Origin of the sequence: Bacteroides eggerthii, assembly GCF_025146565.1 — a bacterium.
In the GTDB taxonomy this organism is placed as follows: domain Bacteria; phylum Bacteroidota; class Bacteroidia; order Bacteroidales; family Bacteroidaceae; genus Bacteroides; species Bacteroides eggerthii.
Genome location: NZ_CP102258.1, coordinates 2,305,758 through 2,363,428, shown reverse-complemented (window position 1 = coordinate 2,363,428; position 57,671 = coordinate 2,305,758). Strand labels below are relative to the sequence as shown.

Genomic DNA, 57,671 nt, shown 5'->3' with positions numbered 1-57,671 from the left:
TTCCGGTGCGGCGAAAATGAAAGCAGAGATTCGCAAGAAGCGCGCGAACAGGCATAAAGGAAAGTAAAAAATATTTTTCAAGTGAAAAGGTGTAAGTTCTATCAAACAGAATTTACACCTTTTTCTTTATATCTCTCTATTTTTATCCCGGAAAACCGTTACAAAATTATTCAACTAAAACAGAAATTAGCTATTTTGCGTTAAAAAAGGCTCAAGTCTCAAATAAAGTTAACGGAAAACTTTGTTTTTACGTTTTCGCTATATATTTTTGGCATCACAAACAAACAAATAAAAAAATTTAAAGAAAAGTGATTTTATCACAAGAGCATAAAAAAAAGCATTACTTTTTTTTATCCAAAAGAATTGTAGTGTGCTTTCTTATATCAATAACTTTGACTAACGCATATGCCCAGACGCAACGCGGCAGGAAAGATGATGCAAAAGCAGAAGAAATATCTTTCAAAGACCGCTGGGGAATCAAGACAAATGCAGTGGACTGGTTATTGACTATTCCCAATATTGGTGTGGAGTTCGACTTGGGCAATACCATCCGAAACAAGCGTACAATCAGCGCCAACATAAAATGGAACTGGAATACTTCCCAGACGTACACCCCTTCCCTGATATTTAATGTGTTCGACGCACGCGTGGAATGGAGGCAGTATTTCCGTACCCGCCAACGCGGCGGCGTCACCAAAGACGCCGGATTATACACCCGACTGAAAGAAACGGTGTTCACCACCCAGCGCAAGAATCCGCGACAAGAGCGTGCTTACTACTGGGGAGTATACGTCAACGCCTCCAGCTATAACCTGAAAATCGGCAAAGAAGGTAAACAAGGCAATGCTTACGGCGCCGGCATCAGCGTTGGTTATACCGCCCCGCTCTACGGTTACCGCAATAATTATATCGACTTGGAATTAGGCGGTTCGGCCGGACTTCTGTACACCTCGTATGATGTCTACACCCATGATGCTGAAAGCAACTGTTATCCGCGCATAGCAGACAAATGCAAGGGCGGACACATCGTTCCCTTCCCCTTGATTACCGACCTGCGGGTAGCTTTCGTCTATCGGTTCATGTCTGTGGGAAGCAAGTACAAAGCATCTGTCTACCGCCGGGTACAGATACGCAGCGAGAAGCGTAATGCAATCAATGCCAAAATCAACGCCATGCGCCTGCGCATCGACTCCATTGCCGGTGCCGTCCAAAAACAAGGTTTCAGCCGTCCGGACAGCCTGCTCACCAAAGAAGAGTTGAAACAGTGGCGGTTGATGCAACAGGAGCGCAAGGAACAGGCCCTGAAAGAAGCCGCCGACAAGCTGCGCAAGCACGTAGCGGATTCACTGGGCATACAGCTTAGCGACACCCTTACATCCGAACAGGAGAAAACAATAGACAAGGCACTGAAAGAGTACGAAAAACAATTGAAGCGGAAAGCCGAAGCACAGGATTCCACCAAGCTCGGCAAACATGCCGCCAAAGATGCCAAACAAGCAGCTAAAGAGAAGAAAGGAAAGAAAAAGAAGAAAGAATCCGGAAAAAACAAGAAAAAGGACGGGCAACAGGAACTAAAAGCCACCAAAGAAGATACGGAAGCGAAGCAAGAAGAAGCCGAAGCTCCCGACAAGGAAAAGAAGGAGGACAAAGCATGAAAAACAAGACACTGACATATCTTGGCCTCAGCCTGTTGTGCTGCTTCTGCTCCTGCACTTCGGTAGACCTCTGCCCGGAGGAAGGACACCCGCATATCACCGATATGCGCGTAAGGCTGAACTGGGGGGATACCGACAAAGATGAGATTCCGGCAGAGATGCACATCATAGCAAGCCGTATCATCAATACCTGGCGCACCCGCGGCATCGTGGACACATCCATAGATCCTGCAACAGCCGGCAATATCACACAACAGGAAAGCTCTTCGGACAATCCCCAAACAGAAGAGGGAGACGGCTCCTCTTTCTATCTGCGCGGAGGCGAATACAATATTTTCGTCATCAACGACCAGTGCACAGATGCTGCGGCACCGGCTGACGGCACAGAGCCTTCACCGCTTCCAATCGTCAGCATAAGCAATCTGGACAACTACATTCACGACAACCGGGTGAGCGTGAAAGACCTTTATCTGCAAATAAGCAGCATGGGCGACAAAAAGCCCGACATCGTGGCAGGTAACGACCTGCCGGACTTTAATCCGGACGAGGAATATTTGCAGGAATTGAAATCTCCCATATACTATGCAGTGCAAAAGGATATAGACATCCGGACAGGCGAACCGACCCTCATTGACTTTGACATGCAACGCATCAGCCAGCGCATCAATATCATCCTAAATATCCGCACCGAGGGAGATATAAAAAAAGAAGACCTCTTGCCGCCTATCATTGAACTGTCCGGCGCTTGCGGACACTTCAACATATCCGAAGCCTGCCTGGACACCACCCGCCTCTACCGGATGGTACACCAGGCACAGCCCGACGAGTTTACGCAAACCGGAGAGAACACCTACCGATGCGTGGTGCACTTCCACACCCTGGGCGTCATACCGAGCGCCGCCAAAGGGCATCTCAATGGACCGGGCATCCTGCAGGTTGCCTTGCAGGTGTCTGCCAACCGGCTGGATGCTTCCGGAGCCCCGGTGCTGGACCAAGACGGCAAACCTGTAAAAAACAGCCGCTACATCTACGGAGCCATCAATCCTTATGATGAATTGACTGCGGCGCAGCTTATTGAAGTGCGCGACAGCAAAACCTATCTCCGTTACAGCAAAGATGACGTAAACATCGAAATAACAAGCCCTTTAGTAATAAAGGCCGACCAAATAGTATCCGATGACACCGGAATGGGCTGGCAACCCAACGACCCGACCAATCCGGACGACGACATAATAATAGAGATATAGGAATGCAACGACAGACATATAGGAATAAGATACATAAACGGAAATACCGCCATGCACCCGTCTTACTGTTATGGTGTATGCTGTTGCTTGGTGCCGGTTGCGGAAACCTGTACACCGGTGAGGAGCCACTCTACGACCCCAACAATCCGGGAGGCCAGGGCGACCAGACACAACTGCCCGTCATGGTAGCTTTCAGCGACCCTATATATAATGTGTTGACGCGTGGTTCGGGAGTGCTGGATCCTGAAGATGAAGAAAGTTTCAACAAGCATATATACGACGGAACATTCTTTGTGTACGCATTCCGGCGCGACAACCCCAACGGCATGACCTATGCCCATCGCCGCGCCGAAGACACCGACCGACGTTACTGCCTCATAGACGGCAGCCTGGACGGAATCACCGATGAGGAATGTGCAGCATTGGGAATCACCGCCGAACAAAGTAAAGAGCATGGCAAGCGCGCGGCATACGCAGGAAACGGTTCGTTCGTCAACTGGAAGAGTTCCGGCTATATCCCCTACTACAACCTGCAGGAGGAGTTCGACGCTTTCAATTTCTTTGCCTACTACTACGACAATGCGAAGATAGGCGAAGTGAAACGTGAAGCGGACCGCATCTGCTTCGATGTCACAGTGGACGGCTCGCAGGACTTGATGTGTGCCTCTGCCGCCGACCTAAAGACACTGATAGAGGACGTGGAAAACGGACGCGAAGTGGCTGCCGATTACAGCGAACAGGCTGCCCGGCTGAAACAGCTTCCTGCCGACGAGCGCCAGTTGATGCGCAGTTGTTATTACGGCACCTATACGGCACGCCGCAACATCTGGCCTATCATCCGGATGAAGCACCAACTGTCATACGTCAAGTTGAAGTTCTATCCTGCAAGTCAAAACCCGAAAGAGGTCGTCTACATCACAGGCGTATGGATAGAATGTGTAAACAAAGGCGTGTTCACCGTAGCATCATCGGATCCTGCCAAAGTAGGCGTCTACTTTCCTGCCGACGGAGAGCCGGGCAAACTGCCGTCACGCGATACGGAAGGAAATGAAAAGCCCTGGACCGATGAGAATGGAAAGTCCCTCTACCCCATACAAGTGAAGGAAGAAGATGTGGACAAGGATGTGAGCCGGCGTCCGGCAACAGACGGCGGTGTATTTCTGCTGCCACCGGGCAACAATGCCAAGCTGTTGATAAGTACGGAATATTATCCCAACGAAACTGAAAGCGAACCGTATATCACCACTTTCAGTTACGACCTGAAAGACGCTGTGCACAACAAAGACGAAAACGGCGCTTATCTCTCCAGTGGATTCATGGGCGGACGCGAATACAGCATCAGTGCCTATATATACGGACCGCAAGAGATAAAACTGAACGTGCAGGCTGCCTCGTGGATAAACGGAGGAGACATAGAAATAGGAGAGGAAAAAGAATAAAAACAAACAGAGATTTATATATTTTCTTTTATTAATTAAAATTTTAATGATTATGAAAAAGCAATTTTTCTACGCAGCAATGGCTCTCGCAGTGATGAGCAGTTGTTCAAAAGACAATGATCCGGGTATCGGCAATCCGGAAGAGAACAATGACAAAGCAGTGATCGCATTGGGACTCGATGTACCTACTGTCACAGCCAGCACCAGAGGTACAGGTTCAGTGGGCGACGTTGCCGGTGACCAAAACACATGGAACAGCCAAAAACTGTACATCTACATGGTGGATAGAAATACCGGATTAGAAGCTGAAGAAGGAGCTGAAAATGCAAAAACCAAGATTCTTGACAATGGTGTTCTTGAGTTCAGAGCACCCAAAGCTGACGCCAAAGACAAAGGCGCCATCAGAATCTATAAAACCTATACAGAAGATAGTGACAACGGTGTAATTCAATATAAATATTACCCGACCAACGGTCAATATACATTCTATGGCTACCATATTGATGATGCAAAAAATGCAAATCCAAGCATTACAGCAACAGAAAAGAAAGTAACAGGCGTTACAATCGATGGTACTCAAGACTTATTGGCAGCTAAAACCATAGATATGGCCGAAAATGATGCCACTGCCGCTGATCCTGAAAGTTTCTATAAAGACATTGCTACTTCATTGGGAAGTGAATGGACTGAATTAATGAAATATCAATTCGGTGCCCGTACAGCCCGTAAAGGTATTGTTCCTGTCTTGAAATTCGAGCACCAATTGGCACGCTTGAAATTCTTTGTAAGAGCCGGTAGCGAAAGTGCAGCAGGTTATGAATGGCAAACAAGTCAATGGGTAGAACGCAAAAGTAGCGATGCTGCTGACAAACCTCTTGGTATGCAAGTCACTAAGATCACTCTAAAAGACATGGCAAATGTTGTTGATATGGATCTTACCGTTCCTTCTTCTACAAGAAACGGAACCGGTGTTGCTGATTTTGTAGTATGTAGCAAAGATGCTGCTGCTAACCACAAGCTGGACCCAACAAAAGGTTTGATAAATTCGGTAGTACCTAAGTATCCTTATGGAGATGCAAATATTCCGGAGTCAGATCCTGATACCAAAGGCACTCAAGTAGGTGAGCCTGTAATGTTCTTCCCCATCGACGACCCTGACAACGGAAATATTACATTATCCATAGACCTCAAACAATATGTAGAAGATACCAAAGACGAAGCAACTGGTACGATTACATACAAAGAAGTTGAAAAGGCAGATAACAAGTTAATCATTGATCAGACTAAGATTTCAGGAGCAACAAAAAAATTCATGCCCGGTGCTTCCTACAACGTATACATTACAATCTACGGTCTCGAGAAGATTGAAGTTACTGCAGTTTTGACCGCATGGGAAAACGGTGGCGATATCGATGCTGACATCGAAGACGGTAAATAATAACCGGCTTCCCTACGGAAGATAACTTCCGAAACAATCCAAAGACCAACGGGAGGTACAAAAAGTACTAACCGTTGGTATTTGAAATACCCAAGCATGTAGAAGAAGTTTCGCACGTTGAAACCAATAGTCTCCTTGGAGAAACAAGAGACAATTAACGATATGTTTAACAATTACTCATTACAAAAATATGAAAAAGAACTTATGGCTTCTGGCAGCCGTCCTTTGCATGGCAGCATGTTCGCAAAACGAGGAAATCATTGCAGAACAGCCCACCACCGAGGACGACTTTGAGAGTCCCGACGGACAAGTAGTTATCCAGTTGGGTGGAGGTGAATTAAATGCCTCAGCCTCCACTACGGTGACACGTGCACCTATTACCGATGCGAACTTTATAGGAACCAATGTAGGCGTATTCGCTTTGGCCGTCAACAATGGCACCGATGTAGCCGCAACAGACTGGAGTACAGCCGCAGGCGCTCTCCTGAACAATATTCAGGGAGTAATCGCTGTTCAGACCAATTCACCCGGTTCTGAAGCAGATGCCAAGAAAATCTCCCTTTACAGAGACGGAACCTCGGGAGCCGTCTACTATTACCCCGTAGACAACAAGTACGACTACACATTCTATGGGTATTCTCCTTATCAAGCAACCGGCGCCACTGTAACCGCCAGCCAGGCCACAGTGAGATTCACATTCAATGGTTCGCAAGACATCATGTGGAACAAAGCCGCCGCACCTAACATTCCGGAGCAATCTATCTTCATCGACGGAAGTACCGACGAAAAGAACAGTTCCGTCCTGACAGGCTACAAAGCCAAATACATCCGGCAACTGAAATATCACCACGACCTGATCACTACCGGTGGAAAAAACGGAGATGATTATAAATGGGTGCCCAACATCAACTTCACCCACTTGCTTACCCAATTCACTTTCCAGGTGATAGCTGCCAAGAAACAATCCGAAGCCGATAAAGAGGCTGCACAAAAATTGAAAGTAAAAAATGTACGCATCAAGAATCATGGCACCAGCGCCACTCTGAACGTGATAGACGGAACGCTCACATGGGCCGGAAACGAATCATTGTCCATGTTGTCAATCGGCACTGATAACGTTGCCACAGGTACATTCACTCCAAGCATAGCAGGAGACGGCGGTGACAAAATCGGTTATCTGATGGCAAAGCCAACCGACGGAACCGCAGCCCTTGAACTGGAAGTTACCATAGAAGCTCCGGACGCAGCCACCAGCGTACCTACCGAACAAACCGTAACCCTCCAAGTGAATACCCCGGGCGGATTCAAGAAAGGCATTATCTACAATGTGCAAATCGGAGTGTATTCAATGCAGGAAGTAATGGTGGACGCCACCCTGACAGAATGGCAAGACTTTGACGGCGGCAATATTGACGCACCGATTGAATAAAACAAGAAACAAGTTTCTAAGATAAGTAATGAGGAAACCAACAAACATATTATTCTATTTTGGCGTTACACTCTCTTTGTTGACAGGATGTAACCAAGAAAACTCCATAGTTCCTCCCCTATCCGGGGAGGAAAACGTGGAGGTTTGTCTGAACGCCTCCGTCAGCACCATAGAAACAACCATCACCCGAAGCGGAATTATCACCGGAACAACATTGGAAGAGAGGGCTCCGGTAGGAGTGTTCGGATTGACAGAACAAGGAGGCAATTTTATAGAGCCCTATCTGAAGAACCTGGAATATCTGAACGTAGGGCCGAGTGGTGCATTGACCATAGCCGATGGCTCCACAGTCAACTACCCTCCGGGACAGGATAAGCTATATCTGTATGCCTACTATCCATACACAACCGATGTTTCGACAGACGGAAACGGAAACGCTTCCATCCCTGTGAACGGGACTAAAGGCAGTGAAGCTGTGACCGACTACCTCTATACCGGCATGATAACCGGCAGCAAAGCCCTTGCCGCAGCCGGCAACAAAGTGTCACTTCCGCTGAAACACGCCTTGGCCATTCTGCGTTTCAACATTTATACCAACACGCAGGAATATACCGTAGACTCACATCCGATACTGAACAGCATCAGTTTCACCACACGCGAAGGACAGGAAGGAACCATGGACTTAGCCACCGGAGTGATTACCTCCAACAACAGCAGTAACCGGACAGCAGTATTCCTTGACTACCAAGCGGAGAACTTAGGTATCATCGCCAATAAAGCCCCTATCGTAAAAGATTACCTGTTGTTTCCCTACGAAGCTGCAGAGAATAGCGCCATCCGTAAACTGACACTGAACGTCTCTATGCCGGAGGAAACGGAAAATAAAGAAATTGTAGTATTCGACGAAGCAGACAAGGACGAGAACCAGAACAAGGTAATCGTCAGGTTGAAAGCCGGATACATCACCACCATTAACATCAAGTATACGCAAAGCATGGCAGCCAAGGCCAGCGTAAGTGAATGGCAACCAGGTGAAGAACATACCTTTGAATAACAAATAAAATAGATTATGCCGAAATTATTTCATTTTCTCCGCCCGCGACACGCACTGCCGCTACTACTGTTGCTTGGCAGTTTCACCGCCCTGCATGCCCAGCAAATAGCAGTAAAGACCAACGGACTGATGTTTGCCGCCATGATGCCGAACGTAGGCTGCGAATTTGTGGTGGGCGAACGGAGCAGTATAGACATCTCGGCTTTCGGCGCAGTCAATATCTACGGAAACAAAGCACAGATGATAGGCCTTATGCCCGAATACCGCTATTGGTTCAACGGACGTCCCATGACGCGCGAATTTGTAGGAATATCCGCCCTCGGCACATCCTACGACATTACGTGGGGAGACAACATCTATCAGGGCGACGCAGCCGGCGCAGGAGTCACCTTTGGCTATGCACTCAACTTGAGCAAACGCCTCAACGTGGAGTTTCATGGCGGATTCGGTGCCGTATATTTCAAGCAAAAACAATACTACAAAAACGACAATCTTGAGGACTACACCAACGGAACAGCGCAAGCCAACGCCACCGGCTACAAACTGCTGCCCATCAAAATCGGTGTCTCCATTTCTTATATCTTCAAATAAAAAGAACAACACGCCATGAGAAATTTCATCAGAACATTAGCTGTCTGCATTGCTGTGATTTCGACTTCCATACCAATCATGGCGCAACAAATCTCTATCGTATCCGGCAAAGTGCTGAACCTGCCCGAAGGCGAAAAGAAGCCAAGACCTTTCCCCATGGGAGAGACAGTACGCATCTTTGCATTCAACACTGTGGCATCGGCGCGCGATGCCCTGAAAGCGCTGGAAACCGGCGGAGGAGGTACTTTACTCTTCGATGCCGATGCCGTAGCGGGAGCCGACGGATACTATGAAATACGCGTTGCCGAAAACGGTGCGCTGATCTTCAACGTGCAAATGAAAAATGAACTGCGCGAAGTGAACTATAAACAAGAAATAAATGCCAATATTGACGGTGGCATCGCCCTTGACGAAGTGGAAGTGGTAGCGGAGAACCCTAATCCGCAACCCCGTCCCGTAGCAGGAAAGATAATAGGAAACAAACTGATTGTAAATAACTCGGTAGCGATTCCGAGCAATTACGGCGCTCCCAACCGCCGCCTCATCATGCAGCCCTATATCATGGACTGCACCACAGAAGAAGTTGTAAGCTACATGGTCCCCACCGTCATGGACGGACCGGAATACGGACTGACACAAGACCGCCGCATGGCTTATGATATAAAGAATGACAAACTGGCCCCCTATATCAACACCCGCCGGCAACTGGATGCCACACGTTTCAATCTGGACATCAACGACTCGGTACCCGTCCCCGACCCCCGGCGCATATACAGCGTTTTATCCAAAGTGATTATTGCAGACTACACCCACTCCACTTACGAAGCCGAATGGAAAATGACTACCTGCAAAATAAAACGCCCTTTGCAGTTTCTGGAGTTTTCATTTCCCGATTTCGAACTGGATCCCGACAAATACAAAGAAACACCCCGGCGCGAACGAAGAAATACGGCAGGAAACATCTCACTGACATTTCTCGTAGGCAAAGCGGAACTGGATCCGGAAGATTCCACCAACATAGTGCAAATGAACAAACTGCAGGAGGACCTGATGAACATCGTGAATGGTGAAGGAACCACCCTGAAAGAATTTAAAATCACCGGTGTGTCATCTCCCGAAGGACGTTATGCCAGCAATCTGGCCCTCGCCAAACAGCGAACCAACTTTGCACTACACAAAATCACATCCGTAATACCGCCCGCCAAATGGAGCCGGGTGTACAAACATCCCACAGAAACCCGCGTAGCAACCTGGAATGAAGTGGCCGACCTGCTGGAACAGGACAGCCTGACAGCCGAAGCGCAGGAGATAAGGGAGATTACCGAAAAATACAAGAACCCCGATGCGCAATTTGCCGCCGTATCACGCCTACCCTACTACGCCACTGCCATCAAAGAACGATTGCCTCAACTCCGCACAGTGCAGTATGAATACAAACATGAAATCTTCCGCGAACTGAATCCGGATGAGATATTGGACAAATATCTGCATGACCCGCAATATGCCGACGGCAAAAAGTCGTTCACACGATACGAGTACTGGCATCTGTTCCAAATGATAAAAGAACCGAAAGAAGCGGAAAAACTTTACCGGCGTGCATACAGGGAAACAATGGCATACGATGCAAAAGGAAAAGAAAAGCCATGGATACTGGCAGCAAACAACCTTGCGGTAGCCCTTCTGCGCAGAGATACTTTCGATGTGGAGATACTGAAGCCCCTGATAGACCTCAAACGGAAAGTCAATATGGTAGACTCCTTCAATGACGGCATCAGCGTCACAAAAACCGAAGTCAATCCTGAGACAATCGTTGCCAATCAACTTGCCATGTACATACGCGCCTATAACTTTGAAGATGCCAGTATCCTTGCCGATAAGCTTCCTGACACCGAGCGCTTTCAAATGATAAAGGCATTTGCCAACTGCCTCGGCGGATATTATGATTATCGGGGCGCCGCCACCGTAAAAGAGGGCGAGGAACGTAAAAAAGTGTTCAAGCTGGTAAAAGAGTCGTCACCGCTGAACAATATTGTAATGTGCATGGCAATGGAAACAGACAGTTACAACAAAGAAGCCGAGAAAGCCCTGGCGGAACTTCCTGAAACACCCATGACGAACTATATGAAGTTAGTGATTTACATCCGGGAAAAGAAGTTGTATGAATGGAGCTATGACAATGCCTTGGATTTTGATGAAGCCTGCAAGAAACTGGAAGCAATCATCAAACAGGACAAGAAATACTATAAAACAGCCATGAACGACGGTGAAATCAGTAAAGAATTTATGGAGTATTACGACCAAGGCGACTGGAAACTTTATTAATCTGAATATAGAGAATTGAAAATATGAAGAAACTACTGATTATACTGATTGTATGGAACATTGCAATGCCAACAGCCTTTGCCCGGCAGCAAGGAAGCAGTATTCCGCCCCGGACTGTACTTTCCAAAGATACAATCAACCCCGGATTCGACGCTACGCAACAGATTTTCCAGAAGCGCTACCAACATCCGGATGCAGTCCCCTTTGATACCCTGTGGAAAAATAATGTATATATCTCATTGTTCGGCGGTATGGACAAGATGATTCCACGAGGAAACGCCGACTTCAACACAGGCCCCGTAGGCGGCATTGCAGCCAACTGGCAGTTCGCACCCGCACATATTTTGCGCGCTTCACTGTCAGCAGGCAATTTTTCACGAAAAATAGACAACGAAACATTAGTGCGCTTCGGATTGCAGGCAGACTATCTACTGAATGTGTCGTCCTATGTCAACGGTTACAACCCCGGACGTATCTTTGAGTTCCTGACCGTAGCGGGAATCGGCTACCAACTATCCTCACTGGCAGGCAGAATGGAGCACGTAGCCGACTTGCATTTAGGATTTCAACTGAAACTGCATCCCACCGCACATGTGGATTTTTATCTGGAACCTCGCTTCACTATCATGAGCGACGGCATAGATCATTCTTTCCAGAAAAACTGGCATAAATATGACATGACCTACGGCGCAGTGGTAGGAATGAACTATCGCTTCAAGGCATGGAAACCCTTTGGCAAAATACCCATACTGGAAGGTGATCATTTCTTAGACAACACCTTTGTCAGTATCGCTGCCGGCGGACAGTTTCAGGGCTCCCGCCTGACAAGCGAAATAGGACTGGTGAATTCTATCGGACCGCATATCAGCCTGTCAGTCGGAAAATGGCTGATACCGGCATTCGGCCTACGGCTATCAGCGTTTAAATCATCCGATACCTGGCATAAAAAAGTGATCGCCCCCTCTGCAAGTGCCGCAGGCGAAGAATTCTACGAGATGTCGGCATACGCAGGCAGCCGTTTGGAAGGTATGCTGGATGCCACTTATTTCTTTAACGGAAGACAACTCGATCCTAAGTTTTCCATTAACGTGTTAGCCGGCGGTGAACTGGGATACATTCAGAAAGAAAACGGTTATCGTCCCGCAAAAGGCGGATACACAGGCTTCACAGGCGGTTTGCAACTGAAATACCGTCTGTTCGGTGATGTCTCCGTATTTTTGGAACCACGTGCCAGTATGGCATCATATTCCTTAAAAACCAATGAAAAAGAAGAGGGGCGGTACGTTGCCAGAAAGTTCACAGACAATCTGTACAGCATCAATGTGGGTATTGAAATCAAACGTGCCAATGAAGAAAACCGCATGGCCCGTTCTCTGAATCGCGACTTGTTCAAACCTTCTTTTTTCGCAAGCGGAGTAATCGGCTTTGCAACTCCCATACAGATGAAACGATATGAACCGAAACGCAACTTTAACTATCAGGCCATGATAGCAGCAGGACGCACTTTCACTCCCCTATCTTCACTCCGCTTTGGAGCAGACTTCGGACCTTTCTCCGCAGAGTTAAAAGGTAAGGCAATAGAATATAACATGGCAAGCGGAAGCCTTGACTATATGCTGAACCTTACCAATCTAATGACAGGATATGACCCTGAACGCAAATACGATGTGCAGCTGTTTGCCGGAATTGTGGCATCCATGAGATTAAAACAGGACAACCGTTTCTTTATCGGCGGAGAAGCGGGACTGCAAACTTCCTACCAAGTGAGTCGCCGCTTCAAAGTATTTCTTGAGCCCAAAATCCGCTTTTACGGTAAAGAACTGCTGATGCAAGACAACGTACAGGGAAGAGATGTCATGATGTCGTTACATGCCGGAACGAGCTTCTCTTTCTAATAAAAGATTAGGCTTTATATCCAACTTTACAGGCTTAATCATATTCTCCGGTTTCAGAATAGTATCCAAATCTTCTTTGGAAAGAATGTTATGCTCCAATACCAGCTCATAAACGCCCTTTCCCGTTTCAAGAGCTTCCTTGGCTATTCGGGTAGAGTTCTTATAACCAATCACCGGATTAAGGGCGGTAACCACACCGATGCTGTCGTGCACATATCTGCGACACACATCTTCATTGGCAGTGATACCATCGATGCAAAGAGTACGCAAAGTGTCGAACCCGTTCATCAACAAATCGGCAGACTCAAAACAACATTGTGCCATAACAGGTTCCATTGCATTCAATTCCATCTGTGCCGCTTCACCACTCATAGCCACGCAGAGGTCATTGCCTATTACCTTATAGTCAATCTGATTCATCACTTCCGGAATAACCGGATTTACCTTGCCCGGCATAATAGAAGATCCCGGTTGCATGGCAGGAAGATTTATTTCTCCCAATCCGCAGCGCGGTCCGGATGCAAGCAGACGAAGATCATTGCATATCTTATTCATCTTCACCGCAACTCTCCTCATAGCCGAAGAATATCCTACAAGACAGGAGGTGTCCGAAGTAGCTCCCACCAAATCATCAGATAATTTAATATCCCAGCCTGTAAGCTCCTTCAAAGCCTTCACGCATTTTTCAGCATATTCCGGCTCTGCCGTAATACCGGTGCCGATGGCGGTAGCCCCCATATTGACAGTAAGAAACTCTTCCGCCGCAAAGTTCAGGTTCTTTATTTCATCATGCAGGATGCTGGCAAATCCATTAAACGTTTGTCCGAGAGTCATCGGAACAGCATCTTCCAACTGCGTACGTCCCATTTTAATGATATGCTTAAACTCTTCCGCCTTACGCCGGAATGCATCAATCAGTTCTTCAAAATGCTTCATCAGTTTGAGGTGAGTATAATACATACCTATATGTATAGCAGTAGGATAAGCATCATTCGTTGATTGTGAACGATTTACGTGGTCGTTCGGCGAACAGTACTGATATTCACCACGTTTATGCCCCAATAATTCAAGAGCGCGATTGGCTATCACTTCGTTGGCGTTCATATTGGTAGTGGTTCCGGCTCCACCCTGAATCATATCCACCGGGAACTGTTCATGATGCTTACCTTCAAGTATTTCTTTACAAGCCTTCAAAATGGCGTCCACTTGTTTCTCGGTAAGCAAACCAAGCTCATAATTAGCAATAGCTGCTCCCATCTTGGTGATAGCGAGAGCGTTGATGAATAAAGGATACTCGTTCAGATGAAATTTACTAATCCGAAAGTTCTCAATACCTCTAAGGGTTTGCACTCCATACATGGCATTTTCCGGTATTTCCCGACTGCCAATCAAATCACTCTCAATGCGAGTTTTCTTCAATGCTTCTTCTTTCATAATATATATACATTTATTAACTATTTACACAAATAGTCATCAAAGGATAACCAAATATACAATAAAATGTTTTGTAAACACAAAGCTTTAATATCAGGTTAACAAACTTTAAATACAAGAAAGTATTAAGCATATTAGCGAACTTATCATATTAAATTGATACATATGAATTAATCCACAATGAATAGGAAATTTAGTTAATAAACATTTTATTTAGAAAATATAAAATAACAAACACAACACATTGACCCCCTTTTTTTGTTATATAAAAGATATTTTCAGAAATTAGCCAACATAAAAAACGGAATAACCTTTATATCTGATCTTTAAACAAGAAATATATGATATTACAACTATTGTTTGTGCTGACCGCTATTATCATAGGCGCACGTTTAGGAGGCATAGGCCTCGGAGTGATGGGTGGTGTGGGTTTAGGTATACTAACCTTTGTATTTGGCTTGCAACCTACGGCACCGCCAATAGATGTAATGTTAATGATTGCCGCCGTTATTTCCGCAGCTTCCTGCATGCAAGCAGCCGGCGGACTTGATTATATGGTGAAGTTAGCGGAAAAGCTATTACGGAAAAATCCGTCTCACGTAACGATCCTCAGCCCTATCGTAACCTATTTATTTACTTTTGTAGCAGGAACCGGACATGTTGCCTATTCCATTCTTCCTGTCATAGCCGAAGTTGCCATTGAAACCAAAATCAGGCCCGAACGCCCGTTGGGCATTGCAGTTATCGCTTCGCAGCAGGCCATTACAGCAAGCCCTATTTCGGCAGCAACAGTTGCTCTGCTTGGCCTACTGACCGGATTCGATATTACTTTATTCGATATATTGAAAATAACGATTCCTGCTACAATCCTCGGCGTTCTGGTAGGTGCACTGTGTTCCATGCGCGTAGGAAAAGAGCTGGTTGATGATCCTGAGTATCAGAAGCGTATGGCTGAGGGATACTTTGATGGCAGAAAAATAAAGATTGATGATGTAAAGAACAAGCGCCATGCCATGCTTTCCGTAATTATTTTCATCCTCGCTACCGCCTTCATTGTCCTTTTCGGTTCATTTGAAGGTATGCGTCCTTCTTTCCTTGCCGGTGGAGAGACAGTCACCTTGGGCATGTCTTCCATTATAGAAATCATTATGCTTTCGGCTGCAGCCATTATTCTATTAGTGACCAAAACAGATGGAATCAAAGCGACACAAGGTTCTGTTTTCCCGGCCGGGATGCAGGCTGTAATCGCTATTTTTGGCATTGCTTGGATGGGCGATACATTCCTGAACGGTAATATGGCACAACTTACCGCCTCCATTGAAGGTGTTGTGCGCCAAATGCCCTGGTTGTTCGGCATCGCTTTGTTTGTCATGTCCATCCTGTTATATAGCCAGGCAGCTACGGTACGCGCCTTAGTGCCACTCGGCATTGCTTTGGGAATATCGCCCTATATGCTGATAGCCATGTTCCCCGCCGTCAACGGATATTTCTTCATTCCCAACTATCCTACCGTAGTGGCAGCCATCAACTTTGACCGTACAGGAACAACCCGGATCGGCAAATACATACTCAATCATTCTTTTATGATGCCAGGTATTGTTTCCACTGTGGTTGCAATTGCTTTGGGGTTATTATTCATACAAATATTCTGATATATTATACTTCAACCTATTTTTTAATTTAAACAAATTATGTTATGAAAAAATTAGAAAGACTCAGTATGGTAGCCGCTATGCTACTGTTTTCCGCAATGATGACTTTTGCGCAACAAAAGCCTAATATTCATATCCTTGCCACCGGTGGAACAATTGCCGGAACAGGAACGTCTGCTACTGCCACAAATTATACTGCCGGACAAGTAGCTATCGGTACCCTGCTTGACGCTGTGCCTGAACTGAAAAATATAGCTAACGTAACAGGAGAGCAAATCGTAAAAATCGGTTCACAAGATATGAACGATGATGTCTGGCTAACTCTTGCAAAGAAGATTAACCAGCTTCTGAAACGCTCTGACATTGACGGTATCGTGATTACCCATGGAACCGATACAATGGAAGAAACAGCCTATTTCCTCAACCTGACAGTAAAGAGCGATAAACCGGTTGTTTTAGTCGGAGCCATGCGCCCATCCACCGCCCTCAGTGCCGACGGGCCTCTTAACTTATATAATGCCGTTGTTGTGGCCGGAGCAAAAGAGTCCAAAGGAAAAGGCGTTTTAGTGGCAATGAACGGAAGCGTACTCGGTGCTGCAAGCGTACTGAAAATGAATACCGTTGACGTACAAACATTTCAAGCCCCCAATGACGGCGCACTTGGCTATGTCTTGAATGGCAAGGTCACATATAATATGTCATCCGCAAAGAAACATACTACTCAATCCGTATTCGATGTTACCAACTTGAACTCACTCCCCAAAGTAGGTATCGTTTACAGTTATTCAAACATCGAAGCCGATATCGTCGCCCCAATGTTAGATAACGGATATAAAGGTATTATCCATGCAGGAGTAGGCAACGGAAATATTCATAAGAATATATTTCCCATACTAATAGATGCACGCAAGAAAGGTATACTTGTGGTCCGTTCATCAAGAGTGCCGACAGGCCCGACCTCTCTCGATGCAGAAGTAGACGATGCGCAATATCAGTTTATCGCATCACAGGAGTTAAATCCTCAGAAGTCACGTGTTTTGCTAATGCTTGCGCTAACCAAGACCAATGACTGGAAACAGATTCAGGAATATTTTAATGAATACTAAAAAACGGTGGCAATGATAAAAAAACTGACATTTATACTCCTGGCAGCAAGCTGCATGCAAAGCATGTATTCTCAAAATACAGAAAAAAACGAGAAGTTCCTTGAGAATAAAACGCTGTTTGAAGAACTCACCAACGTAAAGAAAAAACAGGATAAGTTCAACTTATTCCTCAACATGCAAGGCAGTTTCGATGCCAATTTCCGCAATGGTTTTGAAGAAGGGGCTTTCAAAATGAGACAACTCCGCATTGAAGCCAAAGGAAATCTCAACAACTGGCTCTCATACCGGTACCGGCAACGGCTAAACCGATCAAATGACAGCAGTGGAAATATAGACAATCTTCCTACCTCTATCGATATTGCCGGAATTGGCGTAAAGTTAGGAAAGGGGTTCTCTATCTTTGCCGGCAAGCAATGTACTGCATACGGTGGCATTGAATTCGATCTGAATCCTATCGAAATATACGAATATAGCGATATGATTGAGAACATGAGCAACTTCATGACCGGTTTGAACATCGGTTACGATATTAACGCCCATCAGCAGCTGAACCTTCAAATATTGGACAGCCGCAACGGTTCTTTCAACAAGACATATGGTGTTGAAAACGCCGAAGATGAACTCCCAACAATAGAATCGGGCAAACTTCCACTGGTGTATACTTTGAACTGGAACGGAAATTTCAATGACATCTTCAAGACGCGCTGGTCTGCTTCTATCATGAACGAAGCAAAAGACAAGTACCTCTATTATTATGCGTTCGGTAATGAACTAAACTTAGATAAGTTCAATATGTTCCTCGATTTCATGTACTCCAAAGAAAGTATCGACCGCAAAGGCATCATGACAGGAATAACAGGCAGCATGGAAGGGCACAATGCTTCCAACATCGGATACTTTTCAATGGTAACTAAATTGAATTACCGTTTTCTACCTAAATGGAATGTCTTCGTAAAAGGGATGTACGAAACAGCATCTCTCACCAAACAACAGGAAAATTTAGAAAAAGGGAAATACCGTACCGCATGGGGCTACTTTGCCGGTGTAGAGTTCTACCCTATGGATACCAACCTGCATTTCTTCCTCACTTACGTAGGCCGTACTTATGATTTTACAGCCCGCGCTAAATCACTTGGACAAGAAAACTACTCTACGAACAGAGTATCAGTAGGATTCATATACCAATTACCGATGTTTTAATGTCTTATAGAACCTACGTTTACCCGAACCCACAAGTTTCTATGATGATTTTATGAAAAAGAAAACTCCGGAATATTCAAATAGATATTCCGGAGTTTTTGAGGTTCCTGGCGGATTCGAACCGCCGTACACGGTTTTGCAGACCGCTGACTAAGCCACTCATCCAAGGAACCAGTCTTTCTCGTTTGCGGATGCAAAGGTAGTACATTTTTTGGAACTACCAACTATCCGCAGCATTTTTTCTTTGTTTCTTTTCTTTCTTCACTACACTCCGAACGTTTCTTCTCATATAAATTCTTTAATTCACAGCCAGTTGCACAATTTGCACAAGGATTACGTTTTTCCTTCACTCCACGAAAAAAAGAATAAATACTCTGCCCTATACGGACAATACACAGTAATAAAATAAGGGCTACTGCCCAATTCTGCCAATTATTCATCCAAACATTCCTCCTATCTGATAAATAGCAAAGACCACTACCCATGCAAGCACAGTGGTGTACACTGCTGTAAACAATGCCCACTTCCAACTTCCTGATTCTCCTTTAATGGCAGCCAGTGTAGCGATACATGGAAAATAAATCAGTACAAACACCATATAGCAAAAAGCCACCAAAGGAGTAATCGGGATACGTTCACCCAAACTCACCGCATCAGCTTCGGCGTCATCTGCATACAGTACGCCAAGTGTACTTACCACCAATTCCTTAGCTCCTACACCAGAAAGAATACCAATGCCCAGCTTCCAATCGAAGCCCAACGGTTTTATCACCGGCTCCATGGCCTTACCTATCCTACCGATATAAGAATTTTCCTGTTGTTCGGCCACATCTGTATATGCGTCATGGTTCGGATAGTATCCTAAAGCCCATATAACAATGGAAGCTATCATAATGATTCCCCCCATTTTACGTAAATACTGCGCACCTTTCTCCCAAGTATGGCGGAAAATAGACTTGGATGTGGGTATGCGGTAAGGGGGAAGCTCCATAACAAACGGCGTATCGTCTCCCTTCACCAGAAAACGACAGAAAAGCCGCGCCATAACTACCGCCAGCAAAATACCGATAGCATAAATTACCAATAATACCAGACTGGCATTATTGGGAAAGAACGCCCCCACCAACAGCAAATAAATAGGCAAACGGGCACTACATGACATCAACGGATTGATGAGCATGGTTACCAGCCGACTTTTACGGTTCTCAATGGTTCGTGAAGCCATAATGGCCGGCACATTGCAACCAAATCCCATAATCAAAGGAATGAAAGACTTACCATGCAACCCCATTTTATGCATTATCTTATCCATAATAAAAGCTGCACGCGCCATATATCCGGAATCTTCCATTAAAGAAATGAAAAAATACAAAATCAAAATATTCGGCAGGAAGACGATAACCCCGCCTACACCACCAATGATACCGTCAACCAGTAAGTCTTTCAGCGGACCTTCTGACATGTTATTCCTCACCCAATCGCCCAGTACCCCTACCAGCCATTCAATACCCTGCATAGGATAGTCCCCCAGTATAAATGTTCCTTCAAACATCAGATACAGGAACAGAAAAAAAATAGGGTACCCCCATACGCGATGCGTCACAATCGAGTCTATCACACGCGTGGTACGTGCCGTATCTTCATGATTGTCAACATAGGTTTCACGAAGTGCACCGGAAATAAAACCGTATTTAGCATCCGTAATGGCCTGCTCGCTATCCTCGTTTATCGCATTGCGAAGGCGTTGCTCTTCACGATTACGAACTTCAATAATATCTTTTCCATTAGGAAACTCCTGTACTATTTTCTCCAAGTCACCGTCATTTTCCAGCAACTTGATAGCCAAAAAACGAGTAGAATATTTATACCGTATGTTTTCATTGACGCTGATAACGCGCTTCACCTCCTCAATGCTCCGTTCCAGTTCAGGCCCATGATTGATATGAATATGGCGGTAAAAGCCAACCGGATGTTCCTTCTCCTCCTTGTGAGTCCCAAAATCATGATCGGGCACATATTCCTTGTGCCAATTGCGCAGGTCATTCAGTATTTCAGCACGCACTTTCCCTTTCTTATCCAAGAAGTCTCCGCCTTCGTAAATACCGATAATAACATGAAAAAGCTGTTCAATCCCCTTCCCGGTTCGGCTAATAGTAGGCAGCATCGGCACGCCGAACAATTGTCCAAGCTTTACGTAATCCAACGTATTACCACTCGCTTCCAGTTCATCGTACATATTGAGCGCAATAACCATACGTACATTCATGTCAATCAGCTGGGTAGTAAGATACAGATTACGTTCCAAATTGGAAGAATCCACTACGTTGATTATAATATCCGGCGTTTCATTGATAATGTGGTGACGAACATAAATTTCTTCAGGAGAATATGCAGAAAGAGAATAGGTTCCCGGCAAGTCTACAATGCGGAAGTGATAGCCCTGAAAGTCGAAATAGCCTTCTTTGGCATCTACGGTTACACCGCTATAATTCCCTACATGCTCGTGCGAACCCGAAGCAATATTAAAAAGAGACGTCTTGCCACAATTGGGATTTCCCACCAAAGCCACATTAATAGTACGACGTTTGCCCAAAGCGATACGTTTCAGTTCTTCTTCACTCAGACGCATATCCTCGCTCATCCCCTCGTGATAATCAAGATGTACCGCATCCCGGAGCATTTCCTGTTCGCCAACAATCTCAATCATTTCAGCTTCCTGATGCCGCAATGATATTTCATATCCCATTACCTTGTACTTAACAGGATCCTTCAAAGGGGCATTCAGCAGTACCTCCACCGTTTTTCCCTTGACAAATCCCATTTCTACGATTCGCTTACGGAAACCACCATGTCCCAGTACTTTAACAATTACACCTTTTTCACCGGTTTTCAATTCGGACAAACGCATAGTCTTCTGTCTTTCTTTATTTTTGCCGCAAAGATAAAAGATAAGTTCATACAGCGCAAATAATTTAGAATGTTTTTAAATAAGAAGAGGCTTAAGGAAATAAACGCGTAGTACATACATCACTCCGAGCGATGTTTCCATACGGAAATAATAAAATTCAATAAGAAACATGTATATTTGCCCCCATGGAACAGGAAAGAGTAGCACAATACATCAATCAGAAACGGCTTTTTATGCCAACGGACAAAGTAATCATAGCCTTGAGTGGCGGAGCCGACTCCGTTGCGCTGTTATGTTTGTTGCAAACGTTGGGGTACAACTGCGAAGCCGCACACTGCAATTTCCACCTCCGCGGCAAAGAGTCTGACAGAGACGAGGCATTTGTCTGTCAACTATGTGCAAAGCGGCAAGTTCCATTACATATCGTCCATTTTAATACTGTACGTACAGCCGAAGAACGACATATCTCCATTGAAATGGCAGCGCGGGAACTACGTTACGAATGGTTTGAAGAAATACGCCGAAAAAGCGGTGCCAATGTCATTGCCGTAGCTCATCACCGGGATGACAGCGTAGAAACTCTTCTGCTAAACTTAATCCGCGGCACAGGAATTAACGGCTTAAGGGGAATACGCCCCAAGAACGGGCACATCGTACGCCCTCTCCTTTGTCTGGACCGCAAAGAAATTATTAATTACCTGAACCGCACAGGACAGGACTATGTAACAGACAGCACCAATCTGCAAGATGAATATACCCGTAATAAAATACGGCTTAACCTGCTCCCCATGATGCAGGAAATCAATCCTTCCGTCAAAGAAAGTATTTTCAATACAGCCGAACATCTAAGCGAAGTATCCATCATATATAAGAAAAGCATAGAAGAAGCAACAAAGCGGGTGCAAACAACAGAGGGAATATGCATTGACGCTCTGATGCAAGAAACTGCTCCCGAAACATTATTGTTTGAAATATTATATCCGCTCGGTTTCAATGCTGCTCAAATCAGAGATATATACCGGGCGTTGGAAGGACAACCGGGAAAAACCTTTTCTTCGGAACACTGGCGCGTTGTGAAAGATCGTAAGTACCTTTTAATTGAAGCGTATCAACAGGTTGAACAACCCTTGCTGGCAATGGAAAAATACTCTCTCACCCCGGACTTCATCATTCCCCGCGATAAAGAAGTCGCCTGTTTTGATGCTGACAAGCTTCTGCATCCCCTTTCCCTACGGCTTTGGCAGCAAGGCGATGTCTTTACCCCATTCGGCATGAAAGGCAGAAAAAAAGTAAGTGACTACATGACCGACCGGAAGTTTTCCCTCCTGCGCAAAGAACAACAATGGGTGTTGTGTTGCGGCAAAGACATTATCTGGTTAGTAGGCGAAAGGACAGACAACCGCTTCCGCATTGATTCCTCCACACAACGCGTGCTCATAATCCACATTATTAAGAAAAAACAGTAACTCCTATTCTCTTTATTCAAAACATGAAAAGACGTTTGTACCTTAAATATAAGTTTCCTTTGTAACTTTCATAAGATAATCCTGTTTTCTTTCTGTCTCTTGAAACAATCGGCAAGCAGAGCGGCAAATGGCGTATCAAATGTACGAGCTTTTTGCGGGCAACCTTTTACACAGGCACAGCAACGGATACACTTTTCCGCATCAGTGTAACACTCATCACCTTTCTTGATGGCACTTGCCGGACAATGCACCGCACAATATCCACAGTGATTGCAAAGTTCTGTATCGACTGCCGGAATACGAGGCATAGGCACACCGCCTTTACGCAGTTTCACCACTTTCCGCAAAAAACGGAATAACGGAAAAAATGCCTGATAAGGACGTTGAATACGGTTGACATCGACAGCATATAATTTATCCATTTCGGCTGCAGTTTCAATCTTTGTCCGTATTTTAGCGCCAAATGTCTCCGCAAATTGCAGATCATCCACATCCGGCCGTCCTACTGCTATGGGATTCTGCTCCGTACTGTATGAATGTTCGCCAACAAACGTTCCTCCTGCAATTACTTTAAACCCTCTTTCCGACGCAAATGCATCCAACTCCACCAACGCCTTTTCATAGGCCCGGTTACCATAAACAACAACCAACACCGCCGGTGCGCCCGAAGTATGAATATCCTTCATCCGTTCCAATGCCAAAGGCGCCACTTTCCCACCGTATACGGGAACAGTAATTACTGCTAAAGTATTTTCCGGTATTTCCAGCTTTCCTGCCGGATGCAAAGTCAGATCCGTTTTCATTATTTCAGAAACACCTGTACCTCGAACAATTGCCTCGCCCACTTGTTTAGAGGTATGGGTAGGCGAAAAAGTAACTAAATGAACTCCGCATATATTCATAAATCTATTTCTTGATGATAATGGAACAAAGATAGACTTTTAAAATTAAAAAAAAGACGATTTATTTATGAAACCAAAAATTATTATTACCTTTGCACCGTTGAAACATTCTGTAACTCCTTACTGAGGTGAGGATTGTTAACCAGATTTCCGGTTCAATAATAAATATCCCTATTAAATCATAATTTACAAGGTAGACTTACCAAATAAGTAAAAAACCATTCACACATATACTGTATGTATAATATCATTCAATTAAACGACAAAAATTTGTCGGAATTGCAAGCTATTGCCCAAGAGCTTGGTATCAAAAAAACAGATTCTCTCAAGAAAGAAGAACTTGTCTACAAGATCCTTGACGAGCAAGCTATTGCAGGAGCAACCAAGAAAGTAGCTGCCGACAAATTAAAAGAAGAACGTAAGGGGGACAAACAAAAACGTTCTCGCGTAACAGTCAAGAAAGAAGGAACGGACAAGGTGTTCACAGCCAATAAAAACGGCGAGCTTACAAAAGGAAAAACAGGAGAAACACCTGCCACACAAACTTCTGCACAAACAGTAGAGACAGCTAAAGAGACGGCTGCTTCCTCAACTCCCGCAACAGAGACCGAAGCTCCCAAACGCAAACCGGGACGTCCTCGTAAAGTAAAGCAAGAAGCGGCCCCCGTAACTGAAGTATCCAAGACTGCCCAGACGGAAACTAAAGCAGAAGTTGCAGAACCCCAAAAAGCGGAAATAAAGAAAGCCGAACCGAAAGTAACCCCAGCTGCTCCACAACCGACACCGGATGAAACGCCCGTTTTACCGGAAGTAGAGGACGATTTCATCCCCATCGAGGATCTGCCTACCGAAAAAATAGAATTACCATCGGAACTCATCGGCAAGTTTGAGGCCACCAAAGCAGAAACTCCCGTTCCCGTAGCAGAGCAACCGCAACAACAGCGCCCCCGTCTTCGTCTCCGCGACAACAACACTCCATACAATAACAATCGTAACAATAACAACAGCCAACGTCCTGCACAGCAGCAACGTCCCGCACAACAGCAGAACAGTAATGACAACAATTATGCTGCTCCGGAACGCAAGCCGGTAGCAGAACGTGAAAAGGCATATGAATTCGACGATATACTTACCGGAACCGGCGTATTGGAAATCATGCAGGACGGTTATGGCTTTCTGCGCTCATCCGATTATAACTACCTTTCTTCTCCTGACGACATCTATGTTTCACAATCACAAATCAAGCTGTTCGGCTTAAAGACCGGTGATGTAGTGGAAGGTGTGATCCGTCCTCCAAAGGAAGGTGAAAAATATTTCCCGTTGGTAAAAGTGTCCAAGATTAACGGGCGCGATCCGGCTTTCGTGCGCGACCGCGTACCGTTTGAACATCTCACCCCACTTTTCCCTGACGAAAAGTTCAGACTTTGCAAAGGTGGATATTCCGATTCCATGTCGGCCCGCGTAGTAGACCTTTTTGCCCCTATCGGTAAAGGACAGCGTGCATTAATCGTAGCCCAGCCCAAAACCGGTAAGACTATCTTAATGAAAGATATTGCCAACGCCATTGCAGCCAACCATCCCGAAGTTTACATGATTATGCTGCTGATTGACGAACGTCCGGAAGAAGTTACCGACATGGCACGTACCGTAAATGCAGAAGTTATCGCTTCCACTTTCGACGAGCCTGCAGAACGTCACGTAAAAATAGCAGGCATCGTTTTGGAAAAAGCCAAAAGAATGGTAGAATGTGGACATGACGTTGTTATTTTCCTAGACTCCATTACACGTCTGGCACGAGCTTACAACACTGTTTCTCCCGCCTCCGGTAAAGTCCTCTCCGGTGGTGTAGACGCTAATGCGCTGCACAAACCGAAACGTTTCTTCGGTGCTGCCCGCAACATTGAAGGAGGAGGTTCGCTGACTATTCTTGCAACAGCGCTAATTGATACCGGTTCCAAAATGGATGAAGTCATCTTTGAAGAGTTCAAAGGTACAGGTAACATGGAATTGCAACTCGACCGCAACCTGTCCAACAAGCGCATCTTCCCGGCAGTCAACATCGTTGCCTCCAGCACCCGCCGCGACGACCTGCTGCAAGACAAACAAACGCTGGATCGCATGTGGATTCTCCGTAAGTACCTTGCCGACATGAACCCGATAGAGGCAATGGACTTCGTAAAAGACCGCATGGAAAAGACCAAGGACAATGACGAGTTCTTGATGAGTATGAACAGTTAAACTCTCGCATGAGAAATAGTGATAAGAGATAAGAACAAGTATCTAAAAAAGAGCGGGATAAATTAGATTATTCTGCTCTTTTTTATTTAAATTTGCCACATGTTACTATTTTTCGTGCAATGTAAAGGATAAGAAAGTGAAAGCATACAAAACAAACCTAATCTTAATCTTCTTACTGCTTGGAATATCTCCTTGGGCTTTTTCAGCCTCCGCTGAAATGAGTAGCAAACATCTTCGTCTGGTAAAAGACTTAATGAACAATAATCTTGCCTACTCCCAAGACGCAACAACAACCAACATCATTGAATGGGAAGAGGAAATCGTAGACTCTCTCCGACAAAAGAAAGATTACAGAAATATGTTTCTTATGAAACAAATGGCTGTATATGCTTATTCCCTTCAGGCCAAAATATCAGAAGCATTAAAAAAAGCCGACGCCATGATGGACGAGGCACGGTTAATGAAATACAACATTGGTATTTCTCTCTCTTATCAAGCCTTAGGAGATATCTACCTCAATGCCGGAATGAGACCTGAAGCCGTAGAGGAGTATGAAAAGGCAATGAAAACTTTACAAGCAACTCCTCATGCAGAAAAAATACAAGAAAGAATATTCATCCAATTAGTTCCCACACTCATCAAGCTCAAACGGATGGACGAGGCAAAAGCATACTTAGAGCATATGAGCGAAATTTGCGAAAGCAAATGTCTCAGCCCTTTTCTTCTCTATGCCTACCATGCATACTATTACCTACGCAATAACGACTTGAGTAAAGCCCGGGAGTATATAGATGAAGCCATAAAGATCAACAGCAGAACTCCCTCCCATTTTTACGACAATATCTTGAAATATATGCAGGCCGAATATGCACTGGAAACAGAGGACTATGAAAAGGCGATTCTATTTTTCACAGAACTTGCCAGCAAGTCCAGCAGCATAGACACATATAACAATTACCTGAAAATCCGAAAAAAGATAGCCTATATCTATAAAGAGTTGGGACAATACAAAAAGGCCTGCGAAACATATCAGACCATTAAAACAACCCGCGACTCTATTAATGCCCATAATTACACTTCTCAAATAAATTTACTGCGTACCATATATCAGATAGACCGTCTTGAATTGGATAACCAGACACAAAAAAACCGGATGTTGTTTTACCTGATTATCGGCAGTAGCATCATCCTGACCATAATCATTATCTTTGCTTTCCACATCAAACAGGAGAACAAAAGTTTGGCAGCATCCAGAGAAAAGCTGAACAAGGCACAAAAAAGCGCAGAAAATTCCATTCGTGCCAAAAGCCTGCTCTTATCCAATATGAGTCATGAAATTCGTACTCCCCTGAACGCATTATCCGGTTTTTCCTCTATTCTGACCGACAACAACATAGACGCAGAGATGCGCAAACAATGTAACGACATTATCCAGCAAAATTCAGACCTTCTATTAAAATTAATAGATGATGTGGTGGATCTATCCAGTTTGGAAAGAGGAAAAATGCAATTCCGTTTTGAAATCCATGATGCCGTATCTCTTTGCCAAAATGTTATTGACACCGTAGATAAGATAAAGCAGACTTCCGCTTCCATTGTATTTCAAACTTCTTTAGGAAAGCTGGAATTATACACCGATGAAGCCCGTTTGCAACAACTGCTTATCAACCTGCTTATCAACGCAACCAAATTCACGACGGAAGGCCGCATAACCCTGACCTTGGAAAAGCAGGACGGCATGGCATTATTTGCTGTAACTGATACAGGATGCGGAATTGCTCCTGAAAAGCAAGGCAAGATATTCCATCGTTTTGAAAAACTGGACGAGAATGTGCAGGGAAGCGGATTAGGCTTGTCCATCTGCCAACTGATTGTCGAGCGTTTCGGCGGTGAAATTTGGATTGACACAGAATACAAAGACGGTTCCCGGTTTGTTTTCACCCATCCTATCCCCAACACCACCCCAAATAACAAGGAGGCAGAACTATGAAAAAGCAACTTATCACACTGTTTTTCATCTTACAAATGCTGCCCGGCTGGAGCAACAGCCATGCAACGTCCATAACCGACAGTTTACTGACCGTACTATCCGCACTACCTCACGACACTACCCGGCTGAAAACATTACACCAAATAATATTAACCTCACAAGACACTCCACTGGCACTCAAATATGCACAGCAGCTATACAAAGAGGCGAAATTGCAGAACAACAAGTTATACATCTGCGATGGCGCATACTTCCAGACCCTTTATTATTACAATAATGACGGCGAGCAAGACAGTATCAGCAAATGGGTCAACCTGTTAAAGCCCATAGCCCAAAGTATACAATATTGGAAAGTCTATTTCAACTCACAGAAATTACTCATCAACACCTACGTATACAATAACCAGTATGAATACGCTTTCAACGAAGCATCCAAAATGCTGGAAAAAGCCCAAAGTATAAAGAGTGTGACCGGAGAGGCCTCAGCCTATCAATGCCTGGCAAATATCTACCATGAAACCAACCGCCGGAAAGATGAGGAAAAAGTACTCAGGAAACTTTATGAGCTGTTTCCACAAATCACCCACCCCGGTACACAAATCAATATATTAAGCCAACTCATTACTTTCAGCAAACAAACAAAATGCTATACCGACCTTGAAACATTTTTGGATAAGAGTAAAGAAGTTTTGGATAAAATGGTACATAATAACCCTGCAATATTAAAAAGCATTTCCAATCAATATCTCTACGTAGAGATATATTATACCTATCTATATTTAGAAACCGGCAATCAAAAACTGGCAAAAGAACATTATAAAAAATGCTCCGCATACATCACCCCCAACAGTTTCCTCCCCTATCTGGTTCTTTACCGGAATATGGCAATGGAATATCATCTCACTCTTAAAGAATACGATACGGCGCTTGCTATCGCCGACAGTGCGATTCGCTTTGTGCAGGAAAATGATTTCGACATATCTGACTATGCCAAAGAAACTGGTTATAAAGCCGATATCCTAAAAGAGATGGAGAGATATACCGAAGCGTTGCCACTCTATGAAGAGATTATCCAAATAGAAGATTCGATAAGTGACGCCATTTCCAATCAGCAACTGGAAGAAATTAAAGAGTCATACCATTTAAGCCAACTGATACTGGAGCAAGGACAATTAAAAGGCTACATACAGATTATCATTTTAGTAGCAGTGGCTGTCATACTGATGTTATATATCATGTATACGATACGCATTAACCGGATACGGAAAGAGCTCAAATCCTCCGAGAGGCAGACCAAAGAAGCCACCCGAAAAACAGAGGAGGCCAACGAGCAGAAAAACCGCTTCCTTGCCAACATGAGCCATGCCATTCGCGTACCGCTTCATAGTGTGGTCGGGTTCTCACAGCTCATAACCACCGATACTGACATTAACGAAAAAAGCCGTAAGGAATATTCTGAAATCATACAGCAGAATACGGAGAAACTCATGTCGCTGGTCAACAACGTCTTGGACTTATCCCGACTGGAAGCCGACATGATGAAATATCAACTGACGGACTACGATATTGTCCAACTCTGCAACGATGCCATCTGCTCCGCACAGATGCAAAGAAGCAACCTGCATATCCACTTTCAGAAATCAGTAAACGAATATATCATACACACGGACTGTAACTGGATGATGCAGATTATTACCAGCACACTTACAGGCTTTTCCACTGTTCAGGAAGAGCGTGAAGTCCATTTCAGTCTGGACAGAAATGGAGAAATCCTATGTTTCAAAATAACCAACTCTCCTTTGGCAGACAAGAAATACAACAATCAGGAAACCTCTATACACCATGAAATCAACCGCCTGTTGCTGAAACATTTCAATGGTACTTATCAGATTATTCCCGATGCACCGGCAGGCCCAACAATTCTTTTCACCTATCCTGCCACAAAACCATAATAATATTCTGCCTCTAAAAGAAGGCAGTTACAGGTATTTTTTGTACTTTTGCGCCTCAATAAGAGTAAATTGTAATTTAGTAATTGTAATTAGATAGTATGTTCGATAATTTAAGCGAGAGACTTGAGAGGTCGTTTAAAATTTTGAAGGGTGAAGGTAAAATCACCGAAATCAATGTGGCAGAGACGCTGAAAGACGTGCGTAAAGCACTTCTGGATGCCGACGTAAACTATAAAGTAGCTAAAAATTTCACCGATACCGTTAAAGAAAAGGCTTTGGGACAAAACGTGCTGACAGCGGTAAAGCCCAGCCAATTAATGGTAAAAATCGTACACGATGAGTTAACCCAGCTCATGGGGGGCGAAACTGCGGAAATCAACATTGACTCCAAACCGGCCGTTATTCTGATGTCCGGTCTGCAAGGTTCCGGTAAGACAACTTTCTCCGGAAAATTGGCACGAATGTTGAAAACCAAAAAGAACCGGAAGCCTTTGTTGGTAGCTTGTGACGTTTACCGTCCCGCTGCTATCGAGCAGTTACGCGTGCTGGCCGAACAGATTGAAGTACCTATGTACTCCGAACCGGACAGCAAGAATCCGGTAGCCATTGCCCAGAACGCCATACAGGAAGCTAAAGCCAAAGGATACGACCTCGTAATTGTCGATACAGCCGGTCGTCTGGCCGTAGACGAAGAAATGATGAACGAGATTGCTGCGATAAAAGCCGCTATCAATCCCAACGAAATCTTGTTTGTGGTAGACTCTATGACCGGACAAGATGCTGTAAATACCGCAAAAGAATTCAATGACCGCTTGGACTTCAACGGTGTAGTATTGACTAAGCTGGACGGTGATACCCGCGGTGGTGCCGCCCTTTCCATCCGTTCCGTAGTAAACAAGCCTATCAAATTTGTCGGTACCGGTGAAAAGTTGGATGCTATTGACCAATTCCACCCTGCCCGTATGGCCGACCGTATTCTCGGCATGGGTGATATCGTATCACTGGTAGAGCGTGCACAAGAACAATACGATGAAGAAGAAGCCAAACGTCTGCAAAAGAAAATTGCAAAGAACCAGTTCGACTTCAACGACTTCCTGAACCAAATTGCCCAAATCAAGAAAATGGGTAACCTGAAAGAACTCGCTTCCATGATACCGGGTGTTGGAAAAGCCATTAAAGATATTGACATTGACGACAATGCCTTCAAGAGCATCGAAGCGATTATCTACTCCATGACTCCGGAAGAACGCAGCAACCCGGCTATTCTGAACGGTTCTCGCCGCCAGCGTATTGCCAAAGGTAGCGGTACAAACATTCAAGAAGTGAACCGACTGCTGAAACAGTTCGATCAAACCCGTAAGATGATGAAAATGGTGACCGGCAGTAAAATGGGTAAAATGATGCCGAAACTGAAAAGATAAGAAGGTAAATACCCCGCTGCATATCAATCCCGCTAATTTCATATATTGAATGAAGTTAGCGGGATTTTTGCTTTATTCGGTTATTTACTCTACTTTTGCGGATAATGCTGTATAAATAATAACTAATACAATAATATTGAATATGACACTGATTGACGGAAAAGCAATTTCCGAACAAGTAAAGCAGGAAATTGCAGCGGAAGTAGCTGAAATAGTGGCGCGCGGCGGAAAGCGTCCGCATCTGGCAGCTATCCTTGTGGGGCATGATGGTGGCAGCGAAACCTATGTTGCAGCCAAAGTAAAAGCCTGCGAAATATGCGGATTCAAATCCTCGCTTATTCGTTATGAAGCCGATGTAACGGAAGAAGAGCTGCTGGCGAAAGTGCGCGAATTAAATGAAGATGCAGACATAGACGGCTTTATCGTGCAATTACCCTTGCCGAAACATATCTCGGAACAAAAAGTGATTGAAACCATTGACTACCGTAAAGACGTGGACGGTTTCCACCCTATCAATGTAGGACGCATGTCCATAGGGCTGCCCTGTTATGTTTCCGCAACCCCTAACGGTATTCTCGAATTACTGAAAAGATATAAAATAGAAACTTCCGGAAAAAAATGTGTAGTATTAGGACGCAGTAACATCGTAGGTAAGCCCATGGCTGCTCTTATGATGCAAAAAGCCTATCCGGGCGATGCCACAGTAACCGTTTGCCACAGCCGCAGCAAGGATTTGGTAAAAGAGTGCCAAGAGGCGGACATTATCATCGCAGCTTTGGGACAGCCCAACTTTGTTAAAGCAGAAATGGTAAAAGAGGGTGCGGTTGTCATAGACGTAGGTACCACCCGCGTACCGGACGCAACCAAAAAATCCGGTTTCAAACTGACCGGTGACGTTAAGTTCGACGAGGTTGCTCCAAAGTGTTCATTCATCACTCCTGTGCCCGGTGGCGTGGGACCGATGACAATTGTTTCTTTAATGAAAAACACCCTGTTAGCCGGGAAAAAAGCTATTTACCAATAGACAAAGGTAATGAAAGCGTTCATTGCCTCTATCTTTCTACTGTATAGCGTAGTCCTTTCTGCACAAAAAAGGATTACGCTATTATTTGTAGGAGATTTGATGCAACACCAGGCACAAATAGACGCTGCCCGTACCCCCGACGGAAAATACGATTATTCTTCTTGCTTTGCTCTCGTAAAGGAACAAATCTCCCATGCCGATATTGCAATCGGCAACCTTGAGGTGACTCTCGGCGGAAAGCCCTATCGGGGTTACCCTACTTTCAGTGCACCCGACGAATATCTGCAAGCTATTAAGGATGCCGGATTTGATGTTCTGCTCACAGCGAACAATCATTGTCTGGATCGCGGCAAGAAAGGGCTGGAACGAACGATTGCTCAAATAGACTCCCTTTCCATTCCTTATGCAGGCACTTACCGGAATGTAGCCGAACGCACACAGCGCTATCCTCTTTTTATCCGGAAAAAAGGTTTCTGCATAGCCATACTCAACTACACCTACGGCACTAATGGAATAAAGGCCACTCCGCCCAATATAGTCAATTACATCAATAAAGAAACAATATTAAAGGATATCCACAGTGCCCAGGCCGTACGTCCGGATGCCATTATAGCCTGCATGCACTGGGGAGAAGAATACCAATCACTCCCCAACCGGGAGCAACGCGAACTTGCCGACTGGCTATTGGAACAGGGCGTAATCCATATCATCGGCTCACATCCGCACGTAATCCAACCTATGGAATTGCGCGAGGACGGCAATCAGCAACACGCCGTCGTTTATTCCTTAGGAAACTTCATTTCCAATATGAGCGCGGCAAATACAGACGGCGGACTCATTTTCACCCTGCAACTGGAGAAATACCCTCTGCCCTCTCCTATTCATCCGCTACAAGGCAGATTAAGTTATTCACCCTTGCCCGACTCTTTTATCCCTTCTTTTCCATTCTCCCGAGTCGCACAATGCGGATACACCTTAGTATGGACTGCCCGTCCCACTCTTACCGGAGGAAAAAATTACATTTTATATCCGTCCTACTCTCCCATTGACCAACTGCCACAAGCAGCCCGTAACCGCCTGAATATCTTTACAAAGAACTCCCGAGAGTTCCTGTTCAAGCACAATACAGGAGTTTGCGAGAATAGCAAATAGCTATTTTTTCTTGAAAATATTCACCGAAATATTTGCAATATCAAAGTTTATCCCTATCTTTGCACCGCATTTAAGAAATGCACCAACATGGTGACTGTAGTTCAGTTGGTTAGAGCGTCAGATTGTGGTTCTGAATGTCGAGGGTTCGAGTCCCTTCAGTCACCCAAAAGAAATCCTTAATAGTCAATAGATTATTAAGGATTTTTTTCTTTACAAAGACAAACTTGATCAGATATGAAAATCCTCTGGATAGACCTAAATAGTTCTTATGCCCATTCCTCACTGGCGCTCCCCGCACTACACGCGCAGATAGCAGACGACACTTCCATCGAGTGGGCCTCCGTATCCTCTACAATCAATGAAAACATAGGAACTATTGTAGAGGAAGCCTACCGGCATAAGCCCGACATTCTTGCCGCTACGGCCTGGCTCTTCAACCACGAACAATTACTGCATATCACATCAAGGCTAAAAGCCTTGCTCCCTGAAACCTGCCTCATATTGGGTGGTCCGGAATTTCTCGGAGACAATGAATTCTTTCTACGTAAAAATCCTTTTGTGAACTGCGTATTCAGAGGAGAAGGAGAAGAAGCCTTTCCCCGGTGGCTGTCATGCTGGAACCATCCGGAACAGTGGAATACAATCTCCGGGCTGTGCTTCCTGGATTCTGATGCGCAATACAGAGACAACGGAACAGCCCGGGTTTTGAATTTCTCCGGACTCATTCCACCCGAAAAAAGCCGTTTTTTCAATTGGAGCAAGCCGTTCGTACAACTTGAAACCACACGCGGATGCTTCAATACATGCGCTTTTTGTGTCAGCGGCGGTGAGAAACCCATACGTACCCTCTCCATCGACAGCATCCGCCGGCGACTTCAAATCATCCACGAACATGGCATCAAAAACGTACGCGTACTCGACCGTACATTCAATTATAATGCACGCCGGGCAAAAGAACTGCTCCAACTGTTTTTAGAATTTCCCGACATACGTTTTCACTTAGAGATACATCCGGCTCTTCTTTCCGAAGAATTAAAAGAAGAATTGAGGCGGTTACCTCAAGGACTACTTCACCTTGAAGCAGGAATCCAGAGCTTGCGTGAGCCCGTTCTCAAACAAAGCCGCCGCATGGGTAAATTGTCCGATGCGTTGGCCGGATTGGAATTTCTCTGTTCACTCCCCAATATGGAGACTCATGCCGACCTCATTGCCGGACTTCCACTCTATCATCTCAATGAAATCTTTGAAGATGTATACACCCTTGCCGGATATAATGCGGGAGAAATACAGCTGGAATCGCTTAAGCTACTTCCCGGTACGGAAATGCGCCGACAGGCAGAAACACTTGGCATACATTACTCTCCTTTCCCGCCCTACGAAGTTTTAGAGACAAACGAAATCAGTGTTGGCGAGCTGCAAACAGCCCGCCAACTGTCCCGCCTTTTAGACGGTTTCTATAATATACCTGCCTGGCAAGCCCTAACCCGGGAACTAATATTGAACGACAAGACATTCTTGCATAAGTTCCTCGAATACCTGATACGGATAAATCTCATCGACCAGCCTATGAGCTTGGAAAAACGAGGACTTATACTTTACGAATACTGCAAACAAAACTGCCCAGAATATCAGACGCAAGCCAGCATTGCATGGATAGAAGCCGGCATGTCATTAAAAAAAGCCCCGGCAGAAAAAGCCAAAACCAAACATCAGGTACCACCGGAAAAGTGGGAAGTCATATACGGGCACTACAAAGACAGCCTCAGACTTTGCTTTCTCCCGACCGACGATAGCAGCCAAAGCGGCTATTGGTTTGGATTTGAGTCTGAAATTCAAAGAACTACTCCTGTGTTCAAAGCGAAAACTATTTCACAGCAATCACATCGAGCCACGCACGAATAGCCTTCTCGTCCGTACGATTGAGCAAACGTCCCTCCTTCCAGTTCAAGTCGGGGTAGGTTTTCTTCAATACAGTTGCGCTATTGCCAATCGAACTGCCTCCCGAAGTGGCAAATGGGACTACCGTCTTGCCTTTCAGGCTATGACCTTCTATGAATGTGTTGATAATTCGCGGAGCAAGGTCCCACCAGATAGGATAACCGATAAAAACCACATCATAAGTGCCGATATTTTCTTTTTTACTTTTGATTGCCGGACGCATCTTCGGATCGTTCATTTCAACCGAACTACGCGACCGCTTATTGTTCCAATCAAGATCTGCACTTGTATAAGGCTGTGCAGGAGCTATCGGATAGAGGTCTCCACCCACCGCTGCTCCCAACTTTTCTGCTGCGCGGGCTGTCGTACCGGTTGCCGAGAAATAGGCGACCAATATTTTGCTGTTCGAATGTTTACTGTTCATCTTCTGTTTTTGCTGTGCGCACATTACCGTAGTCATTCCGACTGTCATCAGCAGTGCAAATAGTAATTTATACATAGGAATTATTTTAGTTTATCATATTGTTCATCTGTTACCGGCTCCAGCCACTCATTGGAGGTGTTCTCACCGGAAACCTCGAATGCAAGATGTGCAAACCAGCTGTCGGATGCCGCACCATGCCAATGCTTCACACCTGCGGGAATATGGACAACCGTACCGGGAAGAATCTCCACCGCCGGTTTACCCTCTTCCTGATACCAGCCTCGTCCGGCTACACCGATAAGCATCTGGCCGCCGCCTTTTGTAGCTCTGTGTATGTGCCAGTTGTTGCGGCAACGCGGCTCGAATGTGACATTGGAAATGTTTACCTGCTCTCTCGAAACGGGTGCAAGATAACTGTTGCCAATGAAATACTGCGCGTATGCCGTATTCGGTTCACCTATCGGGAAAATCATCTCACGCTGGAATGCTGCCTTAGCATCCTCTCCGTTTGCATCTTCCGCCCACACATCCTTGGCAAGACGAAAAGCCGCCCATGCCTTTGGCCAACCTGCATAAAACCCGATATGCGTGATAATCTCCGCAATCTCCGTACGGGTGATACCGTTCTTTTTTGCCGACTGCAAATGAAATGTCAGCGAGCTGTCGGTAATGCCCTGACTGATGAGCGATGTAATTGTAACCAGACTGCGGTCGCGCAAGCCGAGTTTATCGGTACGGCTCCACACCTCACCAAAAAGGACATCATCGTTGAGTTCCGCAAATTTTGGGGCGAACTCACCCAACTGGTCGCGCCCTGCGGTTTGTACAATCTTTTTCTGTGCCATGACATTGACTGTAAAAAAAGTGAATACTGAAATTAAAATGATTCGGTTCATAATTCTCTATTAATGTATAATTCATTGTTGCAATTCAGATCTCATCCTTTGTCTCATTTCAAGTGCTCCTTGAAAAAAAGCTCTATCTTATCGAAAGGAATAATGTCCATACGGTCATACAAATCCGTATGCACAGCATCGGGAATAATCATCAGCTCCTTGTTATCCCCCTTCAATTTCTTGAAAGCATCTTCGCTGAAATACCGGGAATGAGCTTTCTCTCCATGGATAAGCAATACGGCGCTACGAATTTCATCACTATAAGCAAGGATTGGCGCATTGATGAAAGCAAGTGCCGAAGTCTGGTTCCACCCCAAACCGGAGTTAATGGAACGGGAATGATAGCCTCGTTTCGTTTTGTAATAATCGTAATAATCTTTCATGAACTGCGGTGCATCTTCGGCCGGTTCAGGATTCATTGTCGTGCAGGGGTAAGTACCCGTACGATAATCTTTTGTGCGTTGCGCATTGAGCTCCCGACGCATCCGGTAGCGTGCATCTGCATTGTCCGCTGCATCGAAATAACCGTTGGCATTGGCGCGGCTGATATCGTACATGGTAGAAGCCACCGTAGCCTTGATACGCGTGTCATTGGCCGCTGCATTGATAGCAAAGCCTCCCCAACCGCAAATGCCGAGTATGCCGATACGCTCCGCATCCACATCGGGACGTGTGGCAAGGTAATCCACTGCTGCCGAAAAGTCCTCCGTATTGATATCGGGTGAAGCCACACTGCGAGGTTGTCCGCTACTCTCACCCGTAAACGACGGGTCGAAAGCAATGGTCAGGAAACCCCGTTCGGCAAGTGTCTGTGCATACAGTCCTGACGATTGTTCTTTCACCGCACCAAACGGACCGCTGACTGCAATGGCCGGGAACTTATCGGCAACAGCGATTTTCGGTACATACAGGTCTGCAGCGAGCGTGATGCCGAAACGATTGACAAAGGTCACTTTACTATGGTCCACTTTGTCGCTCTTCGGAAATGTCTTATCCCATTCTTCCGTAAGTTTCAACTTTTCCATATTCCTGTTATTTTGCATGTTTTGTGCACGACTCTCCATCAGGCCTAAGAGAGAGAGGAAAGCTGCTGTAAAAAAGATTGTCCGTTTCATAACCGATTGATTCTTTTGATTACCAATGTTTTCTTTTCACATTGCAAAGTTACAGGAGATTATAGAAAGGATTGGTAGATGAATTACAGATGTTATAACCTCAATTACAGAAAATCTTGCGGAATAGTTACCGCTCATGCATCCGGGGTGTCTTAACCAAGAAGAGTGCCCGGAAAACAGCAACTTTCTCATCAGTGTGCGGAAATCTTTCAGCACACTGATTCTCTCACCCTCGCCGACACCGGAATTGCCACTGATTTCTTTGGCAACTCTTCCGTCAACATGGCTGCCTGTCCATACTTGTATGTGATGGTGAGAAAAACTTTCTTTGCAGAATTCTTGTCCGACAAGTCAGTGAGACGGTAATGTTTACGATACAAAATGTCATAATGTTCTTTTTATTAATGAATGCTTTGGTTTAATTATCTCTTTGTCAGCCGATTTAATAATATCGACTTGGGATGATTCATCAATGATCAGGTAGTCAAAAAGATATTCACCCAAAATACATGTTTTCAACGATAATGTAGAACTTAGTATTACAGGATAACGTTTAAAAAGTGATTAAACTTATAACAATAATCTTTTATGTTCTAACGGGTTACGATTCGCCAACTTGCAGATTTCTTTAGATTGCTCTGATTTGCTTTTTCAAATAATGCTTTTTATCCGGTACAAAGATCACAATTATTTGAACCTATGTTATTTCGTCTTTATTTTTGTGGCCGTTTTTTAAACATGGGTGTTTAATGCCTAAATCACACCTGCCAGTATATGATAAAAGAATAGCAATAGTATTGCCCCCATTCGTAATTTATGTTATAATGAAAGAGACGTTTTCGACAAGATCATAATTATAGAAGACAAGGCCCCCCCCTATTTAAGTTTGCATTTAAAATGATTCCGACTTTTTTCCTATTCTGACTTTTTTTGTATTTTTGCATCGGATTTCTCAATCAATAGTGCCCGAAATTCTGTTCTCATTTTTTAATATTCCCTGATGAGGCAGTTTGTAGCGCATTGTGGCAGATGTTGTGCTGTCCGGACTCTTATGGTTCATTATTAGTATTTCCGAGGGAATGAACAGAGGTTAACAGCTTATAGTTAACGGTTAGAGGAAAAGAATAATGAACAACAATACATCTATTTTTATTTCATGAACAAACTTATGGTTTATTCTGCTCTGGCTGTCGCCCTGATAGCCGGAGAGGCTTGTCTTGTGCCCATATATGCACAAGACAGGGCTGTGCAGGCGATGACACTCACGACACTTTACAATCTTGCTGACCAACAGAGCCAGAAGGTGAAGGTGAGTGAAGTGGCTTTGCGGGCAGCTAACGAAGGGTTGGCAGCGGCCAAATCGGCTTTGCTGCCGAGTGTGGATTTGAGCCTTCAAGGCAGTTATACGGGCAATGCCTTCATGTTGTCGCGAGGTTTTTCGGCTAATGGAACAACTGACTACATCGTACCGGGTGTGGGAGTTATTCCCGTTGCAAACGGCAAGCAAGACACACCTCATTGGGGAAACAGTTTTACGGCTCAGGTTGCACAAGTGGTCTATGCCGGTGGAGCTATCCGTTCGGGCATCCGTATGGCGGAATTGGGCAAGGAAATGGCAGAACTCGATGTGGAGAAGAACCGCCAGGAAGTGCGCTTCTTGTTGACGGGTTACTATCTTGACCTCTGTAAGTTAGGTAATCAGATGGAAGTGGTGCGCCAGAATATCGCACTTACGCAAAAGGAGATTGCCCAAATGAAAGCTCGCCATGAGCAGGGTACTGTTTTGCAGAACGACATCACTCGCTATGAATTCCAGTTGCAGAGTCTTGAACTCACACTGACAAAGCTCACCGATGCTTCTACCATCATCAACCATCAACTGGTAACAACACTTCATTTACCGGAACAGACGGTTATAGTTCCTGATAAGAACGAGCTCAACACAGAAATAAATGCACTCTCGGCAATCACTGCTCAAGATACGTGGCAGCAGACGGCGACAAGCAACAACCTTGGCATCCGTCAGTCGGAAGTGGCCGCAAATCTTGCAGAACAGAAGGTGAAGCAGGCAAAGGCAGAATCATTGCCTTCGGTGGCTGTCGTGGCAGAAAATCATCTCTTTGGTCCTTATACACAAGACCTCATCCCGAAAGATTGCAATGTAAACGTGTGGTTTGTCGGGATAGGCGTAAAGTTCAGCCTTGGCAGTCTTTGGAAGAACAAACATCACATCCGCAAGGCACGTACTGAACATCGGCAGTCAAAGGAAGCGCTCGCCTTGGCTCGTGAGGGTGTGGAAAATGCTGTACAGGCAAATTACACCAATCTCCTTACCTCCTACACCGAGGTGAAGACACAGCAGAAGCAGGTGGAACTTGCCAATCAGAACTACTCCGTGGTGCAGAATCGTTATCAAAACGACCTTGCACTCCTTACCGACATGGTCGATGCCTCCAACATGAAACTCTCTGCCGAAATGGCGCTGGTTAATGCCCGCATCAGCATGCTTTATAATTTCTATACACTCAAATACGTAACAAACACTTTATAATAATGGAAAAGAACAAGATACACATCTATTTATATAATGTGCTCATCGTGCTTTGCCTCTTGGGTGGAGCCGTTTATGTGGTGAGCCAGTTTATGCACTTCGGCAGTGGAGAATTTACCGACAATGCCCGTGTACGCCAGAACGTCGTGCCTCAGAGCAGTCGTGTGCAAGGCTTTATTCGCGAGGTACGTTTCGCGGATTTCCAGCAGGTAAAGAAAGGTGATACGCTCGTCATCATCGAGGATGCCGAATTTCGCTTGCGACTGGCCCAAGCCGAGACCAACCTTATCCGTGCCGAACAAGGTTCGCAGGGAACGGCAAGCAGCATCGTTACCACCAAGACAAGCATGACCGTTACCGAAGCCGGCATCGAATCCGCACGTGTACAGATGGAGAATGCTATGCGTGAGGATACCCGTTTCAAGAAGCTCCTCAGTCAGGATGCTGTCACCCGACAACAATATGATAAAGTACATACAGGCTATCTGAGTGCCAAGGCAGCCTACGAGCAGGCAGTTCGTTCACGTCAGATGCAGTCGGCTGTTATGACCGAACAAGGGCATCACCTTTCCGTTTCGGAGCAGGGCATCGAACTGGCTCGTCGTGCCGTCGACCTCGCCCGTCTCAACCTCTCCTATTGCTACATCATTGCCACTTGTAACGGTACCGTTGGCACGAAGGACATTCACGTAGGTCAGCTTGTCAATCCGGGCCAGACACTGGTAAGTATCGTTGACAATGGTGAACGTTGGGTTGAAGCGAACTATAAGGAAAGCCAGTTGCCTCACATCAAAGTGGGCAGTAAGGCTGAGATTACAGCCGATGCCGTTCCAGGTATACAATATACGGGGACGGTGGAACGCATCTCTGATGCTACCGGCAGTGCCTTCTCACTTATTCCCATAGACAATGCCACGGGCAATTTTGTAAAGGTCGAACAGCGCGTCACCGTACGCATCAAGCTCAATGAGAATGCTGATGTTGCCAGGCTTAAAAGCGGTTATAATGTGGAATGTATCATTGAGGAATAATGGGACAATTGACTGAATTCTTTATGAAGAGTGCCGGTGGCCCTCCACCCGGCATGGGCTTTTCCATGCCTATGATGAAGGGGTGGGTGCCTCGTCGTATACAGCCATGGCTGTACGTGCTGACCGCCCTTTGCTTCCAGTTCAGCGGTGGCATCTACCTCGGTGCACTGGATGGCATCCGTGGCACCACCAACTTTATGATCGAGGACATACTTTTCCTACTTTATGCCACCCTCGCGGGTATGGCTGTCTATTTTCCGATGCTCTTCCGCATGAAGTTCCGCTTCACCAACAAACAGTTGCTCTGTGGTTCTGCCATCGTTCTTGCCATATGCAATGTGCTGACGATGCATTGCCAGTCGATGCATGTGCTCATGATAGTGTGCTTCATAGCCGGAATGGCTAAGATACAGGGTACGTTTGAATGCATGAGCAACATCCAGCTTTGGATTACTCCCCGACGTGATTTTGCCGTTTTCTTCCCTGTGCTCCACATCATCCTGCTCACCGCCATCGAGGGTAGCGGATGGCTTGCCGCCTGGTTCGGTCATCATTTCACATGGCAGATGATGCACGTCTTCACCATCGGCACTATGTCGTTTGTACTGCTCACGCAGGCCATCTTCTGTCGTCCGTTTTGTCCCATGCCTCAACGTCTGTCGCTCAAAGGTATCGACTTTCAGGGAGCATTGCTCATCTGCGGACTGATGCTCGTGGTGTCGTACATTGTGGTGTACGGCGACTATTTCATGTGGTTTGATACCCTCCGCATACGCCTTCTGTTCGGTGCTGCCATTGTGCTTTTCGGCATTGTGCTCTACCGCCTGCGCTACTACCGTTATCCCTACATCGAGCTCAGTCTTTTTACACGTCGCAACGTTGTTCCCATTCTCATCGTCACCTTCTTTGCCGAACTCGCTTTCGGTGCTGAACACACGATGGAAGAGATACTTTACAGCGAAGTCATCCGGTTGGAGGAGCTGACCAAAGAGTCGCAGTATATGTGGGCACTTCCCGGCATGTACCTCGGTATCCTACTCGATCTCTATTGGCTGAAAGTCAGGAAATGGAAGGTGTGGAAACTTTTCGGCATTGCCTTCATCGGCATCGCACTCTATGGTATGCTGATGTACTTCACGCTTGACATAAACGTCAATATCGAACAGTACCGCTTTGCTATCTTCTTGCGAGGATTTGCGTATGCCATCCTTGCCCCAACATTGATGTGGGCTTTAGACGAATCGGTCCCAAGTCTTGAACAGTTCTTCATGGGCTTGTTCGTATTCAACATCCTCCACATGTATCTGGCAGGAGCGGCAGGTTATGGCATTTATACCACTATCTTCTCGCACTTTATGAACGACAACATGACGAGCTACGGACAGCAACTCACTCTCACACACTTGGATATGGCGCACTTCAACCTCGGAGAATACGTTAGCCACGATTTCCTGCACTCCATGATGATGGTGGCAATGAAACAGGTCTATGGCTATGTTATCTGGTTCGCTTTAGCCCTTGCCGCCCTCTTCCTGCTGTGCGACATTCCTGCTGTCCGCACAAATATCCGCAAAGTTCCCCGCTGGCCTGTTTATGCCATTGAGTATCTTGCGAGAAGGAAGTAAGAGGATGTTACACATCAAGGATGAGAGTGGCTCTTGTTTGGATTCACTCTCATCTTTGACATTCAGTCAGACAGAATTAATAAAAACGTTAAATATTTCACCCTTTAGAATTTGCCCTTTTAAGAATTACAAGCATATTTCCTGTTTATCACCTACAACTAAATGCCTGAAAACAAACCTGTGCAGAACGGTGCAATGCAGACTGTTCCATCCTTGTTTACTTGATTCTTTCTAATGTAGAAAAGAATCTTAAATGTACTTTTGCTCATATACCTTGTTTTTTATGTCCGTAACAATGGGCTTATAATTCCCATTGCAAAGGAACGATTAACAATTAGTTTATGAACGGACATCTAAGAGACAACAAGCGACAAATCAACAACTTAACATCAAAATCGTTACTATTTTATTTCGCTCAATTTTCAGTAACGATTTAGTAACACTACTTTGTCCAAACGGGGCATTTTCTTGTCTTTTGCTTGTCTGCCGACAAAATAAAAAAGTCCCGTAAAACCTTGATTTTACGGGACTTGTCTTAGCTTTTCCACTATTTGTCTTTAGTGTTCAGCGGAGAGACAGGGATTCGAACCCCGGGTGCCTCGCAGCACAACGGTTTTCAAGACCGCCGCAATCGACCACTCTGCCACCTCTCCAAAACTTCCTTTTCAAGAAGCGCTTCTCTATTAAAGCGGTGCAAAGGTAACACATTTTTTTTAATCCACAAATAAATCCTGAACAAAATAATTCAGGCATCATCAAAAACAAAATCATATTATGAAAAGAACAAATCATGAAAAACACAAAAACCATAACATGAAAAAAGTGACAAACCGCTAACACCTTTTCATCCAATATCCATCGCTACCTAATAATAGTTATTTTATGTTCTTCAGCATAAAAACTGTTCATTTCATAGTGCAATTACGGAAATATTTCCGTAATTTTGCGCCCTCTATAAGGATAACATATCTAATCACTTTCAAAAAAAATATTATGGAATTAAACAAAACCTTTATTGATGGGCTTTGGAACAAAGAAATCAATGTCAGTGATTTCGTTAGTAAAAACATCACACCCTACACCGGAGACGCCTCTTTCTTGCAGGGACCTACGGAACGTACCAAACGTATCTGGGACCTCTGTCTGAAAGCATTGGAAGAAGAAAGAGCCAACAACGGCGTTCGTTCACTAGACCATAAAACAGTATCTACCATTACCTCCCACAAAGCAGGCTATATTGATAAGGAGAATGAACTTATCGTAGGTTTGCAGACGGACGAACTGCTGAGACGCGCCATCAAACCTTTCGGTGGCATTAATGTCGTAGCGAAAGCGTGCCGCGAGAATGGTGTGGAAGTAGACGACAAAGTAAAAGACATCTTTACGCATTACCGTAAGACACATAATGACGGTGTATTCGACGTATATACTGAAGAAATCCGTTCATTCCGTTCTTTAGGCTTCCTCACCGGACTTCCCGACAACTATGCACGCGGACGAATTATCGGTGACTACCGCCGTCTGGCATTGTATGGCATCGACCGCCTCATCGAAGCTAAGCAAGAAGATCTGCATAACCTCACCGGCCCGATGACCGAAGCACGCATCCGCCTGCGCGAAGAAGTAGCAGAACAAATCAAGGCCTTGAAAGACATCAAGACCATGGGTGAATACTATGGCCTCGACCTCAGCCGTCCGGCCACATCTGCTCAAGAAGCTGTTCAATGGGTATATATGGCATACCTTGCAGCCGTAAAAGAACAGGATGGTGCAGCCATGTCACTGGGTAATGTCTCCTCTTTCCTTGACATCTATATCGAATATGATTTGGCTCATGGCAAGATTGACGAAACCTTTGCACAAGAGCTGATTGACCAGTTCATCATCAAGCTGCGCATGGTACGCCACCTGCGTATGCAGTCCTACAACGACATCTTTGCCGGAGACCCGACTTGGGTAACCGAAGCTATCGGCGGACGCTTCAACGACGGCCGCGTAAAAGTGACGAAGACCTCCTTCCGTTTCCTGCAGACATTATACAACCTCGGCCCGTCTCCCGAACCTAACATGACTGTGTTGTGGAGTCCCGAACTGCCGGAAGGCTTCAAAGACTTCTGTGCCAAAGTATCAGTGGATACCAGCTCCATCCAATACGAGAATGACAATCTGATGCGCGAAGTCCGCAATTGCGACGACTACGGCATTGCGTGCTGCGTGTCCTACCAAGCTATCGGCAAGCAGATCCAGTTCTTTGGCGCACGTGCCAATCTTGCCAAGGCCCTGCTGCTCGCCATTAACGGCGGACGCTGCGAAAACACCGGAACTGTAATGGTGAAAGGCATCCCCGTACTAACTAACGATACGCTGAACTTTGAGGAAGTAATGGCCAACTACAAAAAAGTGCTGACCGAAATTGCCCGCGTTTACAACGAGGCGATGAACATCATCCACTATATGCACGACAAGTATTACTACGAAAAAGCCCAAATGGCGTTTGTAGATACCGATCCACGCATTAATCTGGCCTATGGTGTGGCAGGATTGTCCATTGCCATTGACTCACTGTCCGCTATCAAATATGCCAAAGTAACGGCCCGCCGCAATGACATCGGCCTGACAGAAGGCTTCGACATCGAAGGCGCTTTCCCCTGCTTCGGCAATAACGACGACCGCGTAGACCACTTGGGTGTAGATTTGGTTTATTATTTCAGCGAAGAATTAAAGAAGTTGCCGGTTTACAAGAATGCCCGCCCCACCCTGTCACTGCTTACCATCACCTCTAACGTGATGTATGGCAAGAAGACAGGAGCCACTCCCGACGGACGCGCCAAAGGAGTTGCATTTGCTCCGGGAGCCAACCCGATGCATGGACGTGACAAGAACGGTGCCATCGCTTCTTTAAGTTCCGTAGCCAAACTGCGCTATCGTGACTCGCAAGACGGCATCAGCAACACCTTCTCTATTGTTCCGAAATCATTAGGCCCTACGGCAGAGGAACGAGTTGAGAACCTGGTTACGATGATGGACGGTTATTTCACCAAAGGCGCACACCATTTGAATGTGAACGTGCTGAATCGTGAAATGCTGGAAGATGCGATGGAGCATCCGGAAAAATACCCGCAACTCACAATCCGCGTTTCCGGTTATGCCGTAAACTTCGTGAAGCTAAGCCGCGAACATCAGCTGGAAGTTATCAGCCGTTCATTCCATGAGAGGATGTAATATGATAAACGTACATTCATACGAAAGTATGGGAACTTTCGACGGGCCGGGTCTCCGGCTCGTCGTTTTCCTTCAAGGGTGTCCTTTCCGCTGCCTTTATTGCGCCAACCCCGACACCATAGACTCCAAAGGCGGCATCCCCACTCCTGCCGATGAAATCCTGCAAATGGCGGTCAGCCAGAAAGCATTCTTCGGAAAGAAAGGGGGAATTACATTTTCCGGTGGAGAGCCCACATTGCAGGCAGAAAACTTGATACCTTTGTTCAAAGAGTTGAAAGCCAACGGCATCCACACCTGCCTTGACACCAACGGCGGCATCTGGAACGAAAAGGTGGAAGAACTGCTAAGCCTGACGGACTTGGTACTGCTTGACATCAAAGAGTTCAATCCCGAACGCCACCGCGCCCTCACCGGACGCAGCAACGAGCAGACCCTGCGTACGGCCGCCTGGCTGGAACAACAGGGACATCCGTTTTGGTTGCGTTATGTGTTAGTGCCGGGATACAGCGATTTTGAAGAAGACATACGCAGCATGGGCGCACAGCTTGGCAAATACCAAAGCATACAACGGGTGGAGATACTCCCTTACCACCGTCTGGGAGTGCACAAATACGAAGCGATGGGCTGGGACTACCAACTGAAAGAGGTCGTAGAGAATACGCCTGAACAATTGCAGCGAGCCGAGCGACTGTTCAAAGAATACTTTCCCACAGTGGTGGTAAATTAGGAAAGTATTCCAACAAAATGAAGAATAGGGAAGGGCTTCATCAGTAAGTCAACCGTATCCCCCCCTGTAATGTGAAGTTGCAGGGGTTTTCTTTTCTTATCGTCTGGACATCAGAACCGTCATCAAAGAAATAAGACACTCCCGGTTCCACGTAGACACCCACCCTCCTGCTTATATTATACTGTGCGCCCACTGCTCCCATTACGGAGAATTGCAGCGGTTTCACCGTTTCGCTCTCACTGCCAATCTTGCCATAGACACATTTCTCCATAGCCCCTCCTGCAGAGACATACATGATAAAAGATTTTTTGTCAACGAAGTTCCAGTTTGCCCGCAACGGAATTCCCAAGTAATGCAGTTTCTGGCTCACCTTCTCCGAACTTTCCACAAACTTCACATCCGAAGCAAGATACGTATACGTCAAGCCGGTCTCCACCGAAAAGCCCCTTGCAAGCCCCTTGCGCACTGAAAAGCCGAAAGACAAAGGCTGTTTATGGTCTATATCCACAATCTGTTCCGAATTCCTCATCAGATAGGGCATGCCGTTCTTGAACACAAGCGCCTGCCCTTCCGGAACATCCATGATGCCATTGGCTATTGTGCTAAGATCTACTTTTCCACCGGAGTATCCGAAGTTCGGATCGCTTTGCATCAACCCTCCTCCACCGATACTGTTTCCTGAGATTAATCCACCCGTATTTCCCACAGCCAGTCCAACCGACCAGCCGCCCGACTTCTTCTTTTTTCTGTCGCCAACAGGCAGTTGCAGTTTGTCCCTGCCCGACGGACGGCGGCGCTCCACCTTCCGGTTCTCCGTACCGCTATTCCCGGCGGCAGTCGTCCCGGCTTCCTCTTTCTCTACCGATGGCGTTTGTTCCGATGCCTCTCCTTGTATTTCCGGTTCCGCATCCAAAGGCTGCCGGGATTCCGTTTGCCGGTCCGTTTCGGCAGCAACATTCAGTTCTTGCGCCAGCAGAGAACGGCGGTTTGTTCCGCCCGGCGCAGCAGTTTGTCCTTGCGCCCGGTAATCGGGTTCCGCAACCTCTGTGCGCATCTGGGGAGCCTGCCTGCCCGGCAACTCATCCGGAACAACCGCCAGCGTCGGCGTGGCCGTATTCCGCATTTCCTCTCCCACAGGGCTTTGCAATAGCCATATACTGACAGAAGACACCGCTGCAAGCAACACCGCAGCCGCTGCCACAGCCCAGCGCCGGAAAGGAATGATGCGCCGCTTCGGCTTGGAAGCAGGCATATCCTTCTCCAATCGTTCCCAACCGGAAACGGGTAGCGGCTCAGAGTAGTCCTCCAACCGTTCCTTTATCTTTCGCATCCACAATTCATCTTCCATACGCTTCTTCATTTATGCATTCTTTTTCATCCACTCCTTCACTTTCGCTGCCAAAGCTGCTTTGGCGCGTACCAGTTGCGAGGCTGATGATTTTTCATTAATACCCAGTAACCGGGCAATCTCCTTATGAGATTTATCTTCAAAAATAAACAAGTTGAATACAGTGCGGTAACCTGCCGGAAGCTCACTGATGAACTGCATCAGCACCTTTTGAGGAATAGTGTCCACTGCTGCGGCATCCGGTTCTTCGTATGCCTCCGGCACGTCATCCAAAGCAGCAGACTGGCTCATCACATCGTTCTTCCGCAAATACTGCAATACGGTATTCACCATAACACGTTCCATCCAAGCCCGCAAAGATCCTTCTCCCCGCCAAGTGAACTTATCGAAAGAGTCGAAGAGCTTCAGGAAACCGTCGTGCATCAAATCCTGCGCAGTCTCCCGGTCACCGGCATAACGCAAACATACGCCGAGCATCCGCCCTGCATATCGCTCATACAGTTCTTTGCGGGCAAGATTGTCGCCTTGCCTACACCGTTCTGCCAATACCTGTTCTTCCATTCTCTCTTCCAACACGTGTTTACCTTATAAATACAATGCGCACAAAAATACTGCATCCGACAGAGAAGAAAATCACTCTTTGTTTTCTTTAACAGTAGGATAAGCAGTATTTGTGCAGTTCCGGCATTTTCCGAATACAAAATCGAGTTAAAAACCAAAGAATAAAACCTCTGACTTATGAAAAAGTTAAAAACGACATTTGTCACATTTCTGCTATTGCTCACAACGATGCCCATGCTGCAATCCTGTCTGGATGATGATTGGAACGGCAGTGCAGCTTCATCACTCGCCATCGGAACCGTACGCATCGTCGATGGAAAAGACTATTACTTCGCACTGGACGAAGGAACCAAAATGTTTCCCGGCGACACCACTCGGGTAAACAACTATGCACTGGTAGAGGGCCAGCGCGCTTTCGTGTACTTCAACCTGCTGGACGAGAAGGTAGACGGATACGACTACAATGCCCAGATCAACCATGTAGAGAATATCCTCACAAAAGACATCTATTTCATGCCTGCCGAAAAGGCCGACAGCATCGGCGATGACCGCATCAATATAACCAACATGTGGATTGCAGACAACTACCTGAACATCCAGTACCAACTGTATTACAGCGGAAATCCCGACAAGAAGCACATGCTGAACCTCGTGGTGAACGAGGCTTCCGACGGCAAGAACGACAAAGAGGGATACATCACGCTCGAATTTCGTCAGAACGCCTATGATGACGAGCCCAACATACCCGGTCCGGGCATCGTTTCGTTCAAACTGGACAAAATTGCAGATCAGATGGCGGGCAAAACCGGACTTAACATCCGCGTAAGAAGTGTGTACGACGGTGAGCGCTATATGACTATCGACTTTGCAGAGTGAAAAGAAAGGCGTATCTTTGCAGCCGATTTCACAAAAAACACTTTCTATGAAAAAAGGACTGCTATACGCCATATTGGCATCTGTACTGTGGGCTATCGTAAACCCGTTTATCAAACAAGGGCTCAGTTATGACTTCACTCCGATGAATTTTGCCGGCATCCGTTTCACCAGTGTCGGCATTTTGCTGTTTGCCTATACCTGGCACAAAGGCATGTGGGAGGAAATCAAGCGGCACCGCAGGCTGTTCCTCAACCTGATTTTCATCAACATGCTCATGGGATACACCGCTTTCTACTTCGGAGTGGATTTTGTGAGCGGAGCCATATCATCTATCATTATGGGCATGACGCCGCTCATCAATGTGCTGCTTGCCCACTTGCTGGCGAGCAACGACAAGCTGAACGGTTACAAGATAGTCAGTCTCATTGTCAGCCTTGCGGGACTGCTGCTGATAGTGGGAACAGGCAGCGATGGCGAGCCTTTGGATTGGAAAGGCATCACAGGCATTGTCCTGTTGCTGCTCAGCATCATCTTTCAGGGATATTCCGCCATCTCCGTATCCGAGGAGAAAGACAAGGTCAACCCCATTTTCCTGAATGCCGTACAGATGTTTTTTGGTGGCGCACTTATCTACATCATAGGGCTAAGTACGGAAGGCTACCACTCTTTCATCGGCAAACCTGCCGGATTTTATATCAGTCTGGGCATTCTGGTGTTCATTTCCGTATTCGCATTCAGCTTCTGGTTTATGGCGCTGCAAAGCAAGGGCGCAAAAGTCAGCGACATCAATATGTGCCGTCTCATCAACCCCATTCTCGGAGCAGTGTTAAGCTGGATAATGCTTGCAGGCGAATACCCCACTTTCAGTACGGTGGCCGGAATGTTGATTATCGTCAGCTCACTGGTTATTTACTTCAAAGGGGCGGAAATTGCAAAATACTTCAGTACGCGGAAGCGGTAAAGGAAAAGGAATAAAGGGGGAGGTTCTCCCCCACTGAACTCTCTCTCAGGTGTTCCATAAGAACAATCAGAATAATTTCCCCCAGGATAAATTAAAGAAATAATTTATCAATAGCACATTACCGGCTTATTAGCGCAACGCTGTCAGTTCATTAGAATTAAATCATAAGTTTATTAGGAGTAAACCATTAGTTTATTGGGAATAAACTACCAGTTTATTAGGATTAAATTATCAGTTTATAATCAATAAACTAAAATAAACTCATAATAGATTGATTAGTAATCTATTTCATTACAAAATCTTGCTAACTTTGCCCGAATCAAAAACAACTAAGAAACATGGAAAAGAAGAAAAAAAAGATCCTTCTCGGAATATTGATATTTATCTCGATTATAGGCATCGCAGGTGCAGGTGCGGTGTATTATTACCTGTTTGCCCCACAATTTCATCCGCAAAAGACAGCCTATATCTATATCGACCGCGATGATACGGCAGATTCCATATATAATAAGGTGAAAGCACAAGGAAATCCCCGCAGCTTCATCGGCTTCAAATGGATGGCGCAATGGCGTGACTATCCCCACAACATCCACACCGGACGCTATGCCATACGCCCCGGCGAAAACACCTATCACGTATTCAGCCGCTTATACAGGGGCTACCAAGAACCGCTGAACCTGACCATAGGAAGCGTACGCACGCTGGACAAACTGGCACGTAGCGTAGGAAGGCAACTGATGATCGACTCCGCCGAAATAGCCCGGACAATGAACGACTCACTGTTCCGGCACAAACTGGGATACAACAAAGAGACAATGGCCTGCCTCTTCATTCCCGAAACCTATCAGGTGTACTGGGACATGAGCGTAGAGGATTTCTTCAAGCGGATGCGGAAAGAACATCAGAGATTCTGGAACCAAAAGCGGCTCGACCAAGCCAAAGCCATCGGTATGACCCCGGAAGAGGTGTGCACACTTGCCTCTATCGTCGAGGAAGAAACCAACAACAATCCGGAGAAACCTATGGTGGCCGGCCTGTACATCAACCGTCTCCATGCCGGCATGCCACTGCAAGCCGACCCCACCGTAAAGTTTGCACTGCAAGACTTCGGGCTGCGCCGGATCACCAATGATCACCTCACCATCGACTCGCCCTACAACACCTACCGCAATCCCGGCCTGCCCCCCGGCCCCATCCGCATCCCCTCGCCTGTCGGTTTGGATGCTGTGTTGAACCATGCCAAGCATAATTACATCTATATGTGCGCCAAAGAAGACTTCTCCGGCACGCATAACTTCGCATCCAACTATGCCGACCACATGAAAAATGCAAGAAAATATTGGAAAGCCTTAAACGAAAGAAAGATTTTCAATTAATATTATAATAAAATAAAAGCAAAAAACTATATTTGCGATTATTATTAAAATCATGACTAACACTTAAACAATCAACAATGAGCAAGCAACTCTTACTTGGCGATGAAGCCATTGCACAAGCTGCATTAGATGCCGGACTTTCCGGTGTATATGCCTATCCGGGCACTCCCTCTACGGAGATTACCGAATACATCCAAATGTCCCCGGTCACCGCAGAAAAAGGAATCCACAGCCGTTGGTGCTCCAACGAAAAAACCGCTATGGAAGCTGCCTTAGGAATGTCTTTTGCAGGAAAGCGTTCACTGGTCTGCATGAAACATGTGGGCATGAATGTGGCTGCCGACTGCTTTATCAACTCTGCCATTACCGGCGTCAAAGGCGGTACAATCGTCATTGCAGCCGACGACCCCAGCATGCATTCATCACAGAACGAACAGGACAGCCGCTTCTACGGTGATTTCGCATTGATCCCAATGTACGAACCCAGCAACCAGCAGGAAGCCTACGACATGGTTTACAACGGCTTCGCCTTCTCCGAACAAACCGGAGAACCCTTGCTGATGCGCATGGTTACCCGTCTGGCACATTCCCGTTCCGGCGTAGAATGTAAAGTGCAACAACCCCAAAACGAACTTTCTTTCAGCGACGACCCGCGCCAGTTCATCCTGCTTCCGGGCAATGCACGCAAACGCTACAAACTCTTGCTTCAACGCCAGGATGAATTTATCAAAGCATCGGAAAATTCTCCATACAACAAATACGTTGACGGTCCCAACAAAAAACTCGGTATCATAGCTTGCGGTATCGGGTACAACTACCTCATGGAGAATTATCCCGAAGGATGCGAATATCCGGTATTAAAAATCGGACAATACCCGCTTCCCAAAAAACAACTGATGCAACTCGTGGAAGCCTGCGACGAAATACTTGTACTGGAAGACGGTCAGCCGTTTGTAGAAAAACAACTGAAAGGCTACCTCGGCATCGGCATAAAAGTGAAAGGACGCCTGGACGGCACATTGTCACAAGACGGAGAATTGAACCCGGACAGCGTGGCACGCGCCATCGGAAAAGAGAACAAAGCGGAATTTGCAGTCCCCTCACTCGTGGAGATGCGTCCGCCGGCATTGTGCGAAGGCTGCGGACACCGCGATATGTACACTGTGCTGACCGAAGTGCTACGGGAGGAATATCCCAGCCACAAAGTGTTCAGCGACATCGGCTGTTATACCTTAGGAGCCAACGCCCCCTTCAACGCCATCAATTCCTGCGTTGACATGGGAGCTTCCATCACAATGGCAAAAGGCGCTTCGGACGCAGGGGTGCATCCCGCAGTGGCTGTCATCGGCGACTCCACTTTCACCCACTCCGGCATGACAGGATTGCTGGACTGCGTAAACGAGAATTCCAACGTCACCATCGTCATCTCCGACAACGAAACTACCGCCATGACAGGCGGACAGGACTCCGCCGGAACAGGCCGTCTTGAAGCCATTTGCGCCGGCATAGGCGTAGCGGCGGAACACATCCGCGTGGTTGTCCCGTTGAAGAAAAACTATGAGGAAATGAAGCAAGTGATTCGTGAAGAAATCGAATATAACGGCGTGTCCGTCATCATCCCTCGCAGAGAATGTATTCAAACCTTAGCACGTAAGAAACGAAACAAGTAAAACCATGAAAAAAGACATTATACTTTCCGGCGTAGGTGGACAAGGCATCCTCTCTATCGCCACCGTCATCGGTCAGGCAGCCCTGAAAGACGGATTATACATGAAACAAGCCGAAGTACATGGAATGAGCCAACGAGGTGGCGACGTACAGTCCAACCTCCGCATCAGCGACCAACCCATATCTTCCGACCTCATCCCTACGGGAAAATGCGATCTCATCATATCGCTGGAACCCATGGAAGCCTTGCGCTATCTCCCCTACCTTAGCCCCGAAGGCTGGCTGGTGACCAATGAAGCCCCCTTTATCAATATTCCCCACTATCCCACCGAGGAAGCCCTCAAAGCCGAACTCGACAAGCTTCCGCACAAGATTGTGCTGAACGTGAACGAAATAGCCAAAGAAGTAGGCTCTCCCCGCGTTGCCAACATCGTATTGCTGGGAGCCACCATTCCATTCCTCGGCATAGACTACCAGAAAGTCAGGGATAGTATTCGTGACATCTTCCAGCGCAAAGGAGAAGCTATCGTCGAACTAAACCTCAAGGCTCTGGCAGCGGGTAAAGAAATCGCAGAAAACCTGATGTAAATCAAAATTCCAATAACCATGAATGACAAATACTGGGAAGAAGAGATAGAAACCATGCCGCGTGAGAAGTTGCGCGAATTGCAACTTCAGCGGCTTAAAAAGACAATCAATATTGCTGCAAATTCTCCCTATTATAAGCAGGTATTTCAAAAATACGGCATTACGGCAGACAGTATCCGGTCAGTAGATGACATACGGAAAATTCCGTTCACCACAAAGGCAGACATGCGCGCCAACTATCCATTCGGACTTGTGGCGGGCAACATGCAGGAAGACGGCGTACGCATCCACTCTTCCAGTGGAACTACGGGAACGCCTACTGTCATTGTACATTCACAGCACGATCTGGACTCGTGGGCCAACCTTGTGGCACGCTGCCTGTACACAGTAGGCATACGCAAAACCGATGTTTTTCAGAACAGTTCCGGATACGGTATGTTCACCGGCGGATTGGGTTTCCAATACGGAGCCGAACGCTTGGGAGCACTGACCGTACCGGCAGCAGCAGGCAACAGCAAACGGCAAATCAAGTTCATCACAGACTTCAAGACCACCGCCTTGCATGCCATTCCCAGCTACGCCATACGCTTAGCGGAAGTGTTTCAGGAAGAAGGCATCGATCCTGCCTCAACTACCCTGAGAACTCTTGTCATCGGAGCAGAACCTCATACAGACGAACAACGCAAAAAGATTGAACGGATGCTGGGCGTCAAAGCCTACAACAGCTTTGGAATGACCGAGATGAACGGTCCCGGCGTGGCCTTTGAATGTACCGAACAAAACGGCATGCACTTTTGGGAAGACTGCTATCTGGTTGAAATCATCAACCCGGAGACCGGAGAACCTGTCCCCGATGGCGAGATTGGAGAATTAGTATTGACCACCCTCGACCGCGAAATGATGCCGCTAATACGCTACCGTACACGCGACCTCACCCGCATACTTCCCGGTGAATGTCCCTGTGGCCGCACTCACCTGCGCATTGACCGTATCAAAGGACGCAGCGACGATATGTTCATCATCAAAGGTGTCAACATCTTCCCCATGCAGGTAGAGAAGGTCTTGGTACAGTTCCCCGAATTGGGCAGCAACTACCTCATAACTTTGGAGACCAACAATAACCAAGACGAGATGATTGTAGAGGTAGAACTCAGTGACCTATCCACAGACAACTACATCGAATTGGAAAAAATACGTAAAGCAATCTCCCGCCAATTAAAAGATGAGATCCTTGTCACCCCAAAAGTAAAGCTCGTGAAAAAGGGTTCTTTGCCCCAAAGCGAAGGAAAAGCCGTCAGAGTGAAAGACTTAAGGGATAACAAATAAAAGGAAAAGGAAAAGGAAAACAAAGAAAAAGGAACGGTAGTCAACCAAGATTACCGTTCCTTTTTTAGGGATATTCAGTAAATGTCTCTAAAAAATAAGATGGCATATGAAGATGATAGGGCATGACCACTTCATATGCCATTCTTATTGCCATTTTTCCGTGCTTTCTCACATAATTCTATCCGACAGGACATGACGTTCCGGAAGAAGTCTGATGACCTCTTCTGATTCTGTGAGTAAAATCATATCATGCTGCTTTAGCTGTTTTGTTTCTGATTTTTTCTATCATCAGTATGGCATTTGCCGTATGTATTCCAAAGAAAATCCACAGTATTTCCGTCTTCCTGTTTCCGGCCTTTATCCTTGAGAGCGAGTAATGTTGCTTTTGAGTGCCGAAGCTTCCTTCAAGCCGTGTTGCCCTTTCTTTTGAGAGTTCGCTTCTAAGCACCTTCCTCAAAGGCTCATCTTTGGCCGCCCTTCCCTTGCGCACAAAGGATGTGGATATCCCATATTTTGTACAGAACTTTCTGTTGGCATTATTGGCATATATGGAATCGGCAGCCACACATCTTACCCTTACATTCATAAGCTTCTGCTGCATACGGATACAGTCCTTCAAGCGTATACCCTCATTGAATGCCTTGAACGAGAGGTGTTCTATGAACGATATGCCGTCTATCTGTATATTATTGACCTTTGCACCAAACTCGACGGACTTGGTTTCCTTGCCTCTGACGATGGGACGTACATAATGACGGTCAATGCTGACGATGCGGTCACTGACTTTCCGCCCTTCAAACATTTCCTTTTCTTGTACAAGCACCTTTCTGATGATGGAAAGACGCTTATGATAATCCTGGGTATATCGGAGTAAAGCACCGTACTCGCTATGGATCCCATCCCTTTGACTGAGGAGCTTTTCAAGAAGCTTGATCATACGGCGCTTAAGCATTCTTGTCCTTGAAGCTCTCCTCTTTCTTTTCTTGCAGTAGGACAGATAGGATTCCGCCACATTCCTGTATTTGTTGCGCGGACGCCTTATGCCCAGCTCCCTGCAATGCCGGCATATATGCCTGTAGAGCCATTCGAGGCTTTCCCAAAGGAGTTTCATGTCCGTAGGAAAACGCATGTGGCTTTCATAGCATGTGGCATCGGTCATGCAGACGTGAAGGTTATCAAGATAAGGTTTCCAGTGTGAAGCCAGGAGCTCCTGGAAAGAATCAATGTCAAGGCGGGATGCTATCTCATTACGGATGGCACTGATTATCTTGAAGTTGGTTATGGGAAGGGACGGGGGAATCATAATTCCACAGAAAATCTGGTAGTGTATGTTCCCGTTCAGATGTTCCACCAGTTGCCTGTCGGAGAATCCGGTGTATGCCTTCAGGACCATAAGGGCGATCTTTGCGGAAGGACTGAATCTGTTCCTGCGTCCCAGGCGCCGGGCCGACAGGCCTGCGGCTTTTGCCATACATTCAAACGGAAAGACTGAATGAAGCTTGCCAAGCTCACTCTCATTAAAACTCTTGCGGTATTTTTCCAGAATATCAAATTCTGTAAAACCCAAAGTAGGGTGAATTTCTGAAATATTCACTATCTTTGCCATATCTTATTAGTTTGGATATTTCCCCCGTTTTGGCCGTCAAACCTTATTTTCGGGGGAATACCTAAAGATACAAAAAAGCCAACTAATTCGCAATAATTTGTGTATGAATTAGTTGGCTGATTTTGTAATATTTAATGAATGTCCCTTTTTATAGAAAGCCGCACCGATGATGTGATGAAACTCCGTATGACATGATTTGAGTGCTCGTCCTCTTTGTAATCCACCGACTCAAGAGTTACCCCGAAGGGCGTGGCCCGCCATTAAGAACTGAAGCTTGTCTCGGTATTTCATAAAAATTGATGAGTTTCCCGATCCAA

Annotated in this window: 43 protein-coding genes and 3 tRNA genes (1 of these 46 only partly in view); 34 read left to right on the top strand and 12 right to left on the bottom strand. The window is 45.9% G+C overall.

Going from position 1 to position 57,671, the window contains the following annotated elements:
- From NQ546_RS09675 to NQ546_RS09630, 10 genes are all read left to right on the top strand, one after another.
- Positions 1-67, top strand: partial view of a hypothetical protein gene (locus NQ546_RS09675; RefSeq protein ID WP_004289940.1) — the end only. The gene continues 122 nt to the left of window position 1, outside the view; only the last 67 of its 189 coding nucleotides appear in the window; its start codon lies beyond the left edge, outside the window; it ends in the stop codon at positions 65-67.
- A 241-nt stretch (positions 68-308) separates the two neighbouring features.
- Positions 309-1,655, top strand: a complete 1,347-nt coding sequence (locus NQ546_RS09670) for a DUF3575 domain-containing protein (RefSeq protein ID WP_004289938.1) — start codon at positions 309-311, stop codon at positions 1,653-1,655.
- Positions 1,652-2,902, top strand: coding sequence for a hypothetical protein (locus NQ546_RS09665; RefSeq protein ID WP_172556392.1), 1,251 nt, complete (start codon positions 1,652-1,654; stop codon positions 2,900-2,902). Before NQ546_RS09670 ends, NQ546_RS09665 begins: the two co-directional genes overlap by 4 nt.
- A 2-nt stretch (positions 2,903-2,904) precedes the next feature.
- On the top strand, positions 2,905-4,341 hold the full coding sequence (locus NQ546_RS09660; RefSeq protein ID WP_229093415.1) for a hypothetical protein: 1,437 nt from the start codon (positions 2,905-2,907) through the stop codon (positions 4,339-4,341).
- Positions 4,342-4,393: 52 nt separating this feature from the next.
- The gene (locus NQ546_RS09655) at positions 4,394-5,779 is read left to right on the top strand and encodes a fimbrillin family protein (protein WP_239463446.1); all 1,386 of its coding nucleotides are present in this window, start codon (positions 4,394-4,396) and stop codon (positions 5,777-5,779) included.
- Positions 5,780-5,969: 190 nt separating this feature from the next.
- Positions 5,970-7,208, top strand: a complete 1,239-nt coding sequence (locus tag NQ546_RS09650) for a fimbrillin family protein (RefSeq protein ID WP_004289934.1) — start codon at positions 5,970-5,972, stop codon at positions 7,206-7,208.
- 28 nt (positions 7,209-7,236) lie between these two features.
- A complete protein-coding gene (locus NQ546_RS09645; RefSeq protein ID WP_004289933.1) occupies positions 7,237-8,262 on the top strand; it encodes a fimbrillin family protein in 1,026 nt (341 codons plus the stop codon).
- Positions 8,263-8,277: 15 nt separating this feature from the next.
- A complete protein-coding gene (locus tag NQ546_RS09640; protein WP_004289932.1) occupies positions 8,278-8,853 on the top strand; it encodes a DUF3575 domain-containing protein in 576 nt (191 codons plus the stop codon).
- Between the two features lie 78 nt (positions 8,854-8,931).
- A complete protein-coding gene (locus NQ546_RS09635) occupies positions 8,932-11,175 on the top strand; it encodes a hypothetical protein (RefSeq protein WP_004289931.1) in 2,244 nt (747 codons plus the stop codon).
- A 23-nt stretch (positions 11,176-11,198) separates the two neighbouring features.
- Positions 11,199-13,070: a hypothetical protein gene (locus NQ546_RS09630; RefSeq protein WP_004289930.1), complete on the top strand. Its 1,872-nt coding sequence runs from the start codon at positions 11,199-11,201 to the stop codon at positions 13,068-13,070.
- Here NQ546_RS09630 and aspA read toward each other — a convergent pair.
- On the bottom strand, positions 13,041-14,504 hold the full coding sequence (gene aspA / locus NQ546_RS09625; RefSeq protein WP_004289929.1) for an aspartate ammonia-lyase: 1,464 nt from the start codon (positions 14,502-14,504) through the stop codon (positions 13,041-13,043). The genes NQ546_RS09630 and aspA overlap by 30 nt on opposite strands.
- Positions 14,505-14,845: 341 nt before the next feature.
- On the opposite strand from aspA, the gene NQ546_RS09620 reads away from it, so the two are divergent.
- The 3 genes from NQ546_RS09620 to NQ546_RS09610 are packed head-to-tail and all read left to right on the top strand — an operon-like array spanning position 14,846 to position 18,462.
- On the top strand, positions 14,846-16,156 hold the full coding sequence (locus tag NQ546_RS09620) for an anaerobic C4-dicarboxylate transporter family protein (protein ID WP_004289928.1): 1,311 nt from the start codon (positions 14,846-14,848) through the stop codon (positions 16,154-16,156).
- Positions 16,157-16,200: 44 nt separating this feature from the next.
- Positions 16,201-17,262, top strand: coding sequence for an L-asparaginase 2 (gene ansB / locus NQ546_RS09615; protein ID WP_004289927.1), 1,062 nt, complete (start codon positions 16,201-16,203; stop codon positions 17,260-17,262).
- A 15-nt stretch (positions 17,263-17,277) separates the two neighbouring features.
- On the top strand, positions 17,278-18,462 hold the full coding sequence (locus NQ546_RS09610) for a porin (RefSeq protein WP_039953222.1): 1,185 nt from the start codon (positions 17,278-17,280) through the stop codon (positions 18,460-18,462).
- A 101-nt stretch (positions 18,463-18,563) separates the two neighbouring features.
- On the opposite strand, the gene NQ546_RS09605 is transcribed toward NQ546_RS09610, so the two are convergent.
- From NQ546_RS09605 to feoB, 3 genes are all read right to left on the bottom strand, one after another.
- Positions 18,564-18,635: transfer RNA gene (locus NQ546_RS09605), tRNA-Cys, on the bottom strand.
- A gap of 51 nt (positions 18,636-18,686) precedes the next feature.
- On the bottom strand, positions 18,687-18,902 hold the full coding sequence (locus tag NQ546_RS09600) for a hypothetical protein (protein WP_004289925.1): 216 nt from the start codon (positions 18,900-18,902) through the stop codon (positions 18,687-18,689).
- On the bottom strand, positions 18,899-21,370 hold the full coding sequence (feoB, locus tag NQ546_RS09595; RefSeq protein WP_004289924.1) for a ferrous iron transport protein B: 2,472 nt from the start codon (positions 21,368-21,370) through the stop codon (positions 18,899-18,901). Before feoB ends, NQ546_RS09600 begins: the two co-directional genes overlap by 4 nt.
- A 185-nt stretch (positions 21,371-21,555) precedes the next feature.
- Here feoB and tilS point away from each other — a divergent pair, with 185 nt between their 5' ends.
- A complete protein-coding gene (gene tilS, locus NQ546_RS09590) occupies positions 21,556-22,836 on the top strand; it encodes a tRNA lysidine(34) synthetase TilS (protein WP_004289923.1) in 1,281 nt (426 codons plus the stop codon).
- Between the two features lie 68 nt (positions 22,837-22,904).
- Here tilS and NQ546_RS09585 read toward each other — a convergent pair whose 3' ends face one another.
- Positions 22,905-23,738 carry a 4Fe-4S binding protein gene (locus tag NQ546_RS09585; RefSeq protein WP_004289922.1) on the bottom strand — a complete coding sequence of 278 codons (834 nt, stop codon included), beginning with the start codon at positions 23,736-23,738 and terminating at the stop codon, positions 22,905-22,907.
- A gap of 237 nt (positions 23,739-23,975) precedes the next feature.
- On the opposite strand from NQ546_RS09585, the gene rho reads away from it, so the two are divergent.
- The 8 genes from rho (at position 23,976) to NQ546_RS09545 (ending at position 35,417) form a co-directional block, all read left to right on the top strand.
- Positions 23,976-25,976 (top strand): transcription termination factor Rho, encoded by a 2,001-nt coding sequence (gene rho, locus NQ546_RS09580; RefSeq protein ID WP_004289921.1) that lies wholly within the window; start codon positions 23,976-23,978, stop codon positions 25,974-25,976.
- 217 nt (positions 25,977-26,193) lie between these two features.
- Positions 26,194-27,966 carry a tetratricopeptide repeat-containing sensor histidine kinase gene (locus NQ546_RS09575; protein WP_004294683.1) on the top strand — a complete coding sequence of 591 codons (1,773 nt, stop codon included), beginning with the start codon at positions 26,194-26,196 and terminating at the stop codon, positions 27,964-27,966.
- The gene (locus NQ546_RS09570; protein ID WP_004289919.1) at positions 27,963-29,918 is read left to right on the top strand and encodes an ATP-binding protein; all 1,956 of its coding nucleotides are present in this window, start codon (positions 27,963-27,965) and stop codon (positions 29,916-29,918) included. Before NQ546_RS09575 ends, NQ546_RS09570 begins: the two co-directional genes overlap by 4 nt.
- Positions 29,919-30,016: 98 nt before the next feature.
- Positions 30,017-31,339 carry a signal recognition particle protein gene (ffh, locus tag NQ546_RS09565; protein WP_004289918.1) on the top strand — a complete coding sequence of 441 codons (1,323 nt, stop codon included), beginning with the start codon at positions 30,017-30,019 and terminating at the stop codon, positions 31,337-31,339.
- A 142-nt stretch (positions 31,340-31,481) separates the two neighbouring features.
- Complete coding sequence (gene folD / locus NQ546_RS09560) at positions 31,482-32,363, top strand: bifunctional methylenetetrahydrofolate dehydrogenase/methenyltetrahydrofolate cyclohydrolase FolD (RefSeq protein ID WP_004289917.1); 882 nt, start codon at positions 31,482-31,484, stop codon at positions 32,361-32,363.
- Between the two features lie 9 nt (positions 32,364-32,372).
- The gene (locus NQ546_RS09555) at positions 32,373-33,515 is read left to right on the top strand and encodes a CapA family protein (protein ID WP_004289916.1); all 1,143 of its coding nucleotides are present in this window, start codon (positions 32,373-32,375) and stop codon (positions 33,513-33,515) included.
- A 90-nt stretch (positions 33,516-33,605) separates the two neighbouring features.
- Positions 33,606-33,679 (top strand) — tRNA-His (locus NQ546_RS09550).
- A 70-nt stretch (positions 33,680-33,749) separates the two neighbouring features.
- Positions 33,750-35,417, top strand: a complete 1,668-nt coding sequence (locus tag NQ546_RS09545) for a B12-binding domain-containing radical SAM protein (protein WP_004289915.1) — start codon at positions 33,750-33,752, stop codon at positions 35,415-35,417.
- On the opposite strand, the gene NQ546_RS09540 is transcribed toward NQ546_RS09545, so the two are convergent.
- From NQ546_RS09540 to NQ546_RS09530, 3 genes are read right to left on the bottom strand one after another with little or no spacing between them, the layout of a single operon-like run.
- Positions 35,380-35,952, bottom strand: a complete 573-nt coding sequence (locus tag NQ546_RS09540) for a flavodoxin (protein ID WP_004289914.1) — start codon at positions 35,950-35,952, stop codon at positions 35,380-35,382. The genes NQ546_RS09545 and NQ546_RS09540 overlap by 38 nt on opposite strands.
- Positions 35,953-35,957: 5 nt before the next feature.
- Complete coding sequence (locus NQ546_RS09535) at positions 35,958-36,773, bottom strand: carboxymuconolactone decarboxylase family protein (protein WP_004289913.1); 816 nt, start codon at positions 36,771-36,773, stop codon at positions 35,958-35,960.
- 53 nt (positions 36,774-36,826) lie between these two features.
- Positions 36,827-37,888, bottom strand: a complete 1,062-nt coding sequence (locus NQ546_RS09530; protein ID WP_004289912.1) for an alpha/beta hydrolase — start codon at positions 37,886-37,888, stop codon at positions 36,827-36,829.
- A gap of 165 nt (positions 37,889-38,053) precedes the next feature.
- Here NQ546_RS09530 and NQ546_RS09525 point away from each other — a divergent pair, with 165 nt between their 5' ends.
- The 4 genes from NQ546_RS09525 (at position 38,054) to NQ546_RS09510 (ending at position 43,095) form a co-directional block, all read left to right on the top strand.
- Positions 38,054-38,254 (top strand): hypothetical protein, encoded by a 201-nt coding sequence (locus NQ546_RS09525; protein ID WP_147293901.1) that lies wholly within the window; start codon positions 38,054-38,056, stop codon positions 38,252-38,254.
- Positions 38,255-39,056: 802 nt separating this feature from the next.
- The gene (locus NQ546_RS09520; RefSeq protein WP_081446760.1) at positions 39,057-40,439 is read left to right on the top strand and encodes a TolC family protein; all 1,383 of its coding nucleotides are present in this window, start codon (positions 39,057-39,059) and stop codon (positions 40,437-40,439) included.
- 2 nt (positions 40,440-40,441) lie between these two features.
- A complete protein-coding gene (locus tag NQ546_RS09515) occupies positions 40,442-41,470 on the top strand; it encodes an HlyD family secretion protein (protein ID WP_004289908.1) in 1,029 nt (342 codons plus the stop codon).
- Entirely contained in the window at positions 41,470-43,095 is a 1,626-nt protein-coding gene (locus tag NQ546_RS09510) for a hypothetical protein (RefSeq protein WP_004289907.1), read from the top strand. The genes NQ546_RS09515 and NQ546_RS09510 overlap by 1 nt, the downstream gene beginning before the upstream one ends.
- A gap of 568 nt (positions 43,096-43,663) precedes the next feature.
- Here NQ546_RS09510 and NQ546_RS09505 read toward each other — a convergent pair.
- Positions 43,664-43,748, bottom strand: a tRNA-Ser gene (locus NQ546_RS09505).
- Between the two features lie 340 nt (positions 43,749-44,088).
- On the opposite strand from NQ546_RS09505, the gene pflB reads away from it, so the two are divergent.
- The gene (gene pflB / locus NQ546_RS09500; protein WP_004294843.1) at positions 44,089-46,317 is read left to right on the top strand and encodes a formate C-acetyltransferase; all 2,229 of its coding nucleotides are present in this window, start codon (positions 44,089-44,091) and stop codon (positions 46,315-46,317) included.
- 1 nt (position 46,318) lies between these two features.
- Complete coding sequence (pflA, locus tag NQ546_RS09495) at positions 46,319-47,044, top strand: pyruvate formate-lyase-activating protein (RefSeq protein ID WP_039953172.1); 726 nt, start codon at positions 46,319-46,321, stop codon at positions 47,042-47,044.
- A 40-nt stretch (positions 47,045-47,084) separates the two neighbouring features.
- Here pflA and NQ546_RS09490 read toward each other — a convergent pair whose 3' ends face one another.
- The gene (locus NQ546_RS09490) at positions 47,085-48,404 is read right to left on the bottom strand and encodes a porin family protein (RefSeq protein ID WP_004289904.1); all 1,320 of its coding nucleotides are present in this window, start codon (positions 48,402-48,404) and stop codon (positions 47,085-47,087) included.
- Positions 48,405-48,953: an RNA polymerase sigma factor gene (locus NQ546_RS09485; RefSeq protein WP_004289903.1), complete on the bottom strand. Its 549-nt coding sequence runs from the start codon at positions 48,951-48,953 to the stop codon at positions 48,405-48,407.
- 177 nt (positions 48,954-49,130) lie between these two features.
- On the opposite strand from NQ546_RS09485, the gene NQ546_RS09480 reads away from it, so the two are divergent.
- From NQ546_RS09480 to NQ546_RS09455, 6 genes are all read left to right on the top strand, one after another.
- On the top strand, positions 49,131-49,829 hold the full coding sequence (locus tag NQ546_RS09480; RefSeq protein WP_004289902.1) for a NigD1/NigD2 family lipoprotein: 699 nt from the start codon (positions 49,131-49,133) through the stop codon (positions 49,827-49,829).
- A 46-nt stretch (positions 49,830-49,875) separates the two neighbouring features.
- Positions 49,876-50,790: a DMT family transporter gene (locus NQ546_RS09475; RefSeq protein WP_004294847.1), complete on the top strand. Its 915-nt coding sequence runs from the start codon at positions 49,876-49,878 to the stop codon at positions 50,788-50,790.
- 338 nt (positions 50,791-51,128) lie between these two features.
- Positions 51,129-52,166 (top strand): endolytic transglycosylase MltG, encoded by a 1,038-nt coding sequence (gene mltG, locus NQ546_RS09470; protein WP_004289900.1) that lies wholly within the window; start codon positions 51,129-51,131, stop codon positions 52,164-52,166.
- Positions 52,167-52,243: 77 nt separating this feature from the next.
- Positions 52,244-53,836 carry a thiamine pyrophosphate-dependent enzyme gene (locus NQ546_RS09465; RefSeq protein ID WP_004289899.1) on the top strand — a complete coding sequence of 531 codons (1,593 nt, stop codon included), beginning with the start codon at positions 52,244-52,246 and terminating at the stop codon, positions 53,834-53,836.
- A 4-nt stretch (positions 53,837-53,840) separates the two neighbouring features.
- A complete protein-coding gene (locus NQ546_RS09460; protein WP_004289898.1) occupies positions 53,841-54,422 on the top strand; it encodes an indolepyruvate oxidoreductase subunit beta in 582 nt (193 codons plus the stop codon).
- 18 nt (positions 54,423-54,440) lie between these two features.
- Complete coding sequence (locus NQ546_RS09455; RefSeq protein WP_004289897.1) at positions 54,441-55,748, top strand: phenylacetate--CoA ligase; 1,308 nt, start codon at positions 54,441-54,443, stop codon at positions 55,746-55,748.
- A 247-nt stretch (positions 55,749-55,995) separates the two neighbouring features.
- On the opposite strand, the gene NQ546_RS09450 is transcribed toward NQ546_RS09455, so the two are convergent.
- The gene (locus NQ546_RS09450) at positions 55,996-57,354 is read right to left on the bottom strand and encodes a transposase (protein ID WP_004292408.1); all 1,359 of its coding nucleotides are present in this window, start codon (positions 57,352-57,354) and stop codon (positions 55,996-55,998) included.
- Positions 57,355-57,671: the final 317 nt, after the last annotated feature.

Excerpts from the sequence above, each read along its gene's own strand:
- NQ546_RS09665 (WP_172556392.1), top strand. The coding sequence starts at position 1,652 with ATGAAAAACAAGACACTGACATATCTTGGCCTCAGCCTGTTGTGCTGC.
- NQ546_RS09660 (WP_229093415.1), top strand. The coding sequence starts at position 2,905 with ATGCAACGACAGACATATAGGAATAAGATACATAAACGGAAATACCGC.
- NQ546_RS09655 (WP_239463446.1), top strand. The coding sequence starts at position 4,394 with ATGAAAAAGCAATTTTTCTACGCAGCAATGGCTCTCGCAGTGATGAGC.
- NQ546_RS09650 (WP_004289934.1), top strand. The coding sequence starts at position 5,970 with ATGAAAAAGAACTTATGGCTTCTGGCAGCCGTCCTTTGCATGGCAGCA.
- NQ546_RS09645 (WP_004289933.1), top strand. The coding sequence starts at position 7,237 with ATGAGGAAACCAACAAACATATTATTCTATTTTGGCGTTACACTCTCT.
- NQ546_RS09640 (WP_004289932.1), top strand. The coding sequence starts at position 8,278 with ATGCCGAAATTATTTCATTTTCTCCGCCCGCGACACGCACTGCCGCTA.
- NQ546_RS09635 (WP_004289931.1), top strand. The coding sequence starts at position 8,932 with ATGGCGCAACAAATCTCTATCGTATCCGGCAAAGTGCTGAACCTGCCC.
- NQ546_RS09630 (WP_004289930.1), top strand. The coding sequence starts at position 11,199 with ATGAAGAAACTACTGATTATACTGATTGTATGGAACATTGCAATGCCA.
- aspA (WP_004289929.1), bottom strand. The coding sequence starts at position 14,504 with ATGAAAGAAGAAGCATTGAAGAAAACTCGCATTGAGAGTGATTTGATT.
- NQ546_RS09620 (WP_004289928.1), top strand. The coding sequence starts at position 14,846 with ATGATATTACAACTATTGTTTGTGCTGACCGCTATTATCATAGGCGCA.
- ansB (WP_004289927.1), top strand. The coding sequence starts at position 16,201 with ATGAAAAAATTAGAAAGACTCAGTATGGTAGCCGCTATGCTACTGTTT.
- NQ546_RS09600 (WP_004289925.1), bottom strand. The coding sequence starts at position 18,902 with ATGAATAATTGGCAGAATTGGGCAGTAGCCCTTATTTTATTACTGTGT.
- feoB (WP_004289924.1), bottom strand. The coding sequence starts at position 21,370 with ATGCGTTTGTCCGAATTGAAAACCGGTGAAAAAGGTGTAATTGTTAAA.
- tilS (WP_004289923.1), top strand. The coding sequence starts at position 21,556 with ATGGAACAGGAAAGAGTAGCACAATACATCAATCAGAAACGGCTTTTT.
- NQ546_RS09585 (WP_004289922.1), bottom strand. The coding sequence starts at position 23,738 with ATGAATATATGCGGAGTTCATTTAGTTACTTTTTCGCCTACCCATACC.
- rho (WP_004289921.1), top strand. The coding sequence starts at position 23,976 with ATGTATAATATCATTCAATTAAACGACAAAAATTTGTCGGAATTGCAA.
- NQ546_RS09575 (WP_004294683.1), top strand. The coding sequence starts at position 26,194 with ATGAGTAGCAAACATCTTCGTCTGGTAAAAGACTTAATGAACAATAAT.
- NQ546_RS09570 (WP_004289919.1), top strand. The coding sequence starts at position 27,963 with ATGAAAAAGCAACTTATCACACTGTTTTTCATCTTACAAATGCTGCCC.
- ffh (WP_004289918.1), top strand. The coding sequence starts at position 30,017 with ATGTTCGATAATTTAAGCGAGAGACTTGAGAGGTCGTTTAAAATTTTG.
- folD (WP_004289917.1), top strand. The coding sequence starts at position 31,482 with ATGACACTGATTGACGGAAAAGCAATTTCCGAACAAGTAAAGCAGGAA.
- NQ546_RS09555 (WP_004289916.1), top strand. The coding sequence starts at position 32,373 with ATGAAAGCGTTCATTGCCTCTATCTTTCTACTGTATAGCGTAGTCCTT.
- NQ546_RS09545 (WP_004289915.1), top strand. The coding sequence starts at position 33,750 with ATGAAAATCCTCTGGATAGACCTAAATAGTTCTTATGCCCATTCCTCA.
- NQ546_RS09540 (WP_004289914.1), bottom strand. The coding sequence starts at position 35,952 with ATGTATAAATTACTATTTGCACTGCTGATGACAGTCGGAATGACTACG.
- NQ546_RS09535 (WP_004289913.1), bottom strand. The coding sequence starts at position 36,773 with ATGAACCGAATCATTTTAATTTCAGTATTCACTTTTTTTACAGTCAAT.
- NQ546_RS09530 (WP_004289912.1), bottom strand. The coding sequence starts at position 37,888 with ATGAAACGGACAATCTTTTTTACAGCAGCTTTCCTCTCTCTCTTAGGC.
- NQ546_RS09520 (WP_081446760.1), top strand. The coding sequence starts at position 39,057 with ATGGTTTATTCTGCTCTGGCTGTCGCCCTGATAGCCGGAGAGGCTTGT.
- NQ546_RS09515 (WP_004289908.1), top strand. The coding sequence starts at position 40,442 with ATGGAAAAGAACAAGATACACATCTATTTATATAATGTGCTCATCGTG.
- NQ546_RS09510 (WP_004289907.1), top strand. The coding sequence starts at position 41,470 with ATGGGACAATTGACTGAATTCTTTATGAAGAGTGCCGGTGGCCCTCCA.
- pflB (WP_004294843.1), top strand. The coding sequence starts at position 44,089 with ATGGAATTAAACAAAACCTTTATTGATGGGCTTTGGAACAAAGAAATC.
- pflA (WP_039953172.1), top strand. The coding sequence starts at position 46,319 with ATGATAAACGTACATTCATACGAAAGTATGGGAACTTTCGACGGGCCG.
- NQ546_RS09490 (WP_004289904.1), bottom strand. The coding sequence starts at position 48,404 with ATGAAGAAGCGTATGGAAGATGAATTGTGGATGCGAAAGATAAAGGAA.
- NQ546_RS09485 (WP_004289903.1), bottom strand. The coding sequence starts at position 48,953 with ATGGAAGAACAGGTATTGGCAGAACGGTGTAGGCAAGGCGACAATCTT.
- NQ546_RS09480 (WP_004289902.1), top strand. The coding sequence starts at position 49,131 with ATGAAAAAGTTAAAAACGACATTTGTCACATTTCTGCTATTGCTCACA.
- NQ546_RS09475 (WP_004294847.1), top strand. The coding sequence starts at position 49,876 with ATGAAAAAAGGACTGCTATACGCCATATTGGCATCTGTACTGTGGGCT.
- mltG (WP_004289900.1), top strand. The coding sequence starts at position 51,129 with ATGGAAAAGAAGAAAAAAAAGATCCTTCTCGGAATATTGATATTTATC.
- NQ546_RS09465 (WP_004289899.1), top strand. The coding sequence starts at position 52,244 with ATGAGCAAGCAACTCTTACTTGGCGATGAAGCCATTGCACAAGCTGCA.
- NQ546_RS09460 (WP_004289898.1), top strand. The coding sequence starts at position 53,841 with ATGAAAAAAGACATTATACTTTCCGGCGTAGGTGGACAAGGCATCCTC.
- NQ546_RS09455 (WP_004289897.1), top strand. The coding sequence starts at position 54,441 with ATGAATGACAAATACTGGGAAGAAGAGATAGAAACCATGCCGCGTGAG.
- NQ546_RS09450 (WP_004292408.1), bottom strand. The coding sequence starts at position 57,354 with ATGGCAAAGATAGTGAATATTTCAGAAATTCACCCTACTTTGGGTTTT.